Source organism: Paraburkholderia sp. MM5384-R2, from assembly GCF_014201025.1.
Lineage (GTDB): Bacteria > Pseudomonadota > Gammaproteobacteria > Burkholderiales > Burkholderiaceae > Paraburkholderia > Paraburkholderia tuberum.
The window spans coordinates 1-43,864 of sequence record NZ_JACHDI010000042.1 but is presented as its reverse complement, the minus strand read 5'-3'; the positions used below and the strand labels follow the sequence as shown (position 1 = coordinate 43,864).

Annotated in this window: 37 protein-coding genes and 7 pseudogenes; 22 read left to right on the top strand and 22 right to left on the bottom strand. The window is 60.6% G+C overall.

The window, feature by feature from the left end; translation table 11 throughout:
- Window positions 1-94: 94 nt before the first annotated feature.
- The 4 genes and pseudogenes from HDG37_RS35985 to HDG37_RS35970 form a co-directional block, all read left to right on the top strand.
- Window positions 95-478, top strand: a pseudogene (locus HDG37_RS35985) (SDR family NAD(P)-dependent oxidoreductase); the annotation flags it as partial.
- Window positions 479-557: 79 nt separating this feature from the next.
- The gene (locus tag HDG37_RS35980; protein ID WP_184055983.1) at window positions 558-1,886 is read left to right on the top strand and encodes an MFS transporter; all 1,329 of its coding nucleotides are present in this window, start codon (window positions 558-560) and stop codon (window positions 1,884-1,886) included.
- A gap of 44 nt (window positions 1,887-1,930) precedes the next feature.
- Complete coding sequence (locus HDG37_RS35975; RefSeq protein WP_184055981.1) at window positions 1,931-2,773, top strand: transketolase; 843 nt, start codon at window positions 1,931-1,933, stop codon at window positions 2,771-2,773.
- Entirely contained in the window at window positions 2,770-3,774 is a 1,005-nt protein-coding gene (locus HDG37_RS35970) for a transketolase family protein (RefSeq protein ID WP_184055979.1), read from the top strand. Before HDG37_RS35975 ends, HDG37_RS35970 begins: the two co-directional genes overlap by 4 nt.
- A gap of 403 nt (window positions 3,775-4,177) precedes the next feature.
- On the opposite strand, the gene HDG37_RS35965 is transcribed toward HDG37_RS35970, so the two are convergent.
- On the bottom strand, window positions 4,178-5,479 hold the full coding sequence (locus tag HDG37_RS35965) for a hypothetical protein (RefSeq protein ID WP_184055977.1): 1,302 nt from the start codon (window positions 5,477-5,479) through the stop codon (window positions 4,178-4,180).
- Between the two features lie 6 nt (window positions 5,480-5,485).
- Here HDG37_RS35965 and HDG37_RS35960 point away from each other — a divergent pair, with 6 nt between their 5' ends.
- Together HDG37_RS35960 and HDG37_RS35955 are read left to right on the top strand one after the other, a co-directional pair.
- Window positions 5,486-5,917 (top strand): tripartite tricarboxylate transporter substrate-binding protein, encoded by a 432-nt coding sequence (locus tag HDG37_RS35960; RefSeq protein ID WP_184055975.1) that lies wholly within the window; start codon window positions 5,486-5,488, stop codon window positions 5,915-5,917.
- A gap of 437 nt (window positions 5,918-6,354) precedes the next feature.
- A complete protein-coding gene (locus HDG37_RS35955; RefSeq protein ID WP_184055973.1) occupies window positions 6,355-6,534 on the top strand; it encodes a hypothetical protein in 180 nt (59 codons plus the stop codon).
- Between the two features lie 402 nt (window positions 6,535-6,936).
- Here HDG37_RS35955 and HDG37_RS35950 read toward each other — a convergent pair whose 3' ends face one another.
- Window positions 6,937-7,905 (bottom strand): alpha/beta fold hydrolase, encoded by a 969-nt coding sequence (locus tag HDG37_RS35950; RefSeq protein ID WP_184055971.1) that lies wholly within the window; start codon window positions 7,903-7,905, stop codon window positions 6,937-6,939.
- Window positions 7,906-7,967: 62 nt separating this feature from the next.
- Entirely contained in the window at window positions 7,968-8,972 is a 1,005-nt protein-coding gene (locus HDG37_RS35945) for an alpha/beta hydrolase (protein ID WP_184055969.1), read from the bottom strand.
- Window positions 8,973-9,212: 240 nt separating this feature from the next.
- Between HDG37_RS35945 and HDG37_RS35940 the strand changes: the two genes are divergently transcribed.
- The 3 genes from HDG37_RS35940 (at window position 9,213) to HDG37_RS35930 (ending at window position 11,499) form a co-directional block, all read left to right on the top strand.
- On the top strand, window positions 9,213-10,094 hold the full coding sequence (locus tag HDG37_RS35940) for an NmrA family NAD(P)-binding protein (protein WP_184055967.1): 882 nt from the start codon (window positions 9,213-9,215) through the stop codon (window positions 10,092-10,094).
- 44 nt (window positions 10,095-10,138) lie between these two features.
- The gene (locus tag HDG37_RS35935) at window positions 10,139-10,870 is read left to right on the top strand and encodes a GNAT family N-acetyltransferase (RefSeq protein ID WP_184055964.1); all 732 of its coding nucleotides are present in this window, start codon (window positions 10,139-10,141) and stop codon (window positions 10,868-10,870) included.
- Window positions 10,871-10,944: 74 nt separating this feature from the next.
- A complete protein-coding gene (locus HDG37_RS35930) occupies window positions 10,945-11,499 on the top strand; it encodes a TetR/AcrR family transcriptional regulator (protein ID WP_184055962.1) in 555 nt (184 codons plus the stop codon).
- A gap of 122 nt (window positions 11,500-11,621) precedes the next feature.
- Here the strand turns inward: HDG37_RS35930 and HDG37_RS35925 are convergent, their stop codons facing one another.
- From HDG37_RS35925 to HDG37_RS35905, 5 genes are all read right to left on the bottom strand, one after another.
- Window positions 11,622-12,170, bottom strand: coding sequence for an MbcA/ParS/Xre antitoxin family protein (locus tag HDG37_RS35925; RefSeq protein WP_184055960.1), 549 nt, complete (start codon window positions 12,168-12,170; stop codon window positions 11,622-11,624).
- Between the two features lie 3 nt (window positions 12,171-12,173).
- A complete protein-coding gene (locus HDG37_RS35920) occupies window positions 12,174-12,425 on the bottom strand; it encodes a hypothetical protein (RefSeq protein WP_184055958.1) in 252 nt (83 codons plus the stop codon).
- 295 nt (window positions 12,426-12,720) lie between these two features.
- Complete coding sequence (locus HDG37_RS35915) at window positions 12,721-13,116, bottom strand: hypothetical protein (RefSeq protein WP_184055956.1); 396 nt, start codon at window positions 13,114-13,116, stop codon at window positions 12,721-12,723.
- A gap of 258 nt (window positions 13,117-13,374) precedes the next feature.
- A complete protein-coding gene (locus HDG37_RS35910) occupies window positions 13,375-14,160 on the bottom strand; it encodes a metallophosphoesterase (protein WP_184055954.1) in 786 nt (261 codons plus the stop codon).
- Between the two features lie 4 nt (window positions 14,161-14,164).
- Window positions 14,165-14,650 carry a hypothetical protein gene (locus tag HDG37_RS35905; RefSeq protein ID WP_184055952.1) on the bottom strand — a complete coding sequence of 162 codons (486 nt, stop codon included), beginning with the start codon at window positions 14,648-14,650 and terminating at the stop codon, window positions 14,165-14,167.
- Window positions 14,651-14,871: 221 nt separating this feature from the next.
- On the opposite strand from HDG37_RS35905, the gene HDG37_RS35900 reads away from it, so the two are divergent.
- The 4 genes and pseudogenes from HDG37_RS35900 to HDG37_RS40155 all read left to right on the top strand — a co-directional run bounded on the left by HDG37_RS35900 (window position 14,872) and on the right by HDG37_RS40155 (window position 18,303).
- Window positions 14,872-15,171, top strand: a complete 300-nt coding sequence (locus HDG37_RS35900) for a helix-turn-helix domain-containing protein (RefSeq protein ID WP_184055950.1) — start codon at window positions 14,872-14,874, stop codon at window positions 15,169-15,171.
- Between the two features lie 659 nt (window positions 15,172-15,830).
- Entirely contained in the window at window positions 15,831-16,811 is a 981-nt protein-coding gene (locus HDG37_RS35895) for a DNA-binding protein (protein ID WP_311541805.1), read from the top strand.
- A pseudogene (locus HDG37_RS40160) lies at window positions 16,808-17,506 on the top strand (site-specific integrase); the annotation flags it as partial. The gene HDG37_RS35895 and the pseudogene HDG37_RS40160, both read left to right, overlap by 4 nt.
- A 140-nt stretch (window positions 17,507-17,646) precedes the next feature.
- Window positions 17,647-18,303, top strand: a complete 657-nt coding sequence (locus HDG37_RS40155; RefSeq protein WP_311541804.1) for a site-specific integrase — start codon at window positions 17,647-17,649, stop codon at window positions 18,301-18,303.
- A gap of 248 nt (window positions 18,304-18,551) precedes the next feature.
- Here HDG37_RS40155 and HDG37_RS39845 read toward each other — a convergent pair.
- From HDG37_RS39845 to metE, 8 genes and pseudogenes are all read right to left on the bottom strand, one after another.
- Window positions 18,552-18,650: pseudogene (locus tag HDG37_RS39845) on the bottom strand (IS5/IS1182 family transposase); the annotation flags it as partial.
- 56 nt (window positions 18,651-18,706) lie between these two features.
- Window positions 18,707-20,914 carry an ATP-dependent RecD-like DNA helicase gene (locus HDG37_RS35885; RefSeq protein WP_184055946.1) on the bottom strand — a complete coding sequence of 736 codons (2,208 nt, stop codon included), beginning with the start codon at window positions 20,912-20,914 and terminating at the stop codon, window positions 18,707-18,709.
- Entirely contained in the window at window positions 20,908-21,375 is a 468-nt protein-coding gene (locus HDG37_RS35880; RefSeq protein WP_184055944.1) for a DUF6262 family protein, read from the bottom strand. The genes HDG37_RS35885 and HDG37_RS35880 overlap by 7 nt, the downstream gene beginning before the upstream one ends.
- Before the next feature lie 245 nt (window positions 21,376-21,620).
- On the bottom strand, window positions 21,621-22,199 hold the full coding sequence (locus HDG37_RS35875) for a hypothetical protein (RefSeq protein WP_184055942.1): 579 nt from the start codon (window positions 22,197-22,199) through the stop codon (window positions 21,621-21,623).
- The gene (locus HDG37_RS35870) at window positions 22,183-24,672 is read right to left on the bottom strand and encodes a hypothetical protein (RefSeq protein ID WP_184055940.1); all 2,490 of its coding nucleotides are present in this window, start codon (window positions 24,670-24,672) and stop codon (window positions 22,183-22,185) included. Before HDG37_RS35870 ends, HDG37_RS35875 begins: the two co-directional genes overlap by 17 nt.
- A complete protein-coding gene (locus HDG37_RS35865) occupies window positions 24,669-26,288 on the bottom strand; it encodes a hypothetical protein (protein ID WP_184055938.1) in 1,620 nt (539 codons plus the stop codon). Before HDG37_RS35865 ends, HDG37_RS35870 begins: the two co-directional genes overlap by 4 nt.
- Window positions 26,248-27,576 (bottom strand): hypothetical protein, encoded by a 1,329-nt coding sequence (locus HDG37_RS35860; protein ID WP_184055936.1) that lies wholly within the window; start codon window positions 27,574-27,576, stop codon window positions 26,248-26,250. Before HDG37_RS35860 ends, HDG37_RS35865 begins: the two co-directional genes overlap by 41 nt.
- A gap of 50 nt (window positions 27,577-27,626) precedes the next feature.
- A pseudogene (gene metE, locus HDG37_RS35855) lies at window positions 27,627-29,834 on the bottom strand (5-methyltetrahydropteroyltriglutamate--homocysteine S-methyltransferase); the annotation flags it as partial.
- A gap of 302 nt (window positions 29,835-30,136) precedes the next feature.
- Between metE and HDG37_RS35850 the strand changes: the two are divergent.
- Window positions 30,137-30,967, top strand: coding sequence for a 3-keto-5-aminohexanoate cleavage protein (locus HDG37_RS35850; RefSeq protein WP_184055988.1), 831 nt, complete (start codon window positions 30,137-30,139; stop codon window positions 30,965-30,967).
- Window positions 30,968-31,147: 180 nt separating this feature from the next.
- On the top strand, window positions 31,148-32,056 hold the full coding sequence (locus tag HDG37_RS35845) for a LysR family transcriptional regulator (protein WP_184055934.1): 909 nt from the start codon (window positions 31,148-31,150) through the stop codon (window positions 32,054-32,056).
- Between the two features lie 265 nt (window positions 32,057-32,321).
- Here HDG37_RS35845 and HDG37_RS35840 read toward each other — a convergent pair whose 3' ends face one another.
- Window positions 32,322-34,613 carry an FdhF/YdeP family oxidoreductase gene (locus HDG37_RS35840; RefSeq protein WP_184055932.1) on the bottom strand — a complete coding sequence of 764 codons (2,292 nt, stop codon included), beginning with the start codon at window positions 34,611-34,613 and terminating at the stop codon, window positions 32,322-32,324.
- A gap of 101 nt (window positions 34,614-34,714) precedes the next feature.
- Complete coding sequence (locus tag HDG37_RS35835; protein WP_184055930.1) at window positions 34,715-34,870, bottom strand: hypothetical protein; 156 nt, start codon at window positions 34,868-34,870, stop codon at window positions 34,715-34,717.
- 37 nt (window positions 34,871-34,907) lie between these two features.
- On the opposite strand from HDG37_RS35835, the gene HDG37_RS35830 reads away from it, so the two are divergent.
- Window positions 34,908-35,423 (top strand): hypothetical protein, encoded by a 516-nt coding sequence (locus HDG37_RS35830; protein WP_184055928.1) that lies wholly within the window; start codon window positions 34,908-34,910, stop codon window positions 35,421-35,423.
- A 421-nt stretch (window positions 35,424-35,844) separates the two neighbouring features.
- Here the strand turns inward: HDG37_RS35830 and HDG37_RS35825 are convergent.
- Window positions 35,845-36,459: pseudogene (locus tag HDG37_RS35825) on the bottom strand (nitric oxide dioxygenase); the annotation flags it as partial.
- 457 nt (window positions 36,460-36,916) lie between these two features.
- Here HDG37_RS35825 and HDG37_RS35820 point away from each other — a divergent pair.
- The 3 genes from HDG37_RS35820 (at window position 36,917) to HDG37_RS35810 (ending at window position 39,546) form a co-directional block, all read left to right on the top strand.
- Window positions 36,917-37,801, top strand: a complete 885-nt coding sequence (locus HDG37_RS35820; RefSeq protein WP_184055926.1) for a manganese catalase family protein — start codon at window positions 36,917-36,919, stop codon at window positions 37,799-37,801.
- A 746-nt stretch (window positions 37,802-38,547) separates the two neighbouring features.
- Window positions 38,548-38,868 carry a hypothetical protein gene (locus HDG37_RS35815; protein WP_260335230.1) on the top strand — a complete coding sequence of 107 codons (321 nt, stop codon included), beginning with the start codon at window positions 38,548-38,550 and terminating at the stop codon, window positions 38,866-38,868.
- An 87-nt stretch (window positions 38,869-38,955) separates the two neighbouring features.
- Window positions 38,956-39,546, top strand: coding sequence for a hemerythrin domain-containing protein (locus HDG37_RS35810; protein WP_184055924.1), 591 nt, complete (start codon window positions 38,956-38,958; stop codon window positions 39,544-39,546).
- Window positions 39,547-39,685: 139 nt separating this feature from the next.
- Here the strand turns inward: HDG37_RS35810 and HDG37_RS35805 are convergent, their stop codons facing one another.
- Entirely contained in the window at window positions 39,686-39,964 is a 279-nt protein-coding gene (locus tag HDG37_RS35805) for a hypothetical protein (RefSeq protein ID WP_184055922.1), read from the bottom strand.
- Here HDG37_RS35805 and HDG37_RS40500 point away from each other — a divergent pair.
- Together HDG37_RS40500 and HDG37_RS40495 are read left to right on the top strand one after the other, a co-directional pair.
- Window positions 39,851-40,652: pseudogene (locus HDG37_RS40500) on the top strand (IS6 family transposase); the annotation flags it as partial. The gene HDG37_RS35805 and the pseudogene HDG37_RS40500 overlap by 114 nt on opposite strands.
- A 43-nt stretch (window positions 40,653-40,695) precedes the next feature.
- A complete protein-coding gene (locus HDG37_RS40495; RefSeq protein ID WP_409260268.1) occupies window positions 40,696-40,875 on the top strand; it encodes a hypothetical protein in 180 nt (59 codons plus the stop codon).
- A 1-nt stretch (window position 40,876) separates the two neighbouring features.
- Here the strand turns inward: HDG37_RS40495 and HDG37_RS35795 are convergent, their stop codons facing one another.
- The gene (locus HDG37_RS35795; RefSeq protein ID WP_184055985.1) at window positions 40,877-41,569 is read right to left on the bottom strand and encodes a phosphatase PAP2 family protein; all 693 of its coding nucleotides are present in this window, start codon (window positions 41,567-41,569) and stop codon (window positions 40,877-40,879) included.
- Window positions 41,570-41,776: 207 nt separating this feature from the next.
- Complete coding sequence (locus HDG37_RS35790; protein ID WP_260335229.1) at window positions 41,777-43,327, bottom strand: hypothetical protein; 1,551 nt, start codon at window positions 43,325-43,327, stop codon at window positions 41,777-41,779.
- A gap of 395 nt (window positions 43,328-43,722) precedes the next feature.
- Between HDG37_RS35790 and HDG37_RS35785 the strand changes: the two are divergent.
- Window positions 43,723-43,864: pseudogene (locus HDG37_RS35785) on the top strand (DDE-type integrase/transposase/recombinase); the annotation flags it as partial.

The following is a 43,864-nucleotide window of genomic DNA, read 5'->3' as shown; positions in this document are numbered from 1 at the left end:
TATCTCACGATGTTCAAGGAGACGTTCTAACACTCATCCTATTTGATACTGAGACAAACAGCTCCCCTGAAATCCGAATACAGCGGGACGTAACATCATTCCGCAAATGAGAGAGCAGAAAAGCGGCAGCATCGTCTGTATGTCATCCGTTTCCGCGCAACGCGGCGGCGGCATCTTCGGAGGTCCCCACTACAGCGCCGCCAAAGCAGGTGTGCTCGGTCTCGCTCGCGCGATGGCGCGGGAACTCGGCCCGGACAACATCCGCGTGAACTCGATCACCCCAGGTCTCATTCAGACCGACATCACAGGCGACAAGCTCACGACGGAGATGCGCGCCGACGTCATTAAGGGCATTCCACTCGGCCGGCTTGGCGATGCGGCGGACGTCGCGAAGGCGTGCCTGTTCCTCGCGAGCGACCTGTCGACTTACCTCACGGGCATCACGCTCGACGTCAACGGCGGCATGTTGATTCACTAAGAAAGACATTCGCCGCGATCGCGGCGGATGAGTCAACGCACCCGGGGAAAAAGCCGGGGCGATATGGCAGGAGACAAGCATGAAAACGAAGTCCACTGCGCCGTCAATGACGGGCGATGTCACGTCGTTCGCCGATCCGGCGAGCTTCGAATCAAAAACGTATGCGAAAGTCGGACGGCGCCTGATACCGTTCCTGATGCTGTGCTATCTGGGCGCTTATCTCGATCGTGTCAACGTGGGCTTTGCGAAACTGCAGATGCTCAACGACCTGCAATTCAGCGAAACCGTGTATGGCGTCGGTGCCGGGATTTTCTTTCTCGGTTATTTCCTCTTTGAGGTGCCGAGTAATCTCTTATTGCATCGGGTGGGCGCACGTAACTGGCTCGCTCGCATCATGCTGACGTGGGCGGTCATTTCCGCCTGCTTCGTCTTCGTGAAGTCGCCAACCAGCTTCTATGTACTCCGCTTTCTATTGGGCGTAGCCGAGGCAGGATTCGCACCTGGTGTCATACTGTATCTGACCTACTGGTTTCCCGCGGCACGACGCGCGAAGGCACTGTCCTTGTTCTTCATGGCAATTCCCCTTGCAGGGATCCTCGGCGGACCGCTGTCCGGTTTCATCCTGCATGCGTTCCAGGGGGTACATGGCCTGGCCGGCTGGAAATGGTTGTTCGTCCTCGAAGCTGCGCCATCGCTTGTCCTCGGCGTTGCTATCCTGTTTTATCTTGACAACGGTATCGCCGCTGCCAAGTGGCTCACTGATGCGGAAAAGGCGCTCCTCTCACGCAACGTGGCGAACGACAACGCCCACACTGTCGCCCATGTGTCGATCAGGTCATTCATCGGCGATCGTCGGTTGTGGTTGATGGCTGCCATCTACTTCTGCGTCGTGCTCGGTCAGTATGGCCTGACATTCTGGCTGCCGACGATCATCCGCAGGTCGGGCGTTGCCGACCCGTTGTGGGTAGGTATCTTCACTGCCATTCCGTACCTCTGCGCCATCATTGCGCTGCCGCTGGTGGGAGCAAGCGCTGACCGCCATCGCGAACGGCGTCTGCATCTTGCAATCCCGATGCTGGTGTCGGCTGCAGGCTTTGCCACGCTTCCGATGCTGGGCGGTGTAGGTGCGTCGCTGGTGTGTGTCAGCGTGGCCGCCGCCGGCATCCTCGCTTCTTCCTCGCAATTCTGGTCGCTGCCGACCGCGCTTCTCGGTGGCATGTCCGCCGCAGCTGGTATCGCTGCAGTGAACTGCTTCGCTAATCTCGCAGGCTTCTTCTCACCGGCCATCGTCGGCTGGTTGAACGACCTGACTGGTAAGTCGACGGCCGGACTCATCTTCATCTCCGTCGCAATTGTCATCGGTGCCGGGCTTGTTTTCCTCGTGCCAGCCAAAACCGTCAATCGCTGACACCGTTCGCAGCAAAGACTCACTTTTTGATTCAAGGAGACATCATGAACAGTCTGTCATCAGACGCGGTGACGCTCGCTGAGCGCGCCTATCGGATTCGTAGAAACGCCTTGTTAATGGGCGAAGTGCAGGGCCAGGGCTATATCGGCCAGGCACTCGATATCGCCGATGTACTCGCGGTTTCCTACTTCGGCGCAATGAGCTATAGGGCCGACGATCCCGAATGGGAAGGCCGCGACCGCTTCCTGTTGTCTAACGGCCACTATGCAATCGCGCTTTACGCCGCGCTTTTCGAAGCGGGCTTCCTGCCACCGGAAGAACTCGAAACCTACGGCAGCGACGACAGCCGGTTGCCGATGTCCGGCATGGCGAGCTACACGCCCGGCATGGAGATGTCCGGCGGCTCGCTCGGCCACGGTCTCACGATCGCGGTGGGTCGCTGTCTGGGACTGAAGCGCAAGGGCTCAAATGCGTTCGTCTACACGCTCTTCTCAGACGGCGAACTCGACGAAGGCGCGATCTGGGAGGGTCTTATGTCGGCCGCTCACTGGAAGCTCGACAACCTGATCGCCATGGTCGACGTCAACAACCAGCAAGCCGACGGCCCCTCCTCGAAGATCATGGCGTTCGAGCCGCTCGTCGAGAAGCTCGAAGCATTTGGCTGGTTCACACAGCGCGTGGACGGCAACGACATTGACGCAGTGAAGGCGGCCTTCGATGCTGCACGCAATCATCCGAAAGAGCAGCCCCGGATTATCGTTTGCGATACCCGCATGGGCTGCGGCGTGCCGTTCCTCGAAGAACGGGAAAAGAACCATTTCATCCGCGTCGATGCCCATGAGTGGCAACTGGCGCTCGCAGCACTCGAAGCAGGGAGACAAGCATGAGCGACACCACTCTCACCACGAAGCCGCGCCTGAAGACCTCGGCGATGATCGCTTCTATCGCCGGCGAAGGACAAGTCACGCGTTCCGCGCCGTTCGGTCATGCATTGGCCCAACTGGCGCGGGTGAAGAAGAACGTGGTCGGCATGACGGCCGACCTCGGCAAGTACACCGACCTGCATATCTTTGGGAAGGAGTTTCCAGACCGCTACTATCAGATGGGCATGGCCGAGCAGTTGCTGATGGGCGCGGCCGCCGGTATGGCGCATGAAGGCGCCCAGCCGTTCGTCACGACGTATGCCGTGTTCGCGACCCGCCGTGCGTATGACTTCATGCACCAGGCCATCGCCGAGGACAACCTCGACGTGAAGATCATCTGCGCGCTGCCAGGTCTCACGACCGGCTATGGTCCGAGCCACCAGGCGGCCGAGGATCTTGCACTCATGCGCGCGATGCCGAACATGACGGTCATCGATCCGTGCGATGCGCTCGATACCGAGCAGATGGTCCCCGCCATCGCCGCGCATAACGGCCCGGTGTATGCGCGTCTGCTGCGTGGCAATGTTCCGGCCGTGCTCGATGAATATGACTATCAGTTCGAACTGGGCAAGGCGAAGCTACTTCGCGACGGCGCCGAGGTGCTGATCGTCTCGTCTGGCATCATGACCATGCGCTCGCTGGAGGTGGCGAAGTTGCTGGAAGCGGACAACGTGGGCGTTGGCGTGTTGCACGTGCCAACGATCAAGCCGCTCGACACCGAGACGATCTTGCGCGAGGCCCGACGGACGGGCCGGATGGTTGTGGTCGCCGAGAATCATTCCGTGATCGGCGGCCTTGGCGAAGCGGTCGCAACTACGCTGCTCACGGCGGGCGTCACGCCGACGTACCGTCAAATCGCCCTCCCCGATGAATTTCTTGGTGCGGGCGCGCTGCCGACTTTGCACGATCGCTATGGCATCTCGACCAACGTCATGGCAGATACCATCAAGGGCTGGCTTGGATGAGCCCACGCTGTCATCCAGACGCTGCAGCACGGCGGACATCGCTCCGCCTGCGTGTGGAATGGGTCGTCCGCTAGCTTGAGCGGGAACGGTGCGTCAGTTCAGTCGACGCACCGCTACCGAAACAAGCAGAACGCCGACATTTGTTAAGCAAAGCCTGGACGACTGAACAAGACGTTTGATCGGCCGCTTACTGCCTGTCTTCGGCCCCTCAGAATGAGCGAGTGACTGACAGCAACGGGTCGGGCTGCGTCAGTCCGCTCTTCAAACTCATCGCTGGAAAGCGGCCCGTGGAATTCCGCAGCCTGGAAGCGGCCACTCGGCACTGCGTACCCCCGACCCGAAGCGGACGGTCACCGGTCGGGTTCCCTTCAATAGTAGTCCGGTCATCCCGCAGCGACGGATCCTACTCAGCTTGCTGCACTTCAACGTACAATTTGCCAGTTTTTTGTTGTGGCAGTTCATCTGCTGCGACTTGATAGCTAACCTCGAACGAACGGATATCCGCTTGGGTGCTCATTACAATCGTGAACGATCTGAATGAATTCTGAAACCCTTGTTGAATCTTGTCAGCTCGGAAAACCATGGATTTATGGTCGTCATCGATACGTGGCGGCCTCTTCAAAAACGACGTATCGAGCTGTTGGGCGTGTAATATCCCAACGTTATCGATCCCATGAGGCGCCAGAGGCGGAGGTGCCGGTTGATCTGGTGCTTTTGGCAAATCATCATCTTCGTAGACCAGAACACCTTCCGGAAATGTGACTTTTGCCCATACATCTGTCGCAGGTCGTGTCCCTTGGTTCGCAACGGCAAGCCGAAAACTCACAGCTCGCTGTCGAAGCAACCTGTACTCTTTGAGCTGTTCGAGGTACGTCTTATAACTACCGTAGTACCATTGCACGCGCTTGTTGTACCCCTCGAGTTCTTCCTCTGTCCATTCTCTAAATGGCTTAACGCGCCCACGCTGGAATATATCAATTGGCTGCGAACGAAAGAGTTCAAACGGCGACGCTGGGTCTTTCTGTTGCGCCTTTGTTCTTAACGGCGTCTTGGTCATGACGTCAGCTAACGACGGCACATCGTCCAGTTGCACCTCTTGCTGAACGACCAAGACTTTCGGGATGTCTTCGGTTACCTCAACTGACAGCGCTGGCATTGGGTTGCGAAGCAACTGGTCTTCTCTCGGCGCTGCCAGATTCGTCGTGAGCGCAGCAACAAGCTGTTTAACAAGATTCTTTCGAATCTTTTCGATAGTCGGATCCTTTGCACTATCGAGGCGATAGGTAATCGCACCACGCCGGTGCCGCAAGTCGAATGGCAGTTCCTCTGGTTTACCGCCAAAGGCCAGGTTAGCAACGGTAATGACGCGCTGCGGGCCTGCTTCACGGATGGCATAACCCAGCTCGAGCATGACATTGGGATTTGGGATCTTCTTCGTCGCCGTACCTGCCGTGATCTCGGCAATCGGAGTGATATCGGCAACGAATATTTGACAGTCATCGATTTTCCTGAAGATCGTGGACACGATTTCGACCAGTCCTGCTTCGCCCTTGGTGTCATGGTCCAGTTCGAGACGATCAGCAATCTCGAGTTGAAGCTCCTCGGCAACCTTTTCTAAGGCCTGAGCAAGCGCTTCCTTGATGAAGTCTTTGGTAGTTGCGGCGGGAAGGTCGCTCTGCCACGACCAGAAAACGGTTTTGCTCATAAATTCATGCTGACGGTTAAGCTGACGATTGAACTGAAGATTCTACCAAACACCAGCTATGCCTCACCTCCACGAGCAAGCCATTGCCGGTTCTCCTCAATCCTCAATATTGGCATTGGGCGGGAATCCCAGCCTGCAAGACAAGCCAAGCGCGCCTCTCGTTCCCAAGGTGATCTCGACGCGCCCGGCGACCGAAAAAACACGATGGACGTGGGTGCATGGCAGGGCCTGCTGGCCCCCAAGCGAACGACGGATGTCATCGTCACCAAGCTGGGTGCCGCGCTCCAGAAGGCACTGGGCGACCCGGCGTGCGCGGACGCCTGTCCGTGCAGGTTCACCTGCTGTTTCGACATCCTCTGCATTTTGAACGTCTGCTTTGGAGCCCCACGCCCACTGACTGCTTTTGGCCGACCAGAGCCCGACGGCCGCGCGCGTTGAACATCTGGGGCATGCGTATCATGCAAAAGGCATAGCCCGACCCATTGCGGTCCTGCGCCGCCGCGCTATGTCAGGGGCGGCTTTAAATGTCGAACGGTAAATCGGCCATGGAGACTCAGCGGAATGAGGTCGGGCAATCTGTGACTGCCAGCGACAATCTTGCACGAATGTCCGGCCGTGAGGTTCGGTTTTTCTATCGGCGCGGCCCTTTGCAGCAATTTGATGAAGCACGGTCTCCAAGTCGCGTGTGTGTGGCTGGCCCGTTCTCAGCGTCTGGTATCGGAACGAGCTTGTGTGCTTGGTGCTACACCGCGATAGCGTCAATTACGAGATGTACACAGTGTCGGCAATGAGGGTTTGCAAACAGTTTCTAGGCGCGATTTCCGACAATCTTTGGTCGATACACAAGTCCCACCCAGGGGCATTAATGGAGCGATATGAGCGAGAGAACTGTTGGCGACGCGATCAAGATCGCGATAATTGCTGCAATTACCGTTTTGATTTGCGAGGCGATCTGGATTTACAACAGCCCGTTTCAAACCTGCTTACGAGCGCACCCGGAGAACAACTACCAAGCGAATTATTGCGCTCGCGCTGTGAGCGGCGGCAATATGTAAGCTTGTTGAGTAGATCAACCGTCCGAATGTCCTCGGGACACACGGGACGACCGTCGCATTCTGGCCGGGTTGAGGCAGTGCCACCGGTAATTCGCTCGCCGGAGACCGGCCATTGAGGAAGGGCGAACGAGCCCTTGGTTATTCAGATTGGAGGGCGACCTCGACCGGCGGCTCATGGCCGACGACCGCCTCACGCAAGCGGCATGACTGCTTGAGGCCCATGAGGCAGCGATCGGCAGGACGCGACCCAACGCGGACAACCAGTGGCCCTGTTGGTCGATGTCCATTCTTTGAGTACAAGGGTCATTGAAGACTCCCTTCAGCCTCCGTTACGCCGCCATTTTCTTCGCTCGATTAAACGGAGCCTGGAGCAGAGACTACACCGGACAGTGTCCGAAACGATCATGCGAGATCAACGGTACGCACGAACTTCAGCAGTTGATCGCTGACATCGGCGGCGGCCTCATGCTGAACCCAATGCCCCACGTTATCGAGTTCGAGTCCTCCTACAAGGCCTGGTAAGCCGGCGCGAAGGTCGTCGAGGCTGAGCGGATATAGCTCTTTCAGACCGTCTGCCTTGCCCCACATAAAAAAAGACGGCTGAACGATCTTCGCGCCCTTCCACGGAGCGGACAAGGCGAAATACGGCTCCGCCGCGCGGTAGTAATTCAACCCTCCGTGAAAACCGGTACGCTGAAATTCCGCGATGTTATGCGCGACATAGTCCGTTGGCGCCCACGAAGGCAACGGTCCAGGGGCAGCACGATGAAGGCTTCGAGCCGGATCCATTAGACTCCACTGCTGGCCAGCTGGCGCGGTACCTGACGCCCAATACAGAATGCCGGGAACGGTCACCGCTGCGTTGGCCCAGATTTCGTCGGCGTCGGCCCGAATCTGCTCGAACATATAGAACTTGTCTTGAAGCCCCGCCTTGCGCATCCTGTCGAAAACACTGACGTCTCCGCGCGGCACGAAAGGGACGCTGAGGCAGAACACCGCCGCGAACCTGTCCGGGCGCATCAGCCCCGCGTTCCATGCATGGGTCGCCCCCCAGTCATGTCCGACGAGGACGGCCCGGGGAATCGCTAACGCATCGAGCAGGCCAATCAGATCGCCTGCCGTGTGCAACGGTGTGTAGAGGCTTGCGTCGGCTGGAGCCGAGCTTCGTCCATAACCGCGCATATCCGGGGCAATCGCACGAAAACCCGCCGACGCAATGGCCTTCATCTGCCGCCGCCACGTATAGGCGGTGTCCGGGAAACCGTGACAGAACAGCACGGCCGGTCCCTCCCCTTGCTCCGTCACATGCAAGGTAATGCCGTTGGTCGCAATGTCGTATTGTTTGATGCCATTGCTGTCGGAGGCGCTCATGTCATTCCACTCCTTTAGTCGATGTGCAGGACTCTATGCGGGTCAATATTCGTTCGTCATGGCTACGACAGCGCCTTCGCCTCGAGCCAGGCGCGGATGGCCTGGACCAGTTCAGCCTTGCGTTCGAGCGGAAGCCAGTGGCCCGCGTCCAGCGTCGCTACCGCCATATCCGTGCAGGCGTCTCGCATGGGCTCGCCGAGAACGCTGCGCGTGATGTCGCAGATGCCATCGAATTCGCCGTTCACGAACAGCACGGGCTGACTCAGGCGGCCGCTGTCGGGCGCAGTTCGAGCGTAGGCGATGTTGACATCATCGTTCAGATACCAGGCGTTACCAGGACGAAACCCGGTCACACGGAACGCATCGACCAGCGCGTCGAAGTCGGCCGTCGGCCAGAGCGTCTCGTCCGGCGCCACCGTCGGCGCACGACGTGCCGAGCCGAACCAGCCGCCATTGCGCGAAACCAGCGCGGAGCGATAGACGCGGCCCACCGACTTCGGGTCTCCAGACCGGTAGATCGCCGCCAGTGTCGCTGGTATGTCGGCATTGAAGTCGGTAACGGTCTGGTCGAAATGCGTCAGATAGAAACGGTAGTAGTCCCATTGCCCGTCCGGATACTGGTCGTCGGGATAGAGCGTCCGGTCGACCAGCGGCAGCAGACTGCGCAACCCGAAGCTCTCGGGCATATACGGAACGGAGACGAACACGATGGCGCGGCTGCGCTTCGCGTGATGCGCAGCGAGCGCCCCGGCCACCGGGCTTCCCAGGTCGTGGCCGACCCATATGGCCGGACTCCCGCCCAGATGGTCATGAAGTTCGACCATGTCGTCAACGATCTCTTTGAGCGCATAGGCATCGGGCGCGCCCGGAGTCGACGAGCCGCCGTATCCGCGCATGTCCGGCGCAATGCAGCGCCAGCCCGCCGACGCAAAAGCTTCGATCTGCGCGCGCCACATCAGACCGACCCCGGGCCAGCCGTGCAGGAAGATCATCAATGGCCCGTCGGCGGGGCCGGCCTCCCAATAGCGTGTGGAATGACGGGGTGAGGCGAAGGTGTGGGCGAGCATGGCAGGAACATTCTCCGATGGACGGTCGTCGGCGGGCGCGGTCTTTGAATTCCACTTGCAGCGTGCATTCGCGAACGCAGCCACACCCGCTTGCCGGCTACGTTGCGAACGGCATTCCGCAAAAGACTAGTACGGAATTCTCATCTATCGCCGTTGAGGATTATGACTATACTCCAGTTCAGATCCGGTGGCTGAAGCACTCAGCACCTTCCCAATTAATGAATTGAGCGGAGCTTTCAAATGGCTTTTCGTAAATTTTTTATCGCAGGCGCGACTGGTGATACGGGCGGAGCAGCGACAGATGCCCTTTTGGCTGCAGGCGAACAGGTACGAACCCTGGTGCGACGCGAGGACGCCCGTTCAGAAGGGCTGCGCTCGCGAGGCGTCGAGGTGCTGGTTGGCGACCTCTCGGATATCGACGACGTCGCACGCGCTCTTCAAGGCATCTCATCGGCGTATTTCGTTTATCCGATCGAGGCTGGTGGGATAGCGGCCAGCGCTTCGTTTGCACAGGCCGCCCGCGAGACCGGAATCGAATCGATTGTGAACATGTCGCAGATTTCGGCTCGCCGTGAAGCGAAAAGCCATGCCGCGCGAGACCACTGGATCTCGGAACAGGTGTTCGACTGGGCCGGCACGCCGGTCACACATCTGCGCCCCACGTTCTTCGCTCAATGGTTGACCTACCCGGGTCAAATCGCGTCCATCAAAAAAGACGGGATGCTGCGTCTGCCCTTTGGCGAAGGGCGCCATGCACCGATTGCAGCCGAGGATCAGGGTCGCGTGATTGCCGCGATCCTTCGCGATCCGGCGCCGCACGCGGGCAAGGTCTATCCGCTCTACGGGCCGGTCGAGATGAATCACCATGAGATTGCGGCCGAGATGAGCCAGGCGTTGGGTAGGACGGTCACGTATCAATCGGTCGATCTCGACCTGTTCAAAAAGCGCCTGGATACCGATGCAAAATTCAGTGACACGTTCACGCAGCATCTGCTGTCGGTTGCCGTCGATTACCAGGAAGGCGTTTTCGCCGGCACCAATTCCTTCATTGAGGATTTGACCGGCACTCCGCCGATGACGGTCCAGGCTTTTATCAGGAAGCACGCGGCACGGTTCGCCTGACCGCGATTCCACAGCAGAGAAGACGAACAAAACAGGAGCTTGTCATGCAGTCCTCCCACATCGATGCAGCCAGTGAGATCGCGACCGAGGAATACCTCGCCAATCCCGTCTGGATCGCTCTGAGCGAAGCGCCTCCAGCCTTTATCGAGCGCCGCGAAGGCGGTGCCCGGTATCGCCCGGAATTTGCGCCGTTCGGGGCCGCACGGAATTACTCGGCGCAAAGCGTCTCGCAAGTTGCAGCGATGCTCCAGCCGGGACAGCGCCTATCATTTTTCACGGCGGGCAAGCCGGACTTGCCGTCTGGCTTCGACGTCGCGCGCGAGGCTGTCGCCAATCAGATGGTTGCCGCCAACAGGTTCACCGTATCGTCCGACGAGCGGATCGTGCGACTCGGCGTCGACGACACACCTGATATGTTCCGACTCGCCGAGCTAACGGAACCCGGACCATTCAACGCCCGGACCAACGAACTAGGTCACTTCTTTGGCATCAGGGAGGGCGGCCGGCTGGTGGCGATGGCGGGCGAACGAATGACTGCCGGGAAGTACGTCGAAATTAGCGCCGTGTGCACGCACCCGGAATGGCGTGGCCGAGGGCTGGGCCGGCTGTTGATGGAGCATCTGTCGGCAACAATCCAGGAACGCGACAGAGTGCCGTTCCTTCACGTGTTCACTAATAATCTTTCCGCCGTTCGTCTGTATCGGGAGCTCGGCTTTCGCATTGCCAGGACTTTGCAACTGACGGCAATTGTGAGGTCGTCGGGCGACGCGAGCTAACCGCTGCTGAGGGAGCACCGGGCGAACCGCATTGCCGGTTGACTCACAGCACAATACATCTTTGAGACTGAAAAATGGGGCACTCAAAAGCTGACAAACTGGCCACGCATCAGCGGATTGTGCAGGTCGCCGCATGTCGTTTCCGCGAGCGTGGCATTGATGGGATCAGTGTCGGCGACATCATGAAAGAAGCTGGCTTGACTGTTGGCGGTTTCTACAAGCATTTCGAGTCACGCGATACGCTTGTGACCGAGGCTTTCATCCTGGCGCTGCAGGACATCGAGCATTTCCAGGCCGCGCTCAAGACGGCGCCTGAGCGCGCAATAAGCACATATGTGTCGGAAAGCCATCGGGACAACCTGGGCAGAGGTTGCCCAATTTCAGCGTTAGTCAACGACGTACCGCGCGCGCCCGAGGCAACCCGCGAGGCATTCACTGAACGTGTCAGTGAGATCATCGCTTTGCTCGCACAGTCTTTGCCAGATACAGAAGACGCCCATGCTAAAGCGGTGATGATCTTCAGCACATGCGTGGGTTCGATAGCGCTCGCTCGCGCCGTGAATGACCCGCGTCTGTCGAACAGGATCATCGAAGGAGCGCTGGCGGAGATGCTCAAGATGTACGAATGATGTCGATCAGCGGAAAAGGATAATTCTGGCTTCGACCATAACCCGGTTGAATCCGCCGCGATGTGCGGATGCGCAATCGGGCAACAAGTTCTTCAGGCGCGCCCCCAAAGTCCGGCCTTTTGCTATCCGTACCCTTCGTCAATCCGCACCAGCGCTTCCTCAACCAGCCGTGCGTCATCCTCGGTCTTCGCCATTTCAAGCGCAGTTCGGCCGGCAAACTGCTTGTGCGGCATGACCAGCCACCGGATCGCCTGATCCTGCTCCCGGAAGACGGCTATCGCCTGCGCGACTATTTTCGCGAGACGTGTCGCAAGGAGTAACGTGCCACGGGACTCGTCCTGCTCGCCGAACAGCAGTGGATTCATCTGGTCCACAGTTACCCGCACGTCGGGTCGGGAAACGACGCCCTTCAAGGCTTCAATCACGTTATCCGTTGCGGACGGCGGATCGACCCGCAGCCATGACCCGAGCGTATCGCGGAGACACTGCTGACAAAGGTCAATGCTCAGATGGGCACCGTCGCCAAAAACCGAGCCAAAGCCGCCGCGCCAGTCGAGCGACACTTTTTCATACCACTCCCCCTGGTCATCATCGGGCGACATGCGCTGGCTGCAGCGGTCGCATGTGCAGGCGGCGATCTCCTGCACCATCCTGTCACGGTATTCGCGCATGACCTACTCCCTTTCCCAGCCCGACTTTTTCCAGCCCGGAGGCACGAGACCGAGTTGCTTCGCGGTGGCGACCGGCAGGCGCAACAGCACCTTGCCCGGCCCGCGCTCCAGGTTCCCGAGCATCGTGACTTCAGCGGCTACACCGTCAAGTTCCAGATACACGACGTCCTCTGGCTCAAAAATCTCGGCGTAAAGATCCCAGCCGGGCTGACCGCCCTCTTTCGCCTGATACCGGATGTGGTCCCTGCTGCTCATAAATCGCGGTTCCTTTTGCGAGCGTTTAGCCGACGCGCCACGTGTCACGGGCAGTCGCTTCAGATACCGGACGCAATCCGCAACGTCCATGACATCAGCCTTTTTCTGCCACGCGGCGGTCGCGCGTTCGGACATGTGCCCATCAGATGGAGCTGACACCCGCATCCTGGCATCAGCGATGACCGTTGAGAAAGTCGAACCAGTCCTGCGCGTAAGCGCACCCTTGATCGGGAATGCCCGAACCGGACAGTTTCCGGTCGCAAAGGTCCTGTCGGGTCGGGAAATTCGTCCATGGTTATGCTCCGAATGTTCCGCGGAACCGGCGTGCGGCATCCACGACCGCAACGTGGCGATCAAGCGCATCCTTGGGCGCGATCGGGGCGGTACAACCCTCCTCCACAATCCAGCCGTTGGGAAAGTGAAACCAGGCGGCAATTGTCCACGGGTCCGTGGCGGGTCCGAGCTCTGCCAGAATTTCCCGGATGACCGGCAGCGGCTGATCCCGATCATCGAACTGGTATCGGGCAAAGTACCGCTGACCTTCAGCTTCCACGCCAAAGATCCAGCCGCGTTGCTGCCATCCGGCTACGTCCGCGGGAACGGTGTCTGCCCCGATCCACTCGCCCTCGGCCAGTATTTTCAGGATCGTGTCTTCCCGCTGAACCTGAAGACTGTGGAGGGCTGTAGTCATCGCTGTTCCTGTTTTACGCGTGGCGAGCGCAAAGGCCTTCAGGCGCGCCCGCAACTGTGCGCTGCTCCCGTCAGGCGGCAATGACTGTCGCCGTCTTTTTCGCCGGTTCGCCCTGGTCAGGCGCGCTCCATGTCGGGATGCTCCCTTGAGTCCGTCGTCCTGGGGTCAACCATTTTTTTGCAGGCGATCTCCTCGCGGCAGCGCCCATGCGCATCGCCAGAACGTTTGCGCCGCCTCAGCGCGCCACGGCACAGCTGCTCACAACCGGATCACCAGCGCCGGATCAAACGCCGGGTTTTCCCATTTCAGGTCGGTCGGCGCACCCGCCATCAGACGGTTCGTCGCATAGCCGCGCGGGTTGGCAATCACCCGCGACTGGCCAACGCGATACTCGAACGAGTCATGCACGTGACCGTGAATCCACACGTCGGCCAGCTCGAGCACAGGTCGCAGGTCACTCACGAAGGCAGCGTTGACCGGGTCGTTCGCATAGCGCGGATGCACCGACGGCGGAGCAACGCCGTGATGGGTCACGACGACCGTGCGCCCGTCGAAGGGCTTTGCCAGCTCGGTCCGCAGCCACTTCACTGTCTTTTCGTGCTCGACCAGCGCGTGCTCTGGCCGAAAACGTGTGCCGTCGCCGACGCGGATCACACGATGGTCATGCAGCATCCGCCCGGCCAGCGCCATACTCCGGTCGCGCACGCCACTGAGCGCATAGTCTGTCCAGAGGCAACAACCAAGAAACCGCACATCACCCATGACAAACGTGTCGCGCTCAAGGTAACGAATCGCAGTACCGGCCGCGCGCATACGGATGGAGTTGGCAAGCGTGCCGTACTCCGTGCCATACGCTTCATGGTTGCCATGCACGTAGATGACGGGCACCGGCCAGCGCGCAAACGGCTCAATCGCATCGGCCCCTTTCGCAATGTCGCCCGCGAGCACCAGCACGTCCGCATTCGTCAGCCTGACGGGGTCATGACCCGGGAAACTCTGGTGCACGATTTCCAGATGCAGGTCCGAGGCGATCTGGATACGCATGCCGTCAGCTCGTACCCGCGACATCAACCGTCGGTTTCCGGCGGCCTGCCTTTGACGAACGCGCCGGCGTGGACGGGTAGATGCGCTTTCCGGGAGAGTGTTTCTCCGCGATACCGACAGGCATCGAGAATTCCTCACCCCCTGCTGTCGTGAATCGCGCAAACGAGACCAGCGGATGGTCCTCGTCATAGGCTGCCGTTGCGCCGATGTGAATTTCGCTCAGCGGCTGCAGACTCCATTGTGCCGAGTCCTTGTGCGGCTTCGCGCTCAGCACTGCCGCGCCCCGCACGGTCTGGCCGTCTGCCGTCAGTTGCAGCAGCGTCTTCGCGGCACCAGAGGCGAATTCCACCATGACAACCCGGGGCAGGTCGCGTTTTCCAGCGGCAAATTGCAGGATGAGCACATCTCCACAACCCGCCATCTCGGCAACGGCCCACAACGCCATTCCGTGCCATGCCGGCAGACGGTTCTGGTCAGAAGTCAAAAACATAAGTCTAGATTCCTATCTCTACAGGCCATCCACCACCGCTTTTGAAAACAGCCCGGCGGCCGTGGGTTCGCAGAATGCCGCTTTCAACTTCTGCGCTGAGACGCCGCCGAAGCCGCTATCGCCGCGCTAAAAGGAGTGGTGATGACACGATAATTCATACTCCAGTATGAAGACAAATTATAGCGGTAAAAGGACAGTGCTCCCATTTCACGGGAGCAAATTTGGAAGCAGCGGAAGCCTTCGGAACTGTACTGCGTGCACGCCGGCTTGAGGCAAACCTGACTCAGGAACAGTTGGCATTTGAGGCTGATATTCAACGGGTATATGTAAGCAAGCTGGAATTGGGCCGCGCTCAACCAACACTTGCAATGCTGCTTACTCTGGCCAGGGCACTTGATTGTGCGGCCAGCGAACTGGTTGCTGCTGTCGAGCAACATATCGCGAACGCCCACACGAAAAAGAAATCTGGACTTGAGCCCAGACGCCAGCGCGCTAGGGCAAGCGGGAAGCTTCCAAAATAAGCGTGCGTATTGGGTGAGGTATTCCAGCTAGCGGAACGCATGAGCAGCGCCCTTCCGTGTTGCGCGCCGCCCTTTTCTAATGACGCGAAATTCGTTGTGGTTGCGCCTGCATACCGAATCCCTCACTACCCCGGCTTCCAATGCGTCCCAGGAATCGTCGAGCGTGGGTTTGCGCACCGCATCATGGCTTTCCTTCAGAACATCGCCCCGACGCTTCACAGTGCCTAACATTGCGCCTTGCATCTATGCGTATGCTTTCCGGTGATAAGGGCGTTCTGGGGTGTCCATTTAACCGGAGTTGAGCGTAGACAGGGGCAATGGAAGGTCCCACGCCAGCACCCAATACCCTAGGTTCCTTAGGAGTTTCAGGCTTGGTTCCCGACTGATGCAGGCTGCTGGACTGTGGAATGGCTGCGATGGCCTTGCGGCTTCGTCAGCCCGTCCTGTGGTCATCCGGGAGGATGGCGGAGGCAACGCGGATATCCACCCAGCTTAGAGCGACCTTCCTGAGCCGCCCGCAGAGGCAAATCGCTAACTCCGGTTAAATGGACACCCCAGAGGGCGTTTATCGCGGCGAGGGTTTTTTTAATCACGCAAAAATGGGTTTTCTTGCGTCAGGCCCGTGCGTAATCTAATGTGGAAATCCCGCCCTGCGCCCCGTGCCGCGGGTTTCGGCCCGTCGCCCCGCCCCCGAGACGATCCGCACCACCGTCCTCGCGATGCTCGCCGAAGCGGGCGACGCCGCCCCCGCCTCCGACGCCCGCTTCCGCCGGATCGTGTCGGTGCGCAAGCTGCGCGCGCGCCTGGGCGCCGGCGACCCCGCGACGCTGTCCCGGCACCTGAACGCGATCGAAGCGGAGGTCGTGCAGGCGGGCCTGACCGGCTTCACGGTGCCCGATGTGCCGCCTGACATCTCCAGGCAGATGCGCGCGCTGTGGGAAGCCGCGGTCGCCACCCAGCTCGACGGCATCGTGCAGTTGCGTCGAGAAACGGAAGACCGGATGGACGTCTCGACCGAAGCGCAGCGCAACGCCGGGCTGAAGGTCGAACTGCTGCGGGTCGAACTCACTGACGTGCGCAGCCAGCTCAGTGCGCGCGATGCGGAGCTCGCGGTCGCCCGCGCCGGCGTCGAGGCGACTGAAAAGCGGTGCGCCACCGCCGGGGACGCGGTGGCCACGCTGCGCGTTCAGCTTGAACACGTGGAAGCCGCGGCGGCCGAATCCGGGCGCCAGCACACCCGCGAACTGGCCACCGAACGTGCGCGCTATGACGGCCTGTCCCGACAGCTGCTGCGCGAAACCGCGCACCAGCGCGAGACGTTTCACACCGAACGGCAGCGCCTCGAGGCTGAGATCGCCCGGTCGGCCGAGCGCGTGAGCGCGCTGGAGGCGTTGCGCGAGCGGCTGCTGACGGAACTGGCGGAACAGCGCCAGGCCCAGCAGCAGGCCGCGGCCGAAGCGGCCGCCCTCGTGACGGTCGTGGAGCAGCAACGCCAGACGCTGGCGCTGGTGGGCAGTGCGGCCGCGACCGGCTCCTCCCCGGCCGCCCGACGCCGGGCCCGTCCCGCCGCGAAAACTGCCCACGCCACTCGCGCCAGTCCATCCGGACCAAGGCCGGCCTCCGCGAGGAACGCGCGATGACCCCGTCCGACTGGCTCGATACCGGCTGCCGGCCGCCGCAGCGTCTGCCCGACTCCGTCGACGCCGCGCTCGGGTACCTGGCCCACGCGCTCGGCCACCCGCTGTTTTGCCGCTGGACCCTCACCGCGCTAAAGCGCGGCTGCCCGTCGCTCGCCGACGCAAAGCGCGAGCACCCGGCCGTGTTCGCGGTGCTGCTCGAGCACGACGCCGCGATCGAATACTGGGAGCGCGGACGGCTGCGGGTCGTGCCGGAAGCCGCGGCCCCCTCCGCCGCCACCGTACTCGAGCGCGCCCTGCGCCAGCACCGCCGGCGCTTCCGTCCCGCGGCAGTGGACGAAGCGCAGGCAGACGCCCCGGTCACCCAGTCTGCTGCCGTCCGCCAGGACCTCGCGCCGCTGCCCGCCGGGGTGGAGCCGGCGTGGCTCGCGCGTGCCGGACGTTTTGCGAATCGGGTGCCGCTCACCAACACGCTCGGTGTCGCCGATGACGCACAGGCGGCGAAACTCTTCCTGCGCGAGCGCGCCTCGCACTCCCCGCACACGTTGCGCGCCTACCTGTCCGAACTGCGGCGCATCGCCGCCTGGTGCCGGCGCGAGGGGCTCGGCCCCTTCTCGGATCTCACGCGGCAGGACCTGATCGCGTACCGCGACGCGCTGCAGGCGCCCCGGCAGGACGCAGCAGGCCACGTCACGCGTGCGGCGCCGGCGAGCGTCTCCCGCGCGCTCGCCGCGGTCTCGAGCCTCTTTGCGTGGTGGCACCGCGTGGGCTATCTGACGGTCAATCCGGCCGAGGGACTGGCCGCTGGGCGTCGCGCGCGCATGACGTGGACCCCGCGGTGCGGTTCCTGTCCGCCGCCGCGCTCGCCCATTGCGACGCCGTTGCCGCCGGTGACGCGCCGGCCGGGGTCCCGCCGGTGCTGTGGATGCGGCGCCGCGCGATCTGGACGCTCTACCGTTACGGCGGCGTGCGGCTCGCGGAACTGGTGTGGCATGAGGCACTCGCGTTGCCGCACGTCGAAGTCGACGAGGCCAGGCAGTGGACGTTGCACGTGCTCGGCAAGGGCCAGCGGCTGCGCGCAATCCCGCTGCCCGGCACCTGCCTGCCCGCGCTGCGGGCGTACCGGCGCGCGGTGGGACTGCCGACCGATCCGCCCGCGGAGGAACGCCTGCCACTGATCCACAGCGAGCGCGGCCGCGCGCTGGGCCCGAGCGGACTCTACGACGAGGTCCGGGCGCTCTTCGCGCTGGCCGCGACCCGCGTGCCGGCGGCCGACCGCGCGATGCGCGCGGCGCTGGAGCGGGCCTCCACCCACTGGCTGCGGCACGGCTATGCGCGCACGCTGGTGGTGGACCACGGCGTGCCGTTACCGGTCGCGCAGGCGCTGCCGGGTCACGCGTCGGTGCAGACGACGGCGGCCTATGCACGGACCGGCCAGGCCGAGGCGCGTGCGTTTGTGGAGGGAAGTTTTCCGAAACCACAAAACCTTGGATGACACGGTCGAAGGGAGCGCCAAGTTCATCGCGCGTCCGCTACTCGTGCCTTTGCGGATGTTCGAGAAGGCTCGCTTTTGTATCATCCCAAGGCTGCTTCAGTCGGGCATGTTGTCTTATAGATCTCAATATCAAGGCCCGATCTCTACGTTCTTTAGCTTTCAGTTAAGATGCTTTACCCGCTCGACGGCGCGCGGCACGCCATCGACCGCAATGCATCAAACGCGTCACGCAGTTCATATTTGCGCTAGGGCGCGTCGCCGTTCATCGGCGTCAGATTCGGTGCCGCGAAACTCCATTTCTCATCCGACACATCAGTCGAATACCCTTTGCGGTCTGTTCTTTTAATCTCGCCAGGATAGCAGGTCTCGATCTCAGTTCCTAACACGCGAAGGTCGACTCACTTCAGAAAGGTGCTGCCACTGTGGTCGCGTTTCTCGCAGCGGTCAATCGCCTTGGTAGACCGACAAGGCGCCGATCCGCGACCTTTGGTCGCTCGACATAAACGCTCAATCTTGGTTTCTGTCCCAGCAGGATGACCTCATGCCGTGCACGGGTGACTGCGGTATAGACAAGGCTCCTGTCGATCATCCTGCTGCGCGAAGGAAGACAGACGACTACTCGCTTCCATTGAGACCCCTGGCTCTTATGGACGGTTAACGCGTAACCAAGCTCGATGCTTTCGAGCAGGCTCGCATCGAGCCTACGCACATTTCCGTCGTCCCATTCAACCTTTCCGACTGTGTCTGAGCCAACGTGGACGCTCACTAGCCGCCCCATCGAACCGTTCTGGATTCCGAGGTCCCAGTGGTTCCTGGTGCAGATCACCAGGTCACCTTCCCTGAGTCCCGCGGCTTCAAAGCAGTCGAACTCGTCATTCCAGGTCTGAACCTCGCTGCGCCCAGCCGAAAGGGCCCTCTGGATTATCTGGTTGATCGTTAGCGTGATCTGCCGGGTGGCACTCAGCACAACCGTGTCGTCTGGATCCTGCAGGTACAACTCCGCGGCAGTCGCGGCCATAGCATTGTCGGAGACGTCAAGCAAACGCACGCTGCCGTGATCGCCAAATTCGGGGAGTACCCCATCGCGGATCATGTTCGCAGCCTGTGCGATTTCGCTTCCAAATCGCTTGGCCACCTTCAATTCAACGTGCGGCACCATCCCCGTGGTCAGGCAGTGGAGAATCAGGCCGGGGCCGACGGGCGGCAACTGGTGCGGATCGCCAATAAGCACGATCTTCACCTCCTCATCGAGCTTCCGCGCAAGTGCGGAGAAGGAGATCAGATCGACCATGCTGGCCTCGTCGATCAGAACGGCCATCGGCTGCTCCTTGCCAGCCTTGGAGGCGCCTTCCTCGTTGAGCTTCTTGATGAGCGAAGCCAGTGTCATCGCAGGTCGGCCCGTACTCTCCTGCATGCGCCTGACAGCCTTGCCCGCGAGCGCTGACTGCACAACGCCGTATCCCTGTTCGTCAAGCACCGCACAAACGGCTTTCAGGACTGTAGTCTTGCCGCACCCCGCGCCACCGGTAATCACGATGAAGTGGTGGTCGGCCACCAGATGTACGGCTGCGCGTTGTTCGTCGTTGAGTCGGAAGCCGTTACCTTCCTTCGTCTCGTAGTCCTCAATGACCGCCTCAACATGGCAACGTGGACTATGCAGACCGGTGCGCGCGGTAATACAGTCAACGACCGTGTTCTCCAGGACCGACGCGCCAAGACTGTATGCATTCCCCTGCGAGTCGAAGAGGAGTCGGCCCGACCTTTCGCAATGCGAGATTGCCGCGTCAATGAGATCCATCGCGCGAGAGTCGATCAGCAGAAGTTGCTTCACCCCGGCAATGAGGTCATTGAGAGGAACGAACGTGTCACCCAGACTGAATCTTCGATAGACAATCTCCTCAACCGCCGCGGCGAGTCGACGTGGGTCATCAGGCCGAATGCACAGGTGGTCCTTGGCAAGGGCGTCAACCTCACTCCACCCGGCAGCGAAGCTCAGCAGCCGGTACGGATTCTCGTTGATCTTTTCAACCGTTTGCGTGCCAAAGTACCCGACGATGCGACGACCGATGACAAGCCCCACACCGTTTACCTGAAGCCATTGCAACGTTTTGCTCAGGCCCTCTTCGCGCCATCCTTCAATCAGTACACGCCCCTTCTGGGGTGTCACCACATCGGCAAGTGCGTGATAGTCGCCCTCATCGAGCACACTAAACAGTCGTGAATTGAACGTCTCCCACAGGCGCTGTGCGGTTACCTCGCCCACGCCTTCAAAGCGCGGGTTGCGCACCAGGTAGTCGACGACGTGCAGCCCCGAGGGCATCATCAGGAGCGCGTCGCCGGGCCTGACCTCAATCTGGTCCTCCGTAACTTCAAAGCCGGCCACGTTGACGTAGCGCCGGCTGTTGACGGCGCCTGTGACCTGCCACCACTGACCCGGCTGAACCTTGATCCCCACGCCTTTGGACTGCAAACGGGCCACCACTTCGAGATGAGTGTCGACGATCTCCCCGGCGTCGCTGATGACTTGTCCCCGGAAAATCACACCGTTACGGTTCTGCGCCCGTACCGACAGGACGCGAAGCAGCATTCGCTGCGGCGCGGAATTTACCAAGGCACCCTCCCGCTCGTATGCAGGACCTCTGCCATCACTGTGTACTGCTCCAGTTGCGCGCGCAGTTCGCGATTCTCAGCTTTGAGCGCCGCGTTCTCCTCCTGAATCTGCTTGATGCGTGCATCATCACTCGCAGCTGACCGCCTGGGTTGGCGCGGGATCACCTCCGGGGGCTGCACTGCCCTGGACTTGAGGATACCGTCACTCTCGAGTTGTCGCTGCAGTGCCGGCAACAGCGTGTCCCGGATGGCAGGATTGGTATAGAAGACGTCGCGCTTCAGCCCGCACTCACTCGCTATGCGGGAGATGTTAAGCGTGCCTTGATAAATAAATGGCTTATAGTCCTCGACCTCGTCCTGCCATGCCAGGAATTTCTTAACGTTGGCCTCGCCGTCCATCACCCCATTGGTCCCTTTGCCTGAACCAACCTCCGCAAGTTTGCTCACGTCCTTGTCAGTCATGCCGCGCCTCCTGCACTCTTGGATCCGGAGACCTTCGGGACGCACTCCCAAAATCCCACGCTCGTCGCACGGCAGAGGTGCAGCAATGGATTGCTACACCATCCCCACAAAGCGTGCGCGCTGCGCTAGCTTCAAGGGCTTTCGCGGCGTAATTGGTCGCCGTCCAGCCTCGCGGGCTCCTTCCATCTATTCCGCGTTTCTAAATCCTGTTTCCGGTACAACTGGACTCGCTCGTCATCCAGCCTTCACTTGCCTGGTGCGGAGTTGCCCATACCATTATTCGCGGCCTTCCGGCTGCGGCGCGCCTTCACTTCCCCAACCGACGTAACAGTTTCACGACCGAGCTCCGACCTCGTGGCCCCCAACCGGCTCAAAGGGGTCCGTGTGTCCAGAAGCGAATGGATCTCGTCGTATTGCTGGGCACGCACCTGATCCAGCTGCTCGCGCAAGGCAAGGTTTTCACCCTGTAGTTTGGCTACGATCTGGCGTAGTCTTGATCGCGGCTCGTTGGCATACTTCGGGGCCGTGTCACGGGCTAGCCTGCGTTGAATCTTCTTGGCATCCTGAAATGCCTCCGCAATCAGTTTGCGGTCGCCCCACGCCTTTTGGGAAAGCACGTTGCGACGAAACTCATGCCCGAAACGCAACTTCACCTGCCGCGCAATGTTGTCCCAGGTGACCGGGATGTTCGCATTGGGAAACTGTTTGATCATGAGGCCAATTCTGCGCGCGAGGTCTTGCGTAAGTATCTCCTTCGCACCGGGCCGCCCCGTGGGCTTTTCGTCGGATTCGCCTTTGCGCGCCCGATCAAGCTGCTTGACCATCTTCGTCCTCCTCGTCATCGCGATCGTCGCCTTTAAGGAAGTGGCGCTGATCTTCGAGTCCCAACGCCCTGGGCGCCAGCTCGGGGCATTTCTTGTGAAAGTCCGCAGCCTGCCGTTCCATTTCTTCGCGACCACCGCACTGGGCCTCGATCGCGCGCTCGTAACCGGGGGAAGCGTGCTTACCAGGATTGTGATCCTTGATCAGAGCACCACCAGGAACACTCGGGTCATCGAGACGGGTGACGACGCCACGGGCGACAAATGCCGCCTCGAGCTCATTCTTGAAGTTCGGATCCCGGATCTGATCCTTGATCTCATGAAAGCGTTGGATTAGCTCCTCTGCCATCGCCGGAACGTCCAACCCTCCTTTGACCAGCGTCAACAGATGCGCATCAAGCATTGCCGGTTCGTCGGCTACACCCCATTCGCGGGCGGTAATGAGCGCCTGCAACTGGTTCACGATGCTGCGGTTATTCAGTTCGTTCTGCTTGCGCCACTCCTCATTGGTTGGCAGATGGCCTTTGACCGTCAGTTGCTCGTTGCACCCTGCGGAGCATCCGCTATATGCGCGGCAAGGGATTTCGTGATGCTGATGAAGGCATATGCCGTATCGATTGGGGTAGAGGATGATGATCTGATTGCCGCTCAGCGCCGCGGGGCGGTCTTCAGTTGCCTGGATTACCGCATCTACGCTCGTAACCGCTAGCGAATCGCCCTGGGCAACGACGATGTCCGTGCGCAGCCCGTAACTCTTTTCGAGTGCCTCCAGGTCCTTTAGACCCGTGGTGATGGATTGCAGAACCTGCAGTTCGTGAGGAACGGGCATCTCAGCCTGATCGGCCTTCTGTTCGGCCGTCCGCAAGTCATAGGCCGCAAGCTGGCCGATGTCCACCCGGTTGGCCCACTTGTTGATTAACACGTCACTCAATCGCTCCTTTGCTTCCAATGCTTTCGTCGTCAGCCATCGCCGCGGGTCATGCGGATCCAGGTAGCAGTCCTCCAACTTGCCGTTCACGGTCATCTGTAGGCCGAGTTGGATAAAGACGCTTTCCTTGAGTCCTCTTTGAGCTCTCGCCGACGTGGTCTTGAGCCGATGACGTAGTGCCTCGTAATTCCACGCATAGGGGAGGTAATTGCCCCGAGGACAATCGACGAGCACGAGCATTTTGCTCAATGGCCCAGTGTATGTATTCAAATCGGTCACCCGGCGCATGATTGCCATCCGCTCGCGCACCCGTTCAAGAAGAACGGTCTCCACTGCCTGCCACGATAAAGCAGTAACTTTGACGATGGGATTCCTTTGGTTGTCAGATCTGCGGAGACGTGGATTGTCGATCAACACTACCGCAGAAGCATTGTCCTTCTGGCGTTTGGCGATCACGTTCCAGGTTCCCTTGGTCACGCCGTGAGCCTCCTTGACTGTCGGCGCCTGAGCGGTTAGGTTGATGATCTGCCAAAGGGAGGCCTTTGAGACCGGGTTGCCTCGAAGTGTTTCAAGTTCGGGCGGTAAAAACAGTTGGTCAGGAGTTTTTTCGTAGTGTTCAAGCAGAAATCTGGAACGTGTTCCGAGCTCCCGGATGAGGTTCCAGCAGGTGTCACTGAGGCCGATCATGAAGTTCAGAATCGGTTTGCCCGACCACGCCGCCCCCTTTGACCCCTTCATCAGCAGCAGTTGGTGAGATTGATAAAGCTTACCGCCATTTTCGAAGTCTGGACGCGTTGCGTAGTCCTCGATCGTATAGCGGTCGGTGATTTGCATGCAAAGCGGCTCATTGATCCGGGACGGGGCGCACATCAGTATATTTGCAACCGCAATGGCCGACCGGTCCATCGCCGTGAGGCGCTCGTCGGATAGAAGCATCGCTTTGGTGGCATCCGACAGGCCCTCGATCTGTCGGTCCAGCACTTCGATGTTCTGTTCCTTCCTTCTGACCTCGATCGCAAGGTTTTCCAGCTTGGTCAGCGTAGCTCTGGTCTCTGCGCTCGGACCCCAGCCCAAGTTGCCGATGATGTTCAGACGGGCGAGTTGGTCGAGCATTCCACTCAGTTGCGATAAAGCATGGGAACTTGGCTTTGCCGCCAATGGTCTTGCCGTTGCCGTCTTTATCTGTTCCTCTTCAAGCTCGACCAGATGATGGCGGCGCAATTCGACAAGAGGTATGGTTTGACGATTGAGTAGCCGCCATGCAGCAAGCGCACTTTTCCAAGTCTTTGTTTTGCCTTCGAGTGCCTTACGGGCTATGAGGCAACGAAAAGCCAACATATAGCTGGGATGTCTGTCTGAAAACATTTCGATCGTCGAGGAGAAATTCATATCGAGCATCCTGGTTCCATAAAGCTTTCTGAATGCCCACAGCCTCCCATCGAAATCAATGTCCGGATAGCGTCGTTTCAGGTCCTCACGACACGTCTCCGCCAGCGCCTGAAGCATCCCGGCGTTGCGGATTAATTCCTGTTCGACTATCCGGTTCATAGCGTCCTCACAGTTGCCTCCTGCTCAGCCGCAACCGCTTCTCGCTTAGCCTCGCAGATGTTAATGACGACTCGAATCCGGTTCGCGATATGCTTGAACCGCTTCAAATCGACTTGCCGCGGCAGTCCGCCGCCTTCCGCAGACGCGATTTCCTCATTGACGCGCTCAAGGTTGATCGTATGGTCGGCGTCGTAGCAGGGCTTAAAGCGATGGCAGTCGTAGCAAGTAATAGGGGCATCCTGGCAGACTTGACGCCGACATCCCCCTGTGTTCTCACGACGAGAACGGTCCACAGATGTTGAGAAGATCCGCCTGTCCGGATCGATCTCATCATTGATCGAGATCAACTCCTTGTACACCGGGTAATGTTCCAGAAACGCCTGCTCCATAGAGTCACTGAGTTCGTCGATTGCGCCGGAAAAGATCAGATCGACATAGATGTGTGCCGCGCGATGAGTCGCGTGCAGTAGCACTGCAGCGATCGTCACAGCCGAGCAGCCGGCGATTGCCAGTTGCGTGCCCATGGTATGCCGCAACGCATTGTGGTGCATCCTGACGCTGGTCAGTCGCCTTAGGGGATACTGGTACCGAGTCGCAAATCCGCCCTCAAGTATCCCCAGCCGGTCTTTTGTCTCCCGGGTCATTCTCCCCGTAGCACCGCCACCGGGGAACATGGCCAGATCGCCGATGGTGTACTCCTCGCCCCGATCCTTGTTCGGCGCCGCACTCTTCAGCGCAGCATTCTTCTCGTCAATCAAACCGCCTAGGCGCTCCGCCACCGCAGCTCGCTGTTGATCAAGAATCCTACCCACGTCGGGATGCAAACGAACAGTTGCGCGCGGGCGATCGGCTGTCTTCGTCTTGGGAATCGTTATTGTGAGGTAGTAGCTTTTTACGCCATCGCGCTCATCAATCTGGAGGTCCTTGAGTCGAAGCACCCTAAACGACTCAGGCCGTGCCGCTCGACCTAGCAGCAAGCGGCTATAAGCGAACAAATCCAGACTCAACTCCCCGACCTCATACGCCTCCTCGGTCACGTTGAGGATATGCACAAGCGTGGCCCGACTAAGAGCAGTGGCCAAGATGTTACGCCTCAGGCGCCCTAAGTCCCCGAGCCTGCCGGAGTCAAAAGTCTCGCGCCCTGTTGGAAAGTCGCTCAAATAGAGATCCGCTTGGAAGAGCTCGCTGTTGTGACGGTTCCCCTTGTAGAAGAACCTGAGATCTTCCAGGTAGTGCTTCGACAAGCTGCCTTGGATGGCACAAAGGCCAATAAGTAGATCCGAGTCGATCCTGTCAAACACGGGTGGCGCCCCGGCACGTTCGAAGCATTCCTCGGCGAATCGATCCTGGCATGCCTGAAGAACGGTTTGAATTCCGAAGGCATGGCCATCGATCGATTTCACCCTAACTTCCAGACACCTGTCGATCCAACACTGCCTGAGCGCGAGAAGGAAGATCCGGCCGTAGCCTTTCGTCAACGGCGTCAAGTCGAACGAGAAAGTTTTCCGTACTGCGCGCTTGCCTTTTCCGACAATTTCGGACATCGTCCAGCGCAGCGGTTCGTCCTCCTCCCACTCAACAACCGCCCGCCCGACCTCCAGCCTGAGAGTGCTCATCGCTTTCTCCCTTCGTGCTCTTGACTACCTTGGCCTCGGCAAACAGCGATTCCATGTAGTCCTCAACCGTAATGCTTGCGGCATCGCTTATCGCTCGCAGGCCATATAACGACGGCATTGCGCTGCCCTTCACCCACCCGAAGCGCTGCTCCATCAGATTCATGACCACGTCCGCCGGCTTCTCCATGACTTTCTCGTCATAGAAGAACGAAGCAGCCGAGTGACGTAGCAGGTAGGCATTGAAGTCATATGCCTCTCCCTGGAGATAGGGATCTCCAGCGTCTTTGTATAGCAAGCCCATTGCAGCCAACCCTTTTCCTGCTCGCCGAAACACACCCGTGATGGTCCCACGATCTTCGATCGGACCGCCATGCTCGGCGAGGAATAAGAAACCCTTCGAGCGATTGCGGAGACCACGAGTTGTGACTGCCAATCGCTCGGTATCGATGTACTCCTGAATAGCCTCGGCTGTGGCGGGCCAAATCTTAACAGTGATCTCTGAGTTGTAGTTCTGGCTGCTGGCTGCGCCTTTCTGCACGGGCGTGCTCGTGCTCAGCTTCTTGCTACGTTTTGAGGTGTTGTCCTTGATTTGAATATGGCCATGCTCCCTCTTACCTACCCACTCGAAGTCCTTCAGCGCGATGTTTCCGATGGCCCCGGGCCGAATGCCCTCGCTGCCCAGCAACGTCATGGCGCGATCCCGTATGCAGTTTCTGGCCAACCTCCCCCTCGCGGTCCTGAACAGGTCCGCGTAATGCAGATACACCGTGCGGTAGATTTGCAGATATCGCTCTCTAGGCACTGACCGGATCAGATGCGGGTGCATCGACTTGGTGCCACTCATCGGCTTTTTGAGTTCAGAGGAGCATGCCCTCACCTCCCGGCGCAAGACTTCGCTCACGTTTGAAAACAACGGCATACGTGGTTCTATGACCTTCACATGGAACCAGGTCAAATAGTTGGCAATCCCTACGCTTCCCTTACGCGCCGTGTTGGGTTCAACCGCCCCCTTCCTGTCCTTCGGCTCCTTGTCGCTTTCTTTGGTCGCCGACGCGATATTTTTCACGGCAGCGTGGGACATCAACTCAATCTCCTCAATCGGCCTAAAGACAAGATACCGCAGCGCCTTCAGTTCGGCCTCGTTCAACCAACGCCCCTCAAGTGCCCTGGCCGCAAGGTCAATGTCAAACGCGTCGGCGACTCGCACCCATATGCGAATCGCCTTGGCCGCGACCTGTTTGGTGTGAGGATTGGCGTACTTTTCGTTTAGGTACAGCGTGCCTGACACGTGGAGAACCCCTGTATCAGTCGCGACGAGATAGACCTTCCTTCCCCTCGTCCGCAGTCCGGGTTCACCCACAGACGCTGCGCCGGAATGCGCTCCGCGGCCTTTTGCATCAATTGCACGATGTGTTGCTGGGTCGGAATGTTTGGCGAGTGGATGTCATAGACGCCCGGGCCGATCTCGTTCGGGTAGTCGAAGTCGTCGAACGCGTCGAGCAACTCCATGTCCGAACGCGAGGTCTCGATCGTGATCACGTCCGCATCCATACCGGCGATCGACGCGATGATGTCATTGAACTCCGAATAGCACATATGCGTGTGGATCTGCGTTTCGTCCCGCACACCGTTCGCGGTGATACGGAACGACTCCACCGCCCAGCGCAGATACTCGCCCCACTGCGCGCGACGCAGAGGCAGACCCTCGCGCAGCGCGGCTTCGTCGATCTGCACGACGCGCACGCCGGCCTTTTCCAGGTCGAGCACTTCTTCGCGGATTGCCAGCGCGAGCTGGTAGCACGACACCGAACGCGGCTGGTCGTCGCGCACGAACGACCAGTTCAGAATCGTCACGGGACCCGTGAGCATGCCCTTCATCGGCTTGTTCGTCAGTGACTGCGCGTAGGTGATCCACTCGACCGTCATCGCCTGCGGACGGCTGATGTCGCCGAACAGGACAGGTGGCTTCACGCAGCGCGAACCATACGACTGCACCCAGCCGAACTCGCTGAACGCGTAGCCGTCGAGTTGCTCGCCGAAGTACTCGACCATGTCGTTGCGTTCGGCTTCGCCGTGCACGAGCACGTCGAGACCCAGCGCTTCCTGTTCGCGCACGCTGCGCTCGATTTCCTCGCGCATCGCGTCCCGATAGCCGGCCTCGTCGAGCGCGCCGCTCCTGAACTGGCTGCGAGCATGGCGAATTTCCGCCGTTTGCGGGAACGAGCCGATCGTCGTGGTCGGGTACGCGGGCAGCTCGAGCAGCGCGGCCTGCTTCGCCGCGCGCTCGGCGTAGCCGTGCTGGCGCTTGCCGAGATTCGCGTCGATGCGCGCCAGCGCGGCCTTCACCGTCGGGTTGTTCACGCGCGGCGACTCGCGGCGCGTGGCAATCGCGGCGGCATTGGCGGCGAGTTGATTCGCGACCTTGTCGCGGCCGCCATTGAGTGCGGTGGCGAGCACTTTCAATTCGTCGAGCTTTTGCAGCGCGAACGCGAGCCATGAGCGGATTTCCGGATCGAGCTTTGCTTCGCTCGCGAGATCGACCGGCACGTGCAGCAGCGAGCACGACGGCGCGAGCCACAGGCGCTCGCCGAGTTGCCGCGCGAGCGGCGTGAGCCATTCGAGCGTGGCGTTCAGATCGGTCTTCCAGATGTTGCGACCGTTGATCGCGCCAATCGATAGCACGCTGTGCGCCGGCAGCTTTCGCGCGGCCACCGCCACTTCGTCGCGTGCGTTGATCGCGTCGATGTGCAGACCGTCGACGGGCAAGCCGCAGGCAAGTTCGAGGTTCTCTTTCAGTTGCCCGAAGTAAGTCGCCAGCAGCAGCTTGACGCCACGTTCCTCGAAGCCTCGATACGCGGCCACGAACGCGTCGCGCCATGCCGGATCGAGTTCGGCGACGAGCACCGGTTCGTCGATCTGCACCCATTCGACGTCCATCACCTTGAAATAGTCGAGCAGCGCGCGATAGACGGGCATGATGCGTGCCAACAGCGCAAGTTTGTCGGAGTCGTCCTTCGCCTTGCCGAGCCAGAGATACGTGATCGGGCCGATGATCACCGGCTTCGCCTTCACGCCCTGCTCGCGCGCTTCACGCAGCTGTTCGAGGAAGCCGGACGTGTCGAGGTTGAACGTCGTATCGGCCGTGAATTCGGGGACGATGTAGTGGTAGTTCGTATCGAACCACTTCGTCATTTCGCCGGCCGCGACGTCGCCGCAACACGCGGCGTGCTCCTCGGCACCCTGCGCCGAGCGGCCGCGCGCGACGCGAAAGTAATTGTCGAGCTTGTCGCCATGAAAGCCCTGCACGCGTGCTGGCAGATTGCCGAGCGTGAAGCTCATGTCGAGCACCTGGTCGTAGAACGCGAAATCGCCGACCGGCGCGAGGTCGAGCTCGCGTTGGTCATTCCAGTGACGCGCACGCAGTTGCGCGCCGAGCGCCTTCAGTTCGTCGCGCGACGATTCGCCCTTCCAGTAGCATTCGATGCCGAACTTGAGTTCGCGTTTTGCGCCGATGCGCGGGAAGCCGAGATTATGTGTCGTGACCATGGAGGCTGCCTTCCGATGAAAAGTGCGAGGAACGATGCAAGGACTGGCAGCGATGATAGGGTTTTCATTCCATGAAGAAAAATGGCATTATTTCATTTATCCATTATTTTTCTTCATTCTATGTGGCGCGCTGTTTTCTTCTTTCGCGTGTTTGCGACACGGGCGTCCGCCTTCCGGGTCAATATCAGTCGAACCTTTTGAACTAGACTTGGAAAATAGGGAGCGCGGACATTTTGCAGGAGACGCGCTGATGAGGGCTCGCCGTGGAGGGGAGACGAAAATCTGAAATTGGAGTGTTAGTCATGAACGAACCGTGCATCATCTCCGTTGCCATCACTGGCTCAGTTCCCCGCAAGAAGGACAACCCGGCTGTGCCGATCACGATCTCCGAGCAGGTCGAAAGCACCCAGGAAGCGTACGAAGCCGGGGCATCCCTTGTTCATCTGCACGTGCGTGACGAACAGGAGAACTCGAGTTCCGACCGATCGAGTTTCGCCGCGCTTCAGGAAGGCATCCGGAAGCACTGCCCTGACATCATCATCCAGTTTTCGACAGGCGGTCGTGGCCGTTCGTTCGAGCAACGCGGCGCGATGCTCGACCTGCGCCCGGATATGGCGTCGCTCGCAACGGGTTCTGTCAATTTTCCGACTACCGTCTATGAGAATCCGCCGGACTTTGTGCGCGCGCTTGCGCAAACGATGCTCGACTACGATGTCAAACCGGAAATCGAAATCTTTGATCTGGCGATGCTGTACAGCACCGCAGATCTCGTTCAGCAGGGGCTGCTGAAGTCTCCTGTCCACGTTCAGTTCGTGATGGGTGTAAAAAATGCGCTGCCTGCGCGTCGCGAGATTCTCGAGTTCGAGGTTCAGCAACTCAAGACGCTATTGCCGGATGCAACATGGACCGCCGCTGGAATCGGACGGCATCAGTTGGAGGTCAATCATTGGACTCTCGAAATGGGCGGACACTGCCGCACGGGCCTCGAAGACAACGTGCGCTGGGACAAGGACACGCTGGCAAAGAGCAATGCGCAACTGGTTGCGCGGGTGGCCTCATTGTGTGGCGAATATGGCCGGTCGGTGGCAAGTGCGGCCAAAGCGCGTGAAATGCTCGATCTGCCTGCAAGATAGCCCGACGGGACGGGCCACTGTATTGCGCTGGCGTGCCGTTGTCCGCGCCCGGCCGGCCACACCGGCTAATTTCGCCCGATCGCGACGAACGACGCTTCGGGGCTATATCACTCCTGGTCAAGCGAGCTCGAACTGCCTGGCGTTCAGATCGCCCGCCCGAGACCTCGTTGAAAACACCTCATGCTCGAACGCTTTCACCTCACCCTGATCCGCGAAGTTGACCGGCAGGGCTCGCTCACGGCGGCAGCCGGTGCGCTGCATCTGACGCAATCGGCATTGAGCCATACCGTCAGGAAGCTCGAGCAGCAGCTCGGCACGCCGGTCTGGGAACGCGATGGCCGCAACCTGCGCCTCACGCAGGCGGGCCGCTATCTGCTGTCACTCGCTGACCGGCTGCTGCCGCAGTTCGAGCACGCCGAAGCGCGCATGAAGCAATATGCGAACGGCGAGCGCGGCACGCTGCGCATCGGCATGGAATGTCATCCGTGTTATCAGTGGCTGCTGAAGGTCGTGTCGCCGTACCTCGCGCGCTGGCCCGATGTCGATGTCGACGTCAAGCAGCGCTTCCAGTTCGGCGGCATCGGCGCGCTGTTCGGCTACGACATCGACGTGCTCGTCACCCCCGATCCGCTGAAGCGGCCCGGCCTCAGCTTCGAACCCGTGTTCGATTACGAGCAGGTGCTGGTGGTGGCCGACGGGCATCGGCTGGCCAACGCGCGTTATGTGGAGCCCGAACAGCTGGTCGATGAAACGCTGATCACCTATCCGGTCGACACCGACCGCCTCGACATCTACAACCTGTTCCTGCGCCCCGCCGACGTCGTGCCGCGCCGTCACAAGACGATCGAGACCACCGACATCATGCTGCAGATGGTCGCGAGCGATCGCGGCGTCGCGGCGCTGCCGCGCTGGCTCGCCGAGGAATACGCGGACCGTATGCCGGTGGTCAGCGTGAAGCTAGGCAAGACCGGCATCGCCAAGCAGATTTTTCTCGGCACGCGCGAAGCGGACGCATCGCTCGACTATCTGCAATCGTTCGTGGAGTTCGCGCGCAAGTCGAGCTGGAAGGGCTCGAAGCCGCGGCGCTGAACGCTGCATTTCGCGGGTCGCCGGATTGCGCTGCGCTCGCCGCAGCCGGTGCGAAACCTTTGGTTCTCGTCCTTTGCCAGCTTGCCGGTTCGGCTCTGTACGCAACTCATGCATTACCAACACCCTGCGCGTCCGTTAAGGGCCGCTGGGCCGACTATGATGGAGATCGGCACGCGCTTATCATGCCCTTCACGCGCTGCCCGGGTGTAATTCAGCGGCCGGCACCGGTAACGATGCCGGCCTCTTTGTATCCACGAAGCACTGTTCACCGCGTGGCCGCCAGTACGCGCACCGGAATCGACTTCGCGCCCGGCACCTTGCTCTCTTTCGCGTAGTGCCATAGCGGCAGCAGCGGATTGCATTCCGGGTAATAGCCGCCGATGCATCCCTGCGGCACGTCGAACGGCACGACGCTCAGTCCGTCGACGTGCCGCTCGACGCCGTCGTCCGCGATCGTCTCGAGGCAGATGCGGTCGCCGTGCGCGAGTCCGCGCTTCTCCATGTCGGCCCGATTCATCAGAATCACCATGCGCGAACCCTTGATGCCTCTGAAGCGGTCGTCGAGGCCATAGATGGTCGTGTTGAACTGGCTGTCGCTGCGCAACGTCATCAACCGCAGCGAATCGGGCTCACGCGCGGGCATGTCCGGATCTTCGCCGATCGCAGTCGGCACCATGAATTCGGCCTTGCCGCTTTTGGTCTTCCACTTGCGCTCCCGCGCCGGCAGCGGCCGGATCACACCGCCGGGTGTCCACATGCGCGCCTCGAAATCACCGAACATCTCGGGCCATGTCTTCGACATCTCCAGACGCACGCGCGAATAGTCGTCGCGCCATGCATCCCAGTCGACGCTCGAACGCTCGCCGAGCGTCGCCTTCGCGATGCCCGCGACGATGAACGGCTCCGAGCGGATCGTCGGCGCGGCCGGTTCGGCCATGCCACGCGAGCCATGAAAGTGCGCCGTGCTGTCTTCCATCGATACCGCCTGCGCGCCGCCCGCCTGCCGGTCGATCTCGATGCGGCTCAGACACGGCAGCAGATACGAGCGCTGGCCGTGCACCAGATGGCTGCGATTGAGCTTGGTCGCCACGTTGACGGTCAACCCGAGCGCGGCCCACGCCGGTTCGGTGCGCACCCGGTCGGGCACCGAGCGCACGAGGTTGCCGCCGAGGTTGATCATCGCGTTGACCTTGCCGTCGAGCATCGCCTCGAAGGCCTCGACGATGTTCATGCCTTTCTCGCGCGGCGGCTCGAACGAAAACTGGCTGGCCAGTTGATCGAGCGGCGCGAGCTCCGGCTTTTCGGTGATGCCGACCGTGCGCTGCCCTTGCACGTTCGAATGCCCCCGCACCGGCGACGGCCCCGCGCCCGGCTTGCCGATATTGCCGCGCAGCAGCAGCAGATTGCACAGCATGCGCACGTTCTGCACGCCCATTCGATGCTGCGTGAGCCCCATGCCGTAATGGATGATCACCGCGTTCGCCTTCATGTACTCGTCGGCGGCTGCCTGGAGCGCGTCGCGCGGCAATCCGCTCACTCGCTCGATGTCGTCCCAGTTCGCGTCGCGCGCGTACTGAGCGAATTGCTCGTAGCCGTTCGTATGCTCGCGGATGAAATCGACGTCGACGACGCGCGCGTCGCCCGTGCTCACCGCGCGATCGTCCGCTTCGATGACGAGCTTGCAGATGCCGAGGATCGCGGCGGTATCGCCACCCGTCTTCACCTGGTGGTATTGCGTGCTGATCTGCGTATCGCTGGGTGTGAGCATCTCCAACGCTGACTGCGGGTTTGCGAAATGGAGCAGCCCCGGCTCGCGTAGCGGATTGAACGTGATGATCGGCACGCCGCGTTTGCGCGCGTCCTGCAACTGATGCAGCATGCGCGGGCTATTCGTCCCGACGTTCTGGCCGAAGAAAAACATCAGGTCGGTCTTCTCGAAGTCGTCGAGCGAGACCGTACCGACGCCCACGCCAATCGCTTCCTTGAGGCCGACGCTGGTGCTTTCGTGGCACATGTTCGAGCTGTCGGGCAGATTGTTCGTGCCGTACATGCGCGCGAAAAGCTGCAGCATGTACGAGGTTTCCAGCGAAGCGCGGCCCGACGTGTAGAACACCACGCTGGCCGGGTCCAGCGTGCGCAGTTCGGCGCCGATCGCATCGAATGCTTGCTGCCACGGCACCGGCACGTAGCGGTCGGTAGCCGGGTCGTAGCGCAGCGGCTCGGTCAACCGCCCCGCTTCCTCGAGATCGTGGTCGTGCCATCTGGCGAGCTCGCTGACCGTGTGGACCTCGAAGAAATCGGGCGTTACGCGTTTGGCCGTCAGATCCCACGCGGTCGCTTTCGCGCCGCTTTCGCAAAACTCGAACGTATGCGGATCGGCCGGCTTCGCCCACGAGCAGCTGACACACATGAAACCGTCGGGCTTGTTCTGATGCATCAGAACCTGGCTGTCCTTCAGCGGTGCTTTTTCCTGCAGCAGGATCGTCGCCACCGCCTTGACCGACCCCCATCCGCCCGACGCGTAGGGATACGCGTCGCTTTTGTCTTCCTTGTTCATGAGTCCACCCGTTTGGCCGTAAATATCACGTCATGACGCACCAGCACACGGCGTTCCCGCTGCGGCGCCCGGTCGCGGTACGGTGTTTGCTGTCCGCAGCGTCATTGCGGGCGCGTTCCCGGCAACGCATCGAACTCGTCGTCGATGAAGCGCACTGCGTATCGCAGTGGGGCCACGATTTTCGGCCGGCATTCCTGCGCATCGTCCGCGCGGAACGCGCCATGCTGCTCCTCGCGCGTACCGCTGTCCGCGATCATGGGGCGTGCGTTTGCGCGCCTGAACCGGAGCCCTGCCATGAAAACGCTCGAGTACAAAGTCGGTTCTCCGTGGTATCAGGCCACCCGTGCGACGCTACGCCGAGCCGTCCCATCGGGGCTGTTGGCCGGCTGCGTGTCGGCGGCGACAGCCGCGGCGGCATCCACGGACGCATCGGGCAGCCCGCTCGCGCCGATCAATGCCGTCACCCACTGCCTGTGGCCGCAACGCGCGCTGCGTGAACGCGGCTTCAGCATCCGGCATACGGTGGCCGGCTTCGCGATCCATCAGGCAGCCGCGATCTTCTGGGCAATGATGTTCGAGCAACTGGTTGACCGGATGGCCGGCCCCGATCCGTCACGACGGCCCGGCGCGACCGCGGTGGCCGCGGCCACGACCGTGGCGAGCGCGTATGTGGTCGACTACAAGGTGGTGCCCAACAGGCTCACCCCTGGATTCGAGGCGCACCTGTCGCGCCGCTCGCTCGGGAACGTCTACGTGGCGCTCGGCGCGGGCCTGCTCGCGGCCGCGCTGCTGCGGCGGCCGGATCGATGAAATGCGCTCGCGCAAAAAAGAGCCACCAGCCTTCAACCGGCATGGTCGCCGCAAGCGCATTTGAGAACGATGTCCCCTGGAGTCCAAACGGAGGACAAAGGCAGTATAGGAAACGCGCCCCGCCGCGCACGATGCCTGGGCCAGGCGCAAGACGTGAGCGATCCGCGACGCACCGGGCGCGCTCGCAAGCCTGCGAGCATCACGCCATCTGCTTCGCCGGCACCGCCACCGAACGGCCCGCGAGCCGCTCGAACTCGTCGACGTCGTGGCTGCAAAAAATCGTCAACGCGGGGCTCGCCCGCTTCGCCAGATCACGCAGGCGGCGCTGGTTGTACAGTCGCGCCGCGCGATCCTTTTCGAGCATCCACTGATAGAAGCGCAAACCGGGTGCGCAATGCGGACGCACCGGGTCGAGCTCGCCGGCGAACAGATCCAGTCCGAACACCTCGTAGTGAATCTTCGACTCGTGAATGTCCATGTTTTTCAGTGCGTCGTGCTGCAGCCGCATGAAAGGAACAGGACCGCAGATGTAGTAGTCGGTGTCGAGCAACAGGATCTCGTCGCGCAGCTTGCTGAGGTCGATGAAACCCGCGTTGTCGTAGTCGCGGCCCTGCACGTCGGTATCGAGCGGCGCGTCGTAGAACACGATCGCGCGGAAATTCGGCTGGGTGGCGGCGGTCTGCTGCAGACGGTCGCGCATCGCGTGCACGGCGCCGTTGCGCGCACCGTGGATGAACGCCACACGCCGCTGCGGGTCCTGAATCGCGCGCTTCAACATGCTGACCATCAGCGTCAGACCGACACCGCCGCTGATCAGCACGATCGGCGTCTTGGCATGAACATCGATGTAGAACGTGCCGTACGGTGCCGCCAGTTTGACTTCGTCGCCGACGTTTACGGGATCGTGCAACAGCGACGACACATAGCCCGGCGGCCGCCCGGCCTCACCGCTCTCGCGCTTGACGGAGATCCGATAGGTATGGCCATTCGGCACGTCGGACAAGCTGTATTGCCGGATCTGCTGCAGGCCGAGTGCGGCAAGAACCGGGGACGTGTCCTTGACGATATCCTTCGTTTTCTGCGTCAGCATTTCTTTCCTCCTGCAGCAGGACGACTGGTTGCTCGCTGGTGCACGCAGATCGAAAAAGTGCCGATACCGCAGCGCGGGTATCTGGGTTGATTGCCTCGCTCACATGCAGGTTCCGCTGACATTGGCCCGCTGCTTCATGCCTATCCAGGCGACCATCCTGCTCCAACCCGTGCCGGCTGTCCACATGCCGAAGGCCACGGACACCTCGACGAGGAGCCGAGCGCGCCACGAGACACGCGACATCGGCCGCCGCGCACACCATCCCAGGACCACCCACGAGGCGTTGCGAGCCGCCCGGGAACGCGGCATGCGACGAGCCACGCGCCGCTCGCGACGACCCACGCTCCGCTCGCGTGGCACGGCGGATGGACGACCCACAGTACCAACTCCAATGGAGGTCACGATGTTTATGCACAACAAACGGCTGCAATACACGGTTCGCGTCGGCACGACCAATCCCGGTCTTGCGAACCTGATGCTGGAGCAGTTCGGCGGTCCGCAAGGCGAATTGGCCGCCGCGATGCGCTACTTCACGCAGGCCGTTGCAGAAGAAGACCCCGGGCGCAAGGACATGCTGTTCGATATCGCTACCGAGGAACTGAGCCATCTCGAGATCATCGGCTCGATCGTCGCGATGTTGAACCGCGGCGCGAAAGGGGAGCTCGCCGAAGCTGTCGAGCAGCAAGCCGAGCTTTACCGCAAGCTAAACGGCGCGGGCAACGACAGTCACGTTACCCAGGTGCTGTATGGCGGCGGGCCGCCGCTGACGAACTCCGGCGGCGTACCGTGGAGTGCCGCGTACATCGACACGATCGGCGAACCGACCGCGGACCTGCGCTCGAACATCGCCGCCGAAGCGCGCGCGAAGATCATCTATGAACGGCTGATCAACGTCACCGACGATGCCGGCGTGCGCGAGACGCTCGGCTTTCTGATGACCCGCGAAGTTGCGCATCAGAAGTCGTTCGAGAAGGCGCTATATGCGATCACCCCGAATTTTCCGCCGGGCAAGCTACCGCCGAGACAGGAATTCGCGAGCGTCTACTACAAGATGTCGCACGACGGAGCGGTGGTGAACACACCGTGGAACAGCGGCACCGGTCTCACGCTACAGACCGGTGAACCGGCGGTGGACGGCGGCGACGGCACCGCGTCGGTCGGCCTCGAAGCGCAACAGGAAACCGCGGTCACCGCGATGGCCACGCGGCTGCGCTCGGACCCGTCGAGCGATCCGACGACCGGCGCTGAGTTGGGCAGCGAGGTGCCGCGCAGCAACGACCTCGGGTGAACGCGCCGCGGGAATATCTGATCGGTCCTCTTGCGGTCTCGCGCGTCAACGCAGCTCATGCGCGGGCGCGCGTCTCGTTAAGGGCCAAAAAAGGTGTTGCAGAACTTGCCGGCCACGTTGCATGCCGGTTGACCCGAAGACTGCGCGGTGCCGCGTTCGGGCGGCGTCGCGCATGCGGCCGTCGCGGCGATCGCGAATATGATGACGAGTGTTCTGCGCAGCGCCGCCGCGCGAGATTTCCACACAGCGCCGGACGCGTCGCGGGTGGAATCGGAACTTGCGGAATTTCGCCGGCCCTGTGCATCGACGGCGCACGGGCAGGCTTGTCGGATATCAGGCATTTCGTCCCTCCACGCATCAGTCCACATTTTGATTGAGACCGCGCTCAGCAGGTTGCAGCCGATGGGCCGGCGACTTTGCGCGCGCTGTCACCGCGGGGCAGGTTCAAATACGCGCGAAGGCGCTAACTGCGCGTTCGGGCATGCCCGTCCGCAACGCCATGGTTTCGACCACCCCGCCCGATGCACATTTTTGCGACCGCCAGCGTATGCTGCGGCGAATCGTTGCTTCAGACCATGATGCGAAAATGTTGAAGCGATACAGGCGCGTCTGTTGCTTGCGCGGCTCGATACGCTCGAAGCATCGAGCCAGCGCCGCTCGAATGCGCGCGGCGGCGACGAGCGCCGCGCCCGTCCCGCGTGATCATCGCGCACCGGTACGTACCCACTTACACGACGAAGGAAAGGATGATGCGGACCTACGAATATCACGGGTTCACGATCGAGGTTACCGTCGAGGCGGATTTCACGTTGCGCCCCGCCGAGCGCGCGGCGGTACGCACGCGCTACGCGGCGGTGGTTCACATTTATCAGGCGGGCGCCGCCGTCGCAACGTTCTCGCCGCTGCGCTTCGACATTGCGGGCGGCCGGGCGTTCGACACCGAGGCTGATGCGTTGATGGGCGGCTATAGCGCGGCGCGCAGAATCGTCGACGATCTGTTTGCCCGCGCGGCGGATGCCGCGGACTCCGCGTTGAATGCTTTCACGAGCAGTAAAGAGGCCCGCTAGGCGGCGCTGGCACCCGGTTGACCAATTGTCGGGCAGCGGGAATGGGGCATGCGGTACCCGCGAGCACCCTTGCCCTGGAGAAACGCCATGTCCACTGATGCCTCATCGCTGTCGCCGTCGATCACGTCGATGATCCGCCTTGACCATATGCACGTGCTCGCCGCTTCGCACCGATATCACGCGTCCACGCCGTGGTGGCGCAAACGTGCGATCGTCAATGGCGTGTGCGACGCGCTCGAAATCCACGCGCAGCTGGAGGAAGAAATCTTCTATCCGGCGCTCGACCGCGCACTCGACAGCGATGAAACGCTGAAGAAAAGCCGTCCCGAACACGACCAGATGCGCGCGACGATCGCGAAGCTGCGTGCGATGGGCCCCGAAAACGCCGCCTACGATGGGCTGTTTTTTCAATTGATTCGCGAGGTTGCCCATCATGTCGCCGACGAGGAAACCGTCCTGCTGCCCGACGCCGAGCGCATGCTGAAGAACGAACTGCAGCCGCTCGGCGCCGCGATGACGCGCCGCCGTATGCAGCTGCTCGGGGAGCGCCCGATGGACATCGCGGTGAATGCCGCCGGCACGTTTCCAATCGCCACGCTGCTGCTTGGATCGACTATTTTGCTAGCGATACGGCATTGCCTGCCGAGGTCGCGTCGCGCGGGGCGGGGGCGAAGTTAGAGGGAGTAGCGGATTCGCGAATGGGTGGTGCGGCGGCGTTTCGAAGCGGCCGCCAGCAGTCACTGCCTGGATCTCCGTTGGGGGCGCCGATGAAATCGTTACTCGACGCGACGTAGCAGCCACTGCCCCCGACCGTGCATCAATGATTCGCGCGGGGCGCCACCGGCATCCGCTCGCGCGGCGATTTCGTCTTGTCCGGCTCGACGAGTGTGGCCGCGACGCGGCGCGCATTCTCAGCCGCGATGTCCTGCGCATCTCCCCACGACACGTGGCCGCAGGTCCCGCGTCGCTCGAAGACCGTGCCATGTTCGCCGCCGCGCTCGGTCACGAGCACGATCCACTGGAAAACACCTTCCGAATCCCTGACGACGGTCCAGCTTACGAGGAAGTCGGCCATCTCTATCGCCTGCACACGCATGTTCGGCTCCTTCGGTCCGATACATCGGCCCGCCTGGTCCCGAGATGCGCATTGCACGTGCCTGACGTGCATGGTTCTGTCGCGCTAACGCGGTGCGCTAGAATTCGCATTCCCTCACGAACCACGAACGAGATGGGCAAAACGAAGAATTCATCGCGTGCGACGTTTCCTGCGGGGATCGGCAAGGTTCTCAAGCGCTTGCACTATCCGCTGGACGTGATTCTGCTGTGTGTTCGCTGGTACGTGGCGTACTCGCTGAGCCTGCGCAACCTCGAAGAGATGATGGCCGGGCGGGGAATTGAGGTCGATCACTCAAGTGTGCACCGATGGGTGATCAAACTCGTACCCTTGTTCGAAAAGGCATTTCGGCGAATCAAGCGCCCGGCCGGCAAGAGCTGGCGCATGGACGAGACCTACGTCAAGGTAAAAGGACAATATCTGTACCGGGCCGTCGACAAGGAGGGCAACACGATCGATCCTGCTGCGTGCGCATCGCGACAAGGCTGCTGCACGTCGGTATTTCGACAAGGCGATTGTCCAAAATGTCGAGCCCGAGACTATCACTGTGGACAAGAGCGGCGCCAATCTGGCCGCGCTCGAAGCGCTCAACGCTGAGCGGAAAAAGCCAATCAAGATCCGGCAGAACAAGTATCTGAACAACGTCATCGAGCAGGATCACCGCGCCATCAAACGTGTCATCAAGCCGATGATGGGCTTCAAGAGTTTCCGGTGTGCGCATCATTCTGTCCGGCATCGAGGTGATGCACATGATTCGCAAAGGGCAGATGCAGCACGATGGCGACACCAGAACCGCTGCCGAGCAATTCTATTCGCTGGTCATATATGCAGTCCTCTTCATATCAAATCCGCTCGCACTGACTTCCTTATCGCGACAAAACCGCCATGTGTGATTCATAGGTGTTTGATCACACTGCCCGTCAGCTTGCGCAGTTCGTCGAACTGCGTGGCGAGTTCGAGGCACAGAATAAAGGCCAGCATCGCTGACGGTCCCGGGTAACGCTCCATCCATCGCAGCGCCGGAGTGGCGTAGCGCACGCGAATCGCGTCTCGCGTCATGAGATAGGTGATTCCGGCTCCCACGAGCGCGCCAGCCAGCAAGTCGGTCGGGTAGTGAAAGCCTAGATAGGCACGCGGCAAGCAAATGACCAGCACCGTATAGAGAATCGCCAGCACGCCGATGCCCCGCCACACGAGAAAGATGCCAGTGGCGACCGCCATCCATAACATCGCGTGATCGCTTGGGAAGGAACTCCAACTCGACAGCTGTGCGTCCTCGATGACGTGACCCGCAAAGTGCAGATGCAGCTCGCTGCTAAAGACAGGGCGCACTCTGAACGGCAACCAGTGAGTCAGCAGTCTTCCGACGAAGAGCGCCAGGAGGCCGCTGAGAAGCGTTGCGAGCACCATTTCTCGCCGCCATTCGCGGCGCTCGTCTCGCTGAAACCACATCCACCACAGCAACGGTATGAGCACGAGCCCTTTGAAGGTGTAGAGGTCGGCAATGACCTCTATGGTTTGGGCCGTGAGATAACCGAAGTGGATGGTGGATAGATATGTCTCGATAGACGAATCGAAGCTATTCATTGTCTTGTAAGAAAATCGGACCATGCCAACTTCCGATGCGACTAGCTCGTATCGGGCTCTATCGTCGGCAACGCCTTGAACCGAAGACGTTGCAACGGACGAGGATAAGAAACAACTACAGCCTCCTTGATGCGACCCGTCGACCGATGCCTTGTCGATACCGTGTAACTCTCATGCGTCGTGGTCGTCCAAGATCAATATTTGAGCTCAACGCGGACGCAGTTCATAGAGCCGATGTTCAGGTAAAGTCGCAACGAGTTGCCAACCATCAAGCGTCTCGGGTAGGCGCCGGTACGGGTCGAGCACCGCAAGATAGACCGTCGTAAACCGGCTTTGAAGGTCCGGAAAACGATCCAGCAGTTCAGTCGACCACGCGCGCAACATGGCGCCATTTGCTAAGACATTCGGTTTCCGGGTAGAGCTGTCGTCCTGGAACTCCCTCAATGCTACGTTCTCGCTCCGGTAAAGCACGGGTTGCTGGCCCGCTTTGAGATACAAATCCGGCACGAGAACGCCATTCACTGTTGCGAGCGCCACCACCTTGTCCAAATATGGGTTCCAGCGGTGGGGGTCTTTCCATGGAGACCGGTCGGCGGTGTCTTGCTTGTACTGGAACAAGACGGAACCGGCCTTCAGAGACGCGAACGTAGTGCGGTAAGCCTGAATGACAGGACTGTCGCCCCGCCAGTCCTCAGTCACAGTCACGATCCGGAAAACAAAGACAAGCGTGAGAGCGAGTGCGCCGACTCGTTGGAGACGTGGCGCCACCGAATGTCGTATGCCAACCAGCGCAGTCAGCAAAAACGCGAAGCTGATCCCACATCGCTCGATCACACCGTAGGAAGCAAACGCGTCAAACGGTGCGAGCAGGACTACCAGCGGAAGTGAAAACACGGTTATCCGGAACTCTGGCTCGCACGTCCACCATCTCATAACGAGACCGATGACCACGAACAGGCTCAAACCCGCCACGATCGCCACATCGCCTGCACGATTTCCCACTGAGAAGACATCGATGCAGAAAGCGAGCTTCGAAAGTACGTGGATAAGGCCGAAGTGGGTTGACCCATGAAGGCCGCCGGTGCTGCTGTGGATCAACAGTGCAAGGGGGAGCAGCAACGGAACAAAGCTCGCGGCCGCGTGGCGAGCCAGTGAATGAATCGAGACCTTCCCCTCCCGAAGAAGACAGCCAAGTTCCCACGTGCCTGCGACCAGAGCGAAAACGGCGAGCGGAAACAGATGGCAAAAATAGATGACAAGGGCACTACAGCACGAAACCAGGATCCGCGCGAGGGTGGCCCGGCGCAACGCCACGTGCGCAGCGATCGCCCAAAAGGAAATGCCAAGACCAAACAGAAAGTTATCGTAGCCGCGTATCAGTATCCAGTTATAGAGCAGCAGGAAGCTGATAAACGGTAACCATGACCAGCGGCCATTGGCAACTCGGCTCAACACCAGGCAGCCCGATGTCAATAGCCCGAGTTCAACGAGGGTAAACAGCCAGGCGGCCCATTCTACCGGTATGAGCTTCGTGAACCACGGGAGGGCCAGGTCCATGGCAAGGTCAGGCACGGCATCCCACTGAACGACAAAATTTCTAGCATACGATGCCGGATGAGAAAGGATATCGAGCCGGACGATATTGTAAAAGTGTTGCCCAAGAGGAGGATATGGCGTGACGAGGAATGGCACCGACGCAACCACGGTCGCAATAAGCCACACACCCCACAGACGCGCAGGCGAAATGCCAGTGTTCATCAGGCTTCGGATAGTCATCAAAAACCTCGGAAGGTTGATCTGGAACCATCCACGCAAGGTATTCTCGATTTGTTCAGTTAAACGAAAGATACATTGCTTACCGCAAGATATCGCGCAGCTGAATCCGTGGTCGCTTTCGATCTCATCGTGCTATATGTCACTTTTTTGACGAGTATACGCGCGCCAATGTAACCATTTGTTCGTCACCTCACACAAAGACGAAGACATTCCTTCGGGTCTCGCTCACAAAGGCACTGGGAGGTTCTTGGACAGGCGCAGGTAGAGTCAGGCAATAAAGCAGACGAAATCGATTTATCGGTCACCGGCTCCCCGACGTCTTCGTCAGCTGTGCCGTTCGCTGGTATTACCAGTTCCGCCTCAGCCTGCGCGACACGCTCGAAGCGCTCAACGCTGAGCGGAAAAAGCCAATCAAGATCCGGCAGAACAAGTATCTGAACAACGTCATCGAGCAGGATCACCGCGCCATCAAACGTGTCATCAAGCCGATGATGGGCTTCAAGAGTTTCCGGTGTGCGC

Coding starts and splice junctions, on each gene's coding strand:
- HDG37_RS35980 (WP_184055983.1), top strand. CDS start 558: ATGAAAACGAAGTCCACTGCGCCGTCAATGACGGGCGATGTCACGTCG.
- HDG37_RS35975 (WP_184055981.1), top strand. CDS start 1,931: ATGAACAGTCTGTCATCAGACGCGGTGACGCTCGCTGAGCGCGCCTAT.
- HDG37_RS35970 (WP_184055979.1), top strand. CDS start 2,770: ATGAGCGACACCACTCTCACCACGAAGCCGCGCCTGAAGACCTCGGCG.
- HDG37_RS35965 (WP_184055977.1), bottom strand. CDS start 5,479: ATGAGCAAAACCGTTTTCTGGTCGTGGCAGAGCGACCTTCCCGCCGCA.
- HDG37_RS35960 (WP_184055975.1), top strand. CDS start 5,486: ATGCTGACGGTTAAGCTGACGATTGAACTGAAGATTCTACCAAACACC.
- HDG37_RS35955 (WP_184055973.1), top strand. CDS start 6,355: ATGAGCGAGAGAACTGTTGGCGACGCGATCAAGATCGCGATAATTGCT.
- HDG37_RS35950 (WP_184055971.1), bottom strand. CDS start 7,905: ATGAGCGCCTCCGACAGCAATGGCATCAAACAATACGACATTGCGACC.
- HDG37_RS35945 (WP_184055969.1), bottom strand. CDS start 8,972: ATGCTCGCCCACACCTTCGCCTCACCCCGTCATTCCACACGCTATTGG.
- HDG37_RS35940 (WP_184055967.1), top strand. CDS start 9,213: ATGGCTTTTCGTAAATTTTTTATCGCAGGCGCGACTGGTGATACGGGC.
- HDG37_RS35935 (WP_184055964.1), top strand. CDS start 10,139: ATGCAGTCCTCCCACATCGATGCAGCCAGTGAGATCGCGACCGAGGAA.
- HDG37_RS35930 (WP_184055962.1), top strand. CDS start 10,945: ATGGGGCACTCAAAAGCTGACAAACTGGCCACGCATCAGCGGATTGTG.
- HDG37_RS35925 (WP_184055960.1), bottom strand. CDS start 12,170: ATGCGCGAATACCGTGACAGGATGGTGCAGGAGATCGCCGCCTGCACA.
- HDG37_RS35920 (WP_184055958.1), bottom strand. CDS start 12,425: ATGAGCAGCAGGGACCACATCCGGTATCAGGCGAAAGAGGGCGGTCAG.
- HDG37_RS35915 (WP_184055956.1), bottom strand. CDS start 13,116: ATGACTACAGCCCTCCACAGTCTTCAGGTTCAGCGGGAAGACACGATC.
- HDG37_RS35910 (WP_184055954.1), bottom strand. CDS start 14,160: ATGCGTATCCAGATCGCCTCGGACCTGCATCTGGAAATCGTGCACCAG.
- HDG37_RS35905 (WP_184055952.1), bottom strand. CDS start 14,650: ATGTTTTTGACTTCTGACCAGAACCGTCTGCCGGCATGGCACGGAATG.
- HDG37_RS35880 (WP_184055944.1), bottom strand. CDS start 21,375: ATGACTGACAAGGACGTGAGCAAACTTGCGGAGGTTGGTTCAGGCAAA.
- HDG37_RS35875 (WP_184055942.1), bottom strand. CDS start 22,199: ATGGTCAAGCAGCTTGATCGGGCGCGCAAAGGCGAATCCGACGAAAAG.
- HDG37_RS35870 (WP_184055940.1), bottom strand. CDS start 24,672: ATGAACCGGATAGTCGAACAGGAATTAATCCGCAACGCCGGGATGCTT.
- HDG37_RS35865 (WP_184055938.1), bottom strand. CDS start 26,288: ATGAGCACTCTCAGGCTGGAGGTCGGGCGGGCGGTTGTTGAGTGGGAG.
- HDG37_RS35850 (WP_184055988.1), top strand. CDS start 30,137: ATGAACGAACCGTGCATCATCTCCGTTGCCATCACTGGCTCAGTTCCC.
- HDG37_RS35845 (WP_184055934.1), top strand. CDS start 31,148: ATGCTCGAACGCTTTCACCTCACCCTGATCCGCGAAGTTGACCGGCAG.
- HDG37_RS35840 (WP_184055932.1), bottom strand. CDS start 34,613: ATGAACAAGGAAGACAAAAGCGACGCGTATCCCTACGCGTCGGGCGGA.
- HDG37_RS35835 (WP_184055930.1), bottom strand. CDS start 34,870: ATGATCGCGGACAGCGGTACGCGCGAGGAGCAGCATGGCGCGTTCCGC.
- HDG37_RS35830 (WP_184055928.1), top strand. CDS start 34,908: ATGAAAACGCTCGAGTACAAAGTCGGTTCTCCGTGGTATCAGGCCACC.
- HDG37_RS35820 (WP_184055926.1), top strand. CDS start 36,917: ATGTTTATGCACAACAAACGGCTGCAATACACGGTTCGCGTCGGCACG.
- HDG37_RS35815 (WP_260335230.1), top strand. CDS start 38,548: ATGATGCGGACCTACGAATATCACGGGTTCACGATCGAGGTTACCGTC.
- HDG37_RS35810 (WP_184055924.1), top strand. CDS start 38,956: ATGTCCACTGATGCCTCATCGCTGTCGCCGTCGATCACGTCGATGATC.
- HDG37_RS35805 (WP_184055922.1), bottom strand. CDS start 39,964: ATGCGTGTGCAGGCGATAGAGATGGCCGACTTCCTCGTAAGCTGGACC.
- HDG37_RS35795 (WP_184055985.1), bottom strand. CDS start 41,569: ATGAATAGCTTCGATTCGTCTATCGAGACATATCTATCCACCATCCAC.
- HDG37_RS35790 (WP_260335229.1), bottom strand. CDS start 43,327: ATGAACACTGGCATTTCGCCTGCGCGTCTGTGGGGTGTGTGGCTTATT.